The sequence below is a fragment of the Saccharibacillus deserti genome, assembly GCF_013618475.1.
Lineage (GTDB): Bacteria > Bacillota > Bacilli > Paenibacillales > Paenibacillaceae > Saccharibacillus > Saccharibacillus deserti.
In genome coordinates, this window is the sequence record NZ_JABJVN010000001.1 from 403,701 (window position 1) to 461,085 (window position 57,385).

At 56.4% G+C, this 57,385-nt stretch carries 52 protein-coding genes (2 of these 52 only partly in view); 41 read left to right on the forward strand and 11 right to left on the reverse strand.

Annotation, left to right across the window (positions count from 1 at the left end):
- Positions 1–1,362: the 5' portion of an aminotransferase class I/II-fold pyridoxal phosphate-dependent enzyme gene (locus HOP44_RS01815; protein WP_172250023.1), read on the reverse strand. It extends 117 nt beyond the left edge of the window; 1,362 of the gene's 1,479 nt are visible here — the first part of the coding sequence; it begins with the start codon at positions 1,360–1,362; its stop codon lies off the left edge, out of view.
- Between the two features lie 376 nt (positions 1,363–1,738).
- Here HOP44_RS01815 and HOP44_RS01820 point away from each other — a divergent pair, with 376 nt between their 5' ends.
- A complete protein-coding gene (locus HOP44_RS01820; RefSeq protein WP_172250025.1) occupies positions 1,739–3,031 on the forward strand; it encodes an MFS transporter in 1,293 nt (430 codons plus the stop codon).
- Between the two features lie 213 nt (positions 3,032–3,244).
- Positions 3,245–4,039 carry an SDR family NAD(P)-dependent oxidoreductase gene (locus tag HOP44_RS01825; protein ID WP_172250027.1) on the forward strand — a complete coding sequence of 265 codons (795 nt, stop codon included), beginning with the start codon at positions 3,245–3,247 and terminating at the stop codon, positions 4,037–4,039.
- Between the two features lie 60 nt (positions 4,040–4,099).
- Here the strand turns inward: HOP44_RS01825 and HOP44_RS01830 are convergent, their stop codons facing one another.
- Positions 4,100–4,732 carry a YktB family protein gene (locus HOP44_RS01830; RefSeq protein WP_172250029.1) on the reverse strand — a complete coding sequence of 211 codons (633 nt, stop codon included), beginning with the start codon at positions 4,730–4,732 and terminating at the stop codon, positions 4,100–4,102.
- Between the two features lie 209 nt (positions 4,733–4,941).
- On the opposite strand from HOP44_RS01830, the gene gndA reads away from it, so the two are divergent.
- Complete coding sequence (gndA, locus tag HOP44_RS01835) at positions 4,942–6,393, forward strand: NADP-dependent phosphogluconate dehydrogenase (protein ID WP_172250031.1); 1,452 nt, start codon at positions 4,942–4,944, stop codon at positions 6,391–6,393.
- Between the two features lie 279 nt (positions 6,394–6,672).
- Here the strand turns inward: gndA and HOP44_RS01840 are convergent, their stop codons facing one another.
- On the reverse strand, positions 6,673–6,975 hold the full coding sequence (locus tag HOP44_RS01840; protein ID WP_172194898.1) for a rhodanese-like domain-containing protein: 303 nt from the start codon (positions 6,973–6,975) through the stop codon (positions 6,673–6,675).
- Between the two features lie 93 nt (positions 6,976–7,068).
- Here HOP44_RS01840 and aroA point away from each other — a divergent pair, with 93 nt between their 5' ends.
- The 4 genes from aroA to ptsP all read left to right on the forward strand — a co-directional run bounded on the left by aroA (position 7,069) and on the right by ptsP (position 12,710).
- The gene (gene aroA, locus HOP44_RS01845; RefSeq protein WP_172250033.1) at positions 7,069–8,361 is read left to right on the forward strand and encodes a 3-phosphoshikimate 1-carboxyvinyltransferase; all 1,293 of its coding nucleotides are present in this window, start codon (positions 7,069–7,071) and stop codon (positions 8,359–8,361) included.
- A 37-nt stretch (positions 8,362–8,398) separates the two neighbouring features.
- Positions 8,399–8,833, forward strand: a complete 435-nt coding sequence (locus HOP44_RS01850) for a CoA-binding protein (protein WP_172250035.1) — start codon at positions 8,399–8,401, stop codon at positions 8,831–8,833.
- A gap of 260 nt (positions 8,834–9,093) precedes the next feature.
- Entirely contained in the window at positions 9,094–10,983 is a 1,890-nt protein-coding gene (locus tag HOP44_RS01855; RefSeq protein WP_172250037.1) for a glucose PTS transporter subunit IIA, read from the forward strand.
- Positions 10,980–12,710: a phosphoenolpyruvate--protein phosphotransferase gene (ptsP, locus tag HOP44_RS01860; protein ID WP_172250039.1), complete on the forward strand. Its 1,731-nt coding sequence runs from the start codon at positions 10,980–10,982 to the stop codon at positions 12,708–12,710. The genes HOP44_RS01855 and ptsP overlap by 4 nt, the downstream gene beginning before the upstream one ends.
- Before the next feature lie 124 nt (positions 12,711–12,834).
- Here ptsP and HOP44_RS01865 read toward each other — a convergent pair whose 3' ends face one another.
- Positions 12,835–13,371 carry a type 1 glutamine amidotransferase domain-containing protein gene (locus HOP44_RS01865; protein ID WP_172250041.1) on the reverse strand — a complete coding sequence of 179 codons (537 nt, stop codon included), beginning with the start codon at positions 13,369–13,371 and terminating at the stop codon, positions 12,835–12,837.
- A 271-nt stretch (positions 13,372–13,642) separates the two neighbouring features.
- Between HOP44_RS01865 and HOP44_RS01870 the strand changes: the two genes are divergently transcribed.
- From HOP44_RS01870 to HOP44_RS01885, 4 genes are all read left to right on the forward strand, one after another.
- Positions 13,643–14,095: a hypothetical protein gene (locus tag HOP44_RS01870; RefSeq protein ID WP_172250043.1), complete on the forward strand. Its 453-nt coding sequence runs from the start codon at positions 13,643–13,645 to the stop codon at positions 14,093–14,095.
- Between the two features lie 117 nt (positions 14,096–14,212).
- Positions 14,213–14,554, forward strand: a complete 342-nt coding sequence (gene ytxJ, locus HOP44_RS01875; RefSeq protein ID WP_172250045.1) for a bacillithiol system redox-active protein YtxJ — start codon at positions 14,213–14,215, stop codon at positions 14,552–14,554.
- 140 nt (positions 14,555–14,694) lie between these two features.
- Positions 14,695–15,705: a catabolite control protein A gene (ccpA, locus tag HOP44_RS01880; RefSeq protein WP_172194890.1), complete on the forward strand. Its 1,011-nt coding sequence runs from the start codon at positions 14,695–14,697 to the stop codon at positions 15,703–15,705.
- A 16-nt stretch (positions 15,706–15,721) separates the two neighbouring features.
- The gene (locus HOP44_RS01885) at positions 15,722–16,426 is read left to right on the forward strand and encodes a 5'-methylthioadenosine/adenosylhomocysteine nucleosidase (protein WP_172250047.1); all 705 of its coding nucleotides are present in this window, start codon (positions 15,722–15,724) and stop codon (positions 16,424–16,426) included.
- Between the two features lie 170 nt (positions 16,427–16,596).
- On the opposite strand, the gene HOP44_RS01890 is transcribed toward HOP44_RS01885, so the two are convergent.
- Together HOP44_RS01890 and rpsD are read right to left on the reverse strand one after the other, a co-directional pair.
- Positions 16,597–19,866: a penicillin-binding protein 1A gene (locus HOP44_RS01890; RefSeq protein WP_172250049.1), complete on the reverse strand. Its 3,270-nt coding sequence runs from the start codon at positions 19,864–19,866 to the stop codon at positions 16,597–16,599.
- 193 nt (positions 19,867–20,059) lie between these two features.
- Positions 20,060–20,659, reverse strand: coding sequence for a 30S ribosomal protein S4 (gene rpsD / locus HOP44_RS01895; protein ID WP_172250051.1), 600 nt, complete (start codon positions 20,657–20,659; stop codon positions 20,060–20,062).
- A gap of 492 nt (positions 20,660–21,151) precedes the next feature.
- Here rpsD and HOP44_RS01900 point away from each other — a divergent pair, with 492 nt between their 5' ends.
- From HOP44_RS01900 to HOP44_RS01915, 4 genes are all read left to right on the forward strand, one after another.
- Positions 21,152–23,131 (forward strand): sensor domain-containing diguanylate cyclase, encoded by a 1,980-nt coding sequence (locus HOP44_RS01900; RefSeq protein ID WP_172250053.1) that lies wholly within the window; start codon positions 21,152–21,154, stop codon positions 23,129–23,131.
- Positions 23,132–23,329: 198 nt separating this feature from the next.
- Complete coding sequence (locus HOP44_RS01905; protein ID WP_172250055.1) at positions 23,330–24,445, forward strand: aminopeptidase; 1,116 nt, start codon at positions 23,330–23,332, stop codon at positions 24,443–24,445.
- Between the two features lie 101 nt (positions 24,446–24,546).
- Positions 24,547–24,792 carry an HPr family phosphocarrier protein gene (locus HOP44_RS01910; RefSeq protein WP_172194884.1) on the forward strand — a complete coding sequence of 82 codons (246 nt, stop codon included), beginning with the start codon at positions 24,547–24,549 and terminating at the stop codon, positions 24,790–24,792.
- Between the two features lie 162 nt (positions 24,793–24,954).
- Positions 24,955–25,242, forward strand: coding sequence for an Fpa/YlaN family protein (locus tag HOP44_RS01915; protein ID WP_037289645.1), 288 nt, complete (start codon positions 24,955–24,957; stop codon positions 25,240–25,242).
- Positions 25,243–25,332: 90 nt separating this feature from the next.
- Here HOP44_RS01915 and cax read toward each other — a convergent pair whose 3' ends face one another.
- The gene (gene cax, locus HOP44_RS01920) at positions 25,333–26,484 is read right to left on the reverse strand and encodes a calcium/proton exchanger (RefSeq protein ID WP_172250057.1); all 1,152 of its coding nucleotides are present in this window, start codon (positions 26,482–26,484) and stop codon (positions 25,333–25,335) included.
- Positions 26,485–26,680: 196 nt separating this feature from the next.
- Here cax and HOP44_RS01925 point away from each other — a divergent pair, with 196 nt between their 5' ends.
- Positions 26,681–27,067, forward strand: a complete 387-nt coding sequence (locus HOP44_RS01925; RefSeq protein ID WP_172194882.1) for an Asp23/Gls24 family envelope stress response protein — start codon at positions 26,681–26,683, stop codon at positions 27,065–27,067.
- A 116-nt stretch (positions 27,068–27,183) separates the two neighbouring features.
- Here HOP44_RS01925 and ftsW read toward each other — a convergent pair whose 3' ends face one another.
- Positions 27,184–28,467, reverse strand: coding sequence for a putative lipid II flippase FtsW (gene ftsW / locus HOP44_RS01930; protein ID WP_172250059.1), 1,284 nt, complete (start codon positions 28,465–28,467; stop codon positions 27,184–27,186).
- Between the two features lie 264 nt (positions 28,468–28,731).
- Between ftsW and HOP44_RS01935 the strand changes: the two genes are divergently transcribed.
- The 6 genes from HOP44_RS01935 (at position 28,732) to HOP44_RS01960 (ending at position 33,454) form a co-directional block, all read left to right on the forward strand.
- On the forward strand, positions 28,732–29,901 hold the full coding sequence (locus tag HOP44_RS01935) for a M20 family metallopeptidase (RefSeq protein ID WP_172250061.1): 1,170 nt from the start codon (positions 28,732–28,734) through the stop codon (positions 29,899–29,901).
- Positions 29,902–30,054: 153 nt separating this feature from the next.
- Positions 30,055–30,492 carry a YlbF/YmcA family competence regulator gene (locus HOP44_RS01940; protein WP_172250063.1) on the forward strand — a complete coding sequence of 146 codons (438 nt, stop codon included), beginning with the start codon at positions 30,055–30,057 and terminating at the stop codon, positions 30,490–30,492.
- A 39-nt stretch (positions 30,493–30,531) separates the two neighbouring features.
- Positions 30,532–30,816 carry a YlbG family protein gene (locus tag HOP44_RS01945; RefSeq protein ID WP_172194878.1) on the forward strand — a complete coding sequence of 95 codons (285 nt, stop codon included), beginning with the start codon at positions 30,532–30,534 and terminating at the stop codon, positions 30,814–30,816.
- A gap of 293 nt (positions 30,817–31,109) precedes the next feature.
- Positions 31,110–31,547, forward strand: a complete 438-nt coding sequence (locus HOP44_RS01950; protein ID WP_172250065.1) for a hypothetical protein — start codon at positions 31,110–31,112, stop codon at positions 31,545–31,547.
- Between the two features lie 103 nt (positions 31,548–31,650).
- Complete coding sequence (locus tag HOP44_RS01955; protein WP_172250067.1) at positions 31,651–32,592, forward strand: selenium metabolism-associated LysR family transcriptional regulator; 942 nt, start codon at positions 31,651–31,653, stop codon at positions 32,590–32,592.
- Complete coding sequence (locus HOP44_RS01960; RefSeq protein WP_172250069.1) at positions 32,579–33,454, forward strand: PHP domain-containing protein; 876 nt, start codon at positions 32,579–32,581, stop codon at positions 33,452–33,454. The genes HOP44_RS01955 and HOP44_RS01960 overlap by 14 nt, the downstream gene beginning before the upstream one ends.
- A 182-nt stretch (positions 33,455–33,636) precedes the next feature.
- On the opposite strand, the gene HOP44_RS01965 is transcribed toward HOP44_RS01960, so the two are convergent.
- On the reverse strand, positions 33,637–35,397 hold the full coding sequence (locus HOP44_RS01965) for an Rqc2 family fibronectin-binding protein (RefSeq protein ID WP_172250071.1): 1,761 nt from the start codon (positions 35,395–35,397) through the stop codon (positions 33,637–33,639).
- A gap of 246 nt (positions 35,398–35,643) precedes the next feature.
- Here HOP44_RS01965 and dapF point away from each other — a divergent pair, with 246 nt between their 5' ends.
- Positions 35,644–36,480 carry a diaminopimelate epimerase gene (gene dapF / locus HOP44_RS01970; protein ID WP_172250073.1) on the forward strand — a complete coding sequence of 279 codons (837 nt, stop codon included), beginning with the start codon at positions 35,644–35,646 and terminating at the stop codon, positions 36,478–36,480.
- 241 nt (positions 36,481–36,721) lie between these two features.
- On the opposite strand, the gene HOP44_RS01975 is transcribed toward dapF, so the two are convergent.
- Positions 36,722–37,687 (reverse strand): ring-cleaving dioxygenase, encoded by a 966-nt coding sequence (locus HOP44_RS01975; RefSeq protein ID WP_172250075.1) that lies wholly within the window; start codon positions 37,685–37,687, stop codon positions 36,722–36,724.
- Positions 37,688–37,880: 193 nt separating this feature from the next.
- Between HOP44_RS01975 and HOP44_RS01980 the strand changes: the two genes are divergently transcribed.
- From HOP44_RS01980 to HOP44_RS02050, 15 genes are all read left to right on the forward strand, one after another.
- Positions 37,881–38,768, forward strand: a complete 888-nt coding sequence (locus HOP44_RS01980) for a YicC/YloC family endoribonuclease (RefSeq protein WP_172250077.1) — start codon at positions 37,881–37,883, stop codon at positions 38,766–38,768.
- Positions 38,769–38,832: 64 nt separating this feature from the next.
- Positions 38,833–39,093: an extracellular matrix/biofilm regulator RemA gene (gene remA, locus HOP44_RS01985; protein WP_005548256.1), complete on the forward strand. Its 261-nt coding sequence runs from the start codon at positions 38,833–38,835 to the stop codon at positions 39,091–39,093.
- A 12-nt stretch (positions 39,094–39,105) separates the two neighbouring features.
- Positions 39,106–39,678 carry a guanylate kinase gene (gene gmk / locus HOP44_RS01990; RefSeq protein ID WP_172194870.1) on the forward strand — a complete coding sequence of 191 codons (573 nt, stop codon included), beginning with the start codon at positions 39,106–39,108 and terminating at the stop codon, positions 39,676–39,678.
- A gap of 93 nt (positions 39,679–39,771) precedes the next feature.
- Entirely contained in the window at positions 39,772–40,011 is a 240-nt protein-coding gene (gene rpoZ, locus HOP44_RS01995; RefSeq protein WP_141446123.1) for a DNA-directed RNA polymerase subunit omega, read from the forward strand.
- Positions 40,012–40,129: 118 nt separating this feature from the next.
- The gene (gene coaBC, locus HOP44_RS02000; RefSeq protein WP_172250079.1) at positions 40,130–41,557 is read left to right on the forward strand and encodes a bifunctional phosphopantothenoylcysteine decarboxylase/phosphopantothenate--cysteine ligase CoaBC; all 1,428 of its coding nucleotides are present in this window, start codon (positions 40,130–40,132) and stop codon (positions 41,555–41,557) included.
- A complete protein-coding gene (gene priA, locus HOP44_RS02005) occupies positions 41,554–44,127 on the forward strand; it encodes a primosomal protein N' (protein WP_172250081.1) in 2,574 nt (857 codons plus the stop codon). Before coaBC ends, priA begins: the two co-directional genes overlap by 4 nt.
- A gap of 76 nt (positions 44,128–44,203) precedes the next feature.
- On the forward strand, positions 44,204–44,686 hold the full coding sequence (def, locus tag HOP44_RS02010) for a peptide deformylase (protein WP_172250083.1): 483 nt from the start codon (positions 44,204–44,206) through the stop codon (positions 44,684–44,686).
- Between the two features lie 5 nt (positions 44,687–44,691).
- The gene (gene fmt / locus HOP44_RS02015) at positions 44,692–45,633 is read left to right on the forward strand and encodes a methionyl-tRNA formyltransferase (protein ID WP_172250085.1); all 942 of its coding nucleotides are present in this window, start codon (positions 44,692–44,694) and stop codon (positions 45,631–45,633) included.
- A 593-nt stretch (positions 45,634–46,226) separates the two neighbouring features.
- Positions 46,227–47,564: a 16S rRNA (cytosine(967)-C(5))-methyltransferase RsmB gene (gene rsmB / locus HOP44_RS02020; protein ID WP_246369607.1), complete on the forward strand. Its 1,338-nt coding sequence runs from the start codon at positions 46,227–46,229 to the stop codon at positions 47,562–47,564.
- A gap of 276 nt (positions 47,565–47,840) precedes the next feature.
- The gene (rlmN, locus tag HOP44_RS02025; protein WP_172194865.1) at positions 47,841–48,899 is read left to right on the forward strand and encodes a dual-specificity RNA methyltransferase RlmN; all 1,059 of its coding nucleotides are present in this window, start codon (positions 47,841–47,843) and stop codon (positions 48,897–48,899) included.
- A gap of 6 nt (positions 48,900–48,905) precedes the next feature.
- Positions 48,906–49,688, forward strand: a complete 783-nt coding sequence (locus HOP44_RS02030; RefSeq protein WP_425501783.1) for a Stp1/IreP family PP2C-type Ser/Thr phosphatase — start codon at positions 48,906–48,908, stop codon at positions 49,686–49,688.
- A complete protein-coding gene (gene pknB / locus HOP44_RS02035; RefSeq protein WP_172250087.1) occupies positions 49,685–52,006 on the forward strand; it encodes a Stk1 family PASTA domain-containing Ser/Thr kinase in 2,322 nt (773 codons plus the stop codon). The genes HOP44_RS02030 and pknB overlap by 4 nt, the downstream gene beginning before the upstream one ends.
- An 86-nt stretch (positions 52,007–52,092) precedes the next feature.
- Positions 52,093–53,001: a ribosome small subunit-dependent GTPase A gene (gene rsgA / locus HOP44_RS02040; protein ID WP_172250089.1), complete on the forward strand. Its 909-nt coding sequence runs from the start codon at positions 52,093–52,095 to the stop codon at positions 52,999–53,001.
- Between the two features lie 3 nt (positions 53,002–53,004).
- Complete coding sequence (gene rpe, locus HOP44_RS02045; protein ID WP_172250091.1) at positions 53,005–53,670, forward strand: ribulose-phosphate 3-epimerase; 666 nt, start codon at positions 53,005–53,007, stop codon at positions 53,668–53,670.
- A complete protein-coding gene (locus HOP44_RS02050) occupies positions 53,667–53,918 on the forward strand; it encodes a hypothetical protein (RefSeq protein ID WP_172250093.1) in 252 nt (83 codons plus the stop codon). Before rpe ends, HOP44_RS02050 begins: the two co-directional genes overlap by 4 nt.
- Positions 53,919–54,079: 161 nt before the next feature.
- On the opposite strand, the gene rpmB is transcribed toward HOP44_RS02050, so the two are convergent.
- Complete coding sequence (rpmB, locus tag HOP44_RS02055) at positions 54,080–54,268, reverse strand: 50S ribosomal protein L28 (protein WP_172194860.1); 189 nt, start codon at positions 54,266–54,268, stop codon at positions 54,080–54,082.
- Positions 54,269–54,504: 236 nt separating this feature from the next.
- Between rpmB and HOP44_RS22980 the strand changes: the two genes are divergently transcribed.
- From HOP44_RS22980 to HOP44_RS02065, 3 genes are all read left to right on the forward strand, one after another.
- On the forward strand, positions 54,505–54,636 hold the full coding sequence (locus HOP44_RS22980; protein ID WP_281367763.1) for a hypothetical protein: 132 nt from the start codon (positions 54,505–54,507) through the stop codon (positions 54,634–54,636).
- Positions 54,637–54,695: 59 nt separating this feature from the next.
- On the forward strand, positions 54,696–56,456 hold the full coding sequence (locus HOP44_RS02060; RefSeq protein WP_172250095.1) for a DAK2 domain-containing protein: 1,761 nt from the start codon (positions 54,696–54,698) through the stop codon (positions 56,454–56,456).
- Between the two features lie 67 nt (positions 56,457–56,523).
- Positions 56,524–57,385: the 5' portion of a DegV family protein gene (locus HOP44_RS02065; protein WP_172250097.1), read on the forward strand. Its footprint extends 2 nt past the window's final position; only the first 862 of its 864 coding nucleotides appear in the window; the start codon lies at positions 56,524–56,526; the stop codon is cut by the window's right edge — 1 of its three bases falls inside, at position 57,385.

The following is a 57,385-nucleotide window of genomic DNA, read 5'->3' on the forward strand; positions in this document are numbered from 1 at the left end:
CGAGATGACTTCGCCCGGCAGCAGAATCGGAATGCCCGGCGGGTAGACGTAGATGAATTCCGCAATAATGCGGTCGGCGGATTCCCGAAGCGGGATCGATTCCGTCTCGCCGTAGAAAGCGTCCCGCGGCAGAATCGCCAAATGCGGAATATCCGGAATTTTGACGACCAGTTCCTTGACTTCCTTGCCCTGGTTCAGGAATTCTTCCGACATCTCGCGCAGCGCGTTCAGCAGAATCCGGATCGTGTCTTCATTGTCGCCGGCCGTGATCAGGCACAGCACATTGTACATATCGCTCATTTCGACTTCGATGTTATGGTTGTCGCGGAGCCAGTTCTCGGCTTCGTAACCCGTAATGCCGAGTCGTCTAACCTGGATCGTGATCTTGGTCGGATCGTAGTCGAACGTCGCTTCGCTGCCGAGAATTTCTTCGCCGAAGCAGTACAGGCCTTCGATCTGATTGATGGCGCTTCGCGTATAGTCGGCGAAATCGAGCGCACGCTCGGCCATCGCGTAACCGTTCAGCGCCAGTTGGCGGCGGGCCGTATCGAGCGAGGCGAGCAGAATATAGGAAGTCGACGTTGTGGTCAGCATGCTGATCACCGTCTGGACCCGTTTGGGATTGATATAGCCGTTGCGCGTGTTGACGTTCAGCACGGAACTCTGCGTCATCGAACCGCCGAGTTTGTGTACGCTTGTAGCCGCCATATCCGCGCCCGCCTGCATCGCCGAGAGAGGCAACTGGTCATGGAAATGGATCAGGACGCCGTGCGCTTCGTCGACGAGTACGGGAACGCCGTAGCTGTGCGACAAGGCGACGATCTGCTGCAGATCGGCACATACGCCGTAGTACGTCGGATTGATGACAAGCAGGGCTTTGGCGTCGGCATGAAGCTTCAGCGCTTTGCGTACCGAGCTGACGGTGATGCCGTGGTCGATCCCGAGATTGGTATCGCGTTCCGGGGCGATAAATACAGGTTTGGCGCCTGCATAGATGATTGCGCCAAGAATGGATTTATGCACGTTGCGCGGTACGATAATCTTGTCGCCGGGCCCGCAGACGGACAGGATCATCGTGATGATCGCGCTGCTGGTGCCCTGAACGGAGAAGAAGGTGTGCGTCGCGCCGAACGCGTCCGCGGCCAGCTTCTGGGCTTCTTCGATCACGCCTGTTGGCTGATGCAAATCGTCGAGAGGAGCGATATTGATCAGGTCTATGGAAAGGGCGTTTTCCCCAATAAATTCACGAAATTCCGGGTCCATCCCCATTCCTTTCTTGTGACCTGGAATGTGAAACTGTACCGGATTTTGGTCCGCATGGCGCTTGAGCGCGGTGAAGAGCGGAGTACGAGCATGATCCATTAGGGTTGTCACAACCTTTCGTGTGCGTAGGGTAATTGAAGCACTTATGAAAAAATCAAACAAACTGAGTATAGCAAAACGGGACGGGATTGCAAGGACGCAATTTTTATGAAGCGCGATGCGGGGGGTGAGGGGGGGAGCGAACGTCTGTTTAATCGGACGGCCGGCAAAGGCAAGAAACAAGGCCCGGCGCGGATCGCCGAGCGGAAACGCCGCCCGGACCGTTAGACTTCCGGCATGCTCTATCTATATAATGGCTAAGGAAGCTTGGAGATCGATATTCGCAAAGACCAGGCAGCAGACCGCATGGTTTCGAACGCGGCATGCGCAGAGGCCGCCTGCACTTCAGAGGCACCCGGCCCGAAAGGGGAACATTATGAATGACCGTCTGACCGGATTGAATCCGGCATCCAAACGATTTTCCGTATTCGGCTGTTTGTGGATTATCGTATTTTTGACCGAATTCGTCAAAGGGGCCCTGCTTGTTACGGTGCTTCCCGTTTATATGAACGATACGCTGGGGCTGCCGGCCTTTACGATCAGCCTGGCGTTTTCGCTGCAGTACGTAGGCGACAATCTGCTGCGCAGTCCGACAGGCTGGCTGGCCGAACATGTCGGACTGCGCTGGACCATCGTAGGAGGCCTGCTGCTGTCCTGGGCGGCTGTGGGCGTGATCGCTTTTTCGATGACGGGCGTTTCGCTTATCGTGGCCTGTACGCTGCTCGGGATCGGGACCGCGCCGATCTGGCCGGTCGTGATGAGCACAATCAGTATGGAAGCGGATCTAAACGGCGGGACCGGCGCGAAAATGGGCAGTATCCAGATCGCGACGCTTGCGGGAACCGGAGCCGGACCGATCATCTCCAACCTGCTGGTGGGCGATTCTTACCGGGTCGTATTCTGGGTACTGTTTGGCGTAATGGCGCTCGTAACGGCCGCCGCCCTGCTGCTTCCGCGGCAGATGCTTGCCCCGCTGACGCCGAAAATGATCCGTCGCCCGCATGCCGGATTTTCTTTTCCCAAAAAGGTTCGCCGCCTCGTCAAACGGCACACGGTCCGCTCGGTATATTCCGTACGCAAAGTGCTGCGTGCGCTGAGCGCGCTGAAGCTGACGCCGCTGCTGTATCCGGCCATGTTTCTTCAGTCGTTCGCGATCGGCATCCTAACGCCCGTTATTTCGGTCTATATCCGCAACGAACTGGGGATGACGCCGGGGCAGTTCAACATCCTGCTGATCGTCGGCGGGGGCGTAGCGGTAGTCGGCATGATCCCGGCCGGCCGGCTGGTCGACAAATTCGGCACCCGCTGGTTTCTGCATATCGGCTTCCTGATGGCCGTGATCGCCTTGTGCGGACTCGCTTCTACCCACGCGATGATGCTCGTCTGGTGCTTCGTACTGACGGCGGGTGCGGGATTTGCGATGATTCTGCCCGCCTGGAATACGCTCTTGGCCGAGCTTGTCCCCGAGAAAGAGCGCGGAGCGATCTGGGGAGTGTTTCTTACGCTTCAGGGCGTGGGAACCGTCCTGGGCCCCCTGGCGGGCGGCTGGACCTGGGATAATCTCGGTCCCCAGGCGCCGTTCTGGGCCAGTGCCGTTTCGATGGGTCTGCTGCTGCTGATTCACGCTCCCCTGTCGCGCGCTTCGCGCCGGCGTGCACGGGCGGCTTGAGCATCGGTACCTATTCTCCCGCAGAAGGCGGGCTTATAAAAGAATAGGACTTTCTCTAGGAAGTTCTCGACAGTCCGAAGCCGCCCTCCGAGGGCGGCTTTTTGAGTATCGGCGCTTTGCGAAGCCAATCAAACGCGGCCGGAACGGTTAAAGAAAGAAGGCGGCTTGATTCGTCGGATCGATTCCGATTCGACAGGACTGGAGGAATAGAAGATGCAGCTGAATCTGAACGACAAAATCGTGATCGTAACGGGAGCGAGTTCCGGGATCGGCTTGGCGGCGGCCCGGCTTTTTCTGGAAGAAGGCGCAAAGGTGGTCGGCGCAAGCCGCCATCCCGACCGGATCCGCGAACTTGGCGGCGAAGACCGGGTGCTGGCGGTCGAAGCGGATCTGAGCACGGCGGAAGGACCGAAGAAACTGGTGGAAGCGGCGATCGAAAAGTTCGGACGCATCGATATTCTGATCAACAATGCGGGTATTTCCCATTCGCGGCTGGACGGATTTCTCGGCACGAGCGACGAGCAGTGGGAAGAGACCTACCTCAACAACCTGATGAGTATGGTCCGCACTTCAAGAGCGGCCATTCCGCATATGACGGAGCAGGGCAAAGGGGTCATTATCAGCGTCGCTTCGGAAGATGCGCGTCAGCCGCAGCCGATGTCGGTCGATTATTCGGCATTCAAGGCGGGTCTGTTGAGCGTAGGCAAAGCGCTGTCGCTTGAATTCGGCGGACAGGGGATTCGGGTCAAGACGGTATCCCCCGGACCTACCCATACGAATCTCTGGGATCAGCCGGGCGGGATGATCGATGCGATCTCCGAGAAATTCGGCAAGCCTCAAGGCGAAGTCATCGACTTTTTCGTGGACGAGGTGCGGGAACTTCCGGTCGGCCGGATCGGACAGCCCGAAGACATTGCCGCGATGATCGTGTTCCTCGCTTCCGACAAAGCGGAATATGCGGACGGTGCGGAATATCCGGTAAACGGAGGGTCGTTCAAGGGCATGTAGAGTCAAAAAAGGCCGCGGCCGGTTTCCCCTGTGCAGGAGAAGCCGACGCGGCCCGTCTTTTTAGAAAGCCATTCGGTACAATGGGAGCAGCGTATCGAAAGTATCTTCGATCGTGCGGATCAGCGCGTCGCCGTCCTTCACCCGCGGATCGTCTTTTTGCAGGAAACGGCCGCAGAGCACTTCGGATTTCTTGACCGAGCCGAGCCGTTCGGCGATTAAACGAAGCCCTTCGCGGCCGAGTTCCGTATGCGGAGTGCCTCCCGGTTTGGTGTGATCGACCGACCAGTAGAACTCGTGCTGCGCTTCTTTGGGCACAAGATCGAGCACTTGGCGTTCATGCGTATGCAGCGAGCGGGCGAGAATGGTCTTGTTCGGACTTTCGTAGATCACGGCCATCACGATGAACAGGTAGTCGGCGAACATCCCTACCTGAAAATGCGGAAGCGCTTTGTAGCCCCGTTTGCTGGTTGCCCAAGCGACCCAGGTGTCGTTCGGGGGGTGGACGGTGCGCCGGGCGTGTTTGGCCACATGCGGGTACATTTCTTCGCCGCATTTCGCGGACAGGAACGGCGCGATGCCGCGGCCCAATTCGTCGAGTTTCGGTCTGACGTTCTCGATCAGAGCGTTCATGCGCGGTTCCAATCCTTCTATTTCGAAGACGGAAAAATCTTTTTCGTGAAAACCTTGTTTCATGTTCATGCCCCTTTCAAAAATGCGGTTTCCGGAGAATCCGCAGGCGATTCAACGGCCATTATAGCACGAAGCCAAAGGCTGCAAGCAAGTGGAACACATCATGAAGGCTTCATGAAGAGCAATTCCGAGGACTTCACTTTACTAAACAAAACGAGTACAATGAAAATTATTGCAACCCTATTTCATACGCAAAGGATGGAGAACCTAAAATGTCGAAACAGCAAATTGGCGTAGTCGGCCTTGCCGTCATGGGCAAAAATCTGGCGCTCAATATCGAAAGCAAAGGTTTTACCGTCTCGGTATATAACCGCTCCCCGCAGAAGACCCACGATCTGGTCGAGGAAGCCAAAGGCAAGAATCTCGTGGGTACATTCTCGGTGGAAGAGTTCGTTCAATCCCTTGAAGTGCCGCGCAAGATCCTGATCATGGTTCAAGCGGGTCCTGCAACGGACGCGACGATCGAGCAGCTGATTCCTTTCCTGGATCAGGGCGACATCATCATCGACGGCGGCAACGCCTACTTCCCGGACACGCAGCGCCGCAGCGACGACCTTGAAGGCAAAGGTTTCCGTTTTATCGGCACGGGCGTATCGGGCGGCGAAGAAGGCGCGCTCAAAGGCCCTGCGATCATGCCGGGCGGACCGAAAAGCGCGTATGAACTGGTCGAGCCGATCCTGACTTCGATTTCGGCTCACGTGGACGGCGAACCTTGCTGTACATACATCGGACCCGGCGGCGCAGGCCACTATGTCAAGATGGTGCACAACGGCATCGAGTACGGCGACATGCAGCTGATCGGCGAAGCTTACCACCTGCTCAAAGACGTGGTCGGCGCCGACACGGACGAGCTGCACCAAATCTTCGGCGAATGGAACAAGGGCGAACTCGACAGCTACCTGATCGAGATCACGACCGACATCTTCTCGCAAAAAGACGAAGAAACGGGCAAAGCGATGGTCGACGTGATCCTCGACTCCGCCGGCCAAAAAGGCACAGGCAAATGGACCAGCCAAAGCGCGCTCGATCTCGGCGTGCCGCTGTCCATGATTACGGAATCCGTATTTGCGCGTTTCCTGTCCGCCATGAAAGAAGAGCGCGTAGCGGCAAGCAAAGTGCTCAGCGGACCGAAAACGGAAAGCTTCTCGGGCGACCGCGCCGAGTTTATCGAGAATGTGCGCAAAGCGCTGTTCGCGAGCAAAATCGTATCGTACGCGCAGGGCTTCGCGCAGATGCGCGCCGCTTCCGACGAATACGGCTGGGATCTGCAGTACGGCAAAATCGCCATGATCTTCCGCGGCGGCTGCATCATCCGTTCGCAGTTCCTGCAGAACATCAAAGACGCTTACGAGAAAAACGGCGAACTTGCAAACCTGCTGCTCGACGATTATTTCAAAGACGTCATCGAGAACTACCAGGATTCGTGGCGCAAAGTCATCGCTTCGGCCGTCATGAACGGGATTCCGGTTCCGGGCTTCGCAAGCGCACTGGCTTACTACGACAGCTACCGCACGGAACGTCTGCCGGCGAACCTGCTGCAGGCGCAGCGCGATTACTTCGGCGCCCACACGTTCAAGCGCGTGGACAAAGAAGGCGTCTTCCACCACGAGTGGCTCGACCTGGACAACGGCACGCTTGATCTGCCGGGCACCACAAACCAATAACCATCGTTCGTTAAGCGCCTTAAAGGAAATTTTTCAAACGGCAAAAAGCGGCGGGGGCCGTCTTTCGGGACTGCCTCGGCCGCTTTTTCTTTTGCTTTTTCATACCCAGGGCAGCAAAAGCTTCGGTATCCAAGGTTGATTTAGCGCTTTACAGCGTCTAATGATTGAACGGAAATGCGTAAACGTGTATAGTGGAAAAAGGAAATTCGATGCGGGTAGGACGGATGGGCCGCAGCAGGCACAAAAAAGAGCCCGTAGGCTCTTTTTGCATCACTGTGCCTATTCTTCGTTCCATTCGAGCATGCCGCCGGTCATATTGACCACTTTGTCGAAGCCGGACTGCTCCAGATATTCGCAGGCGCGTTCGCTGCGGTAACCGCTGCGGCAGATAAATACCGTTTCGCGGTCGGGATCGAGTTCGTCCAATCGTCCGGCCAGTTGGCCGAGCGGGATATGAACGGCACCGGGGATCATGCCCTGGGCAACTTCTTCGGGTTCGCGTACGTCGATCATCAGCGGGGCATCGCCCCGTTCGATCCGTTCGCGCAGCTCCGAAGGTTCAATCTGTGCAATGGGATTCATGGCTTTCCTGCCTTTCGGTTGGGATATGTTCATGATAGCCAATATCAAAAACTTGTGTCAAATCCAAACCCACAAGCCCGGAGGAGAATCGTCATGGATGTGATTGTCAGACGTACAGAGAGACTGGAAGGCGCCATTGAAGCTTTATCGTCCAAAAACTATACGACCCGTTATCTGCTTGCCGCCGCTTTGGCGGAAGGAACAAGCATTGTACGTTTTCCCGCGCACAGCGAAGACAGCGACGCCATGCGCCGCTGCATCGCGGAACTCGGAGCGGAACTGGAAGAAGACGACGAGAAGATCGTCATCAAGGGATTCGGGCGGAGCCCCAAGCGGGCCGCCGAGCTGAATGTCGGCAACGCGGGTGCGGTTCTGCGTTTCCTGCTGGCTGTGTCGGCGCTGTCGGAAGACGTCCATTTCGTCAATACGTATCCCGATTCGCTTGGCAAACGTCCGCACGACGACCTGATCGAAGCGCTGCAGCAGATGGGCGCGCAGGTCGACCATAACGGCGGCAGACTGCCGATTACGGTCAAAGGCCCTGTCAAAGGCGGGGCGGTCACGGTATCCGGCGAGGTCAGTTCCCAGTATCTCAGTGCCCTGCTGTTTCTGACTCCGCTGCTTGAAGAAGACAGCGTGATTACGGTTACGGGAGATTTGAAGTCGAAAGTCGTGGTCGGCCAGACGCTTGAAGTCCTGGAGCAGTCCGGGATCAAAGTCGAAGCCGACGCCGACTATTCCTGCTTCCGCGTACCGGGCGGACAAACTTATCGGGCTGGCGAATACGCGGTGCAGGGCGATTACCCGGGATCGGCGGCGATTCTGTCCGCAGCCGCTGTGCTGCCTTCCGATGTCACGGTTCGCCGTCTGGCCGTACACAGCCGCCAAGGCGAGCGCGCCGTCGTCGACGTGCTGCGCATGATGGAAGCGCCGCTGAGTCATGAGCACGATATTGCGGTCGTCCGGGGAACCGGCGCGCTCAAAGCGGTCGAGTTCGACGGTGACGCGGCGACCGATGCCGTGCTTGCCATGGTGGCGGCGGCCGTGTTCGCGGAAGGCACTTCGCGTTTCTACAATGTGGAGAATCTGCGCTACAAAGAGTGCGACCGGATCACCGATTACCTGGCCGAACTGCGCAAAGCCGGGGCGGATGTGGAAGAAACGCAGAGCGAGATTATCGTGCACGGACGTCCGCAGGGCGTGGCGGGCGGCGTCCGTATCGATTCGCATTACGACCATCGCGTGATTATGGCGCTGACGATCGTGGGCTTGCGCGCCGAGCAGCCGATTACGATTACCGATGCGCATCACGTTGCCAAATCGTACCCGGGCTTTTTTGACGATATGATTGCGCTTGGCGCCAACGTCGAATGGGTAAAAGAATAAGCGAAAGCTTATCCCAGGACCCAAGGAGGAAACAGTCATGCCTTTTCAAAATCCAAGCCGTGAACGGATCGGCGAACTGCTCGAGGCAGCCGGGAATATTGCGGTTGTCGGACTGTCCGACAAGACGGATCGGACGTCTTATATGGTGTCCCAAGCGATGCAGTCGCGCGGTTACCGGATCATTCCGGTGAATCCGACGGCAGCCGGAGAGACCATTCTCGGCGAAACCTGCTATGCTTCGCTTGCCGACGTGCCCGAGCCGATCGACATCGTCGACGTGTTCCGCCGCAGCGAGTTCTGCGCCGACGTCGCCCGCGAATCCGTGGAAGTCGGCGCGAAGACGCTGTGGCTCCAGTCCGGCGTCTTCAGCGAAGAAGCCGCGCAGATTGCGGGCGATGCCGGTCTCACCGTCATCATGGACCGCTGTATCAAAGTCGAAGACGCCGTTACCGGCGCCGGTTCAAGGCGTTGAACCCGCTTTTCGTTTAGAACCGCGCATTTTTTTGGCAAGTCCGCCTTTTTGGCGCAGGCGTTGATCAAACTCTTTATTCAAGCGGCACCCGGCGATCCCCGATCGTCAGGCGCCGTTTTTGTTTTCCTTATCCGTCCGACTGCCTCGGCGTTTCCTGCCCGCAGCGGGGACTTGATTCCCACGCGGAAAAACGCCGTAAATGCTTTGACAAACAATCCTTCAAAGCTTAACATTTGTAGGAAGAGAGGAGAGGGGCATCTTTGAATTGGTTAGGTTCGCTTCAACAGCTTGGCCGGGCCGTGATGATCCCGACAATGGTTCTGCCTGCGGCAGCCATTCTGCTCAGTGTGGGCAGTCTTCCCTGGGAGGTCTGGGGGCTTCCGAGCGTATCCGAAGCGTTAAATGTGGCCGGATCGGGCGTTCTGCTCTACCTGCCGTATCTGTTTGCCGTAGGAGTGGCTCTCGGCCTTGCCAATCAGGCGGGTTATGCCGGTTTGGCGGCACTGATGGGCATGACCATCTACGAGCGGGTCATCGATCACTTTGCAAACGGACAGATTCAGCCGACGACGCTGATCGGTATTCTGCTCGGCGTAATCGCGGGCGCACTGTACAATCGCTTCAAAGATATCAAACTTCCCGAAACGATCCAGTTTTTTGGCGGATCGCGTTTCGTGCTGCTGTTTATGGGGCTGCTGTCGGCGCTGTTCGCTTTTGCCATGCTTGCGATCGGTCCGCTGCTTCAGGCGCTGATCAATCTCATGCATCTCGAAGTGCAGGCCACAGGCGGCTTCGGATTGTTCGTATACGGGATTTTGTACCGGGTGCTGTCGGCTTTTGGGCTGCATCATCTGCTGAATAACGTGGTCTGGTTCCAATTCGGTTCTTACGAGACCGCATCGGGCATGATCGTGCAGGGCGACCTGCCGCGTTTCTTCGCCGGAGATCCGACCGCAGGGTTCTTCATGGCGGGCTTGTTCCCGATCATGATGTTTGCGCTGCCCGCAACGGCGATGGCGGTGATTCACGAAGCGCGCGAGGATTTGAAACCGAAGGTGCGCAAAACGTTCGTTCGCGCCGCACTGGTCTGTTTGTTGACCGGCGTGTCGGAACAGATCGAATTCGCGTTCCTGTTCGCTTCTCCGTTCCTGTTTGCCCTGCACGCCGTACTCGCGGGGTTTGCCATGTGGCTGACCTACGCGCTGGATATTCACCACGGATTCTCGTATTCGGCGGGCCTGATCGATTTCGTCCTCAATTTCCATCTATCGACAAACGGCTGGCTGCTGATTCCGATCGGGATCGTATACGGACTGGGATATTATATGCTGTTCCGCTGGGCGATCCGCAAATTCCAGATTCCGACACCGGGACGCGAAGAAGGCTCGACGCTTGAAGATTGGGCCGGCAATATTCCTTACCGCGCTCCGCTGATTTTGCAGGCGCTGGGCGGAAGAGACAACATCGTTCAGGTCCAGGCTTGTATCACCCGTCTGAGACTTACCGTCAAAAGCGATCGGAAGATCGACGGGCACGCGCTCAAATCTCTGGGTTCAGCGGGCTTGATCCGGCTTGGCGGCGGCAATGTGCAGGTCGTCTTCGGCACGTACTCGGAGCTGATCCGCGAAGAGATCAACAAGCTGATCGACCGCGAGCTGGATCATGTGCTGTTCGCTTCGCCGGTGCAGGGCCGGATGATGCCGCTCGACGAGGTGCCGGATCAGATTTTCGCCAAGAAACTGGTCGGCGACGGAGTCGCTTTTATTCCCGAAAAAGACGAGCTGGTATCGCCGGTAGCCGGCACGGTGCTGCATATTTATCCGATGCAGCACGCGCTCGGGATCCGGACGAACGAAAATGTCGATGTGCTGCTGCATATCGGGATCGATACTTCGCATATCGAAGGCGCGTTCAAGGCTTTTGTCGAAGTAGGCGATATCGTGGAACCGGGACAGCTGTTGATCCGTTTCGATCTGCCGCTGCTGCGGGAAAAAGCCAAATCGCTCGCCACACCCATGCTGATCACGAATCCGGATCGCGTACGGTCCTGGAGTTTCGCGCCGTTCAAAGCGGTCAAAAAAGGACAGGCCTCGGTCATGTCGGTCGTGCTGTACGATAAAGATAGAGAAACGGGAGGGGGAGGAAGATGATAATCGGTATCGGAGCCGCACCCGGCGTAGCGATCGGCAGAGCTTTCGTTCTGCCGACATGGGAATGGGATGTGCCGGATCAGAAGATGGATGTTGTTGATCTGACGCGCGAATTCGAGCGTTTGACCGAAGGCATCCGCACATCCCGCTGCGAGATCGAGGACATGAAAAAAGAGGTCAAGGAAATGGTCGGGCCGGAGGAGTCGAGTATCTTCGACGCCCATCTGGCGATCCTGGAAGATCCGGTCTTCATGAGCGAAATCAAAGGGATTATCGAGCGGCAGTACAAGGCGGCGGAAGTAGCGGTCAAGGAAGCGATCGATCACTTCGTCACCATGTTCGACCTGCTCGACGACGAATATATGAAAGAAAGGGCGACCGACATCAAGGATGTGGGCAACCGCCTGCTCAAGCATCTGCTCGGAGCACCCGAGATCAAGCTTCCTTCCGACACGCAGCCGTATATTCTGGTCGCCAAAGAGCTGTCGCCTTCCCAACTGGTCCATCTCAATCCGAAGCATGTGCTCGGTATTGTCACGCTGATCGGCGGCAAGACGTCGCATTCGGCGATTATGTCGCGCGCGATCGGGATCCCGCTGGTAGCGGGGCTCGAAGGCAGGCGCGAAGAGCCGTTCCAGACCGGCGAGCTGCTGGTCATCGACGGCGAAGAAGGCGTAGTGTTCATCGATCCCGACGAAGAGACGCAGCGGGTATACGAAGAGAAACAGAGAAAGCTTCAGCGCAAAAAAGAACAGCTGCAGCTGTTGGCCCAAGTCGATGCGGTCACCCGCGACGGAGAGCGCTTGACGCTTGCCGCGAACATCAGCTCGCTGCGGGAACTGGAAACTTCGCTCAAGCACGGCGCCCAGGGAGTCGGCCTGTTCCGAACCGAGTTCCTGTATATGGACCGTTCGGAATTCCCGAGCGAAGACGAACAATTCGACGTCTACCGCCGCATTGCGCAGCGGGCGGCCGGGCAGCCGGTCGTGATCCGGACCCTGGATATCGGCGGCGACAAACAGCTCGACTATTTCGCGCTTCCGGAAGAAGACAATCCGTTTCTCGGCTACCGGGCAATCCGGATCAGTCTGGACCGGCCGGACCTGTTCCTGACACAGCTTCGGGCCATTCTTCGCGCAAGCGCGTTCGGCGAGGTGCGCGTGCTGTATCCGATGATCTCTTCGGTGGATGAAGTGCTGCAGGCCAAAGCCTTATTGAAACGGGCAATGGAGCAGTTGGACGATCGGGGAGAAGCCTACAACGCGGATATCCCGGTCGGCATTATGATTGAAGTGCCGGCGGCGGCCGCGATCGCCGATCTGCTGGCGGAAGAAGTCGATTTTTTCAGCATTGGCACAAACGATCTGGTGCAGTACGTACTGGCGGTCGATCGGATGAACGAGCAGATTGCGCATATGTATCATCCGTATCATCCCGCCGTACTGCGGATGCTGCGCATGACCGTAAATGCGGCACAAGAGCGGGGAATCGAAGTGAGCGTCTGCGGCGAGCTGGCCGGCGACGAACGGGCGATCCCGATCTGGCTGGAACTCGGCGTCAGCAAACTCAGCATGTCGCCGCAGTCGCTGCTTCGCGTCAAGCACCGCGTGCTGAACACGTCGGCGGCCGAGGCCCGGGAAACGGGCCGCCAGTGCTTCAGACTGGGCCACTCGGGCGAGATCGAACGGCTGCTGTCCGAATTCGTGGTCCCGGTCGCGGAGAGATAAATGCGTTTCAGTCTACAGCACAACACAGGACAGCAAAAAACCGCCCTCGACTCGATCGGGAGCGGTTTTTTGCATTTGTTTTGACACGTGATTCCGGGCTGCCGATAAAACGTGAGAGACGTTTTTATTGGGCGGCTTTGGAATTCGCCAGCGCGTCGCAGAAAGCTTTGCCGTAAGGCGGCAGGTCGGGCGGTCTGCGGGCGGACACGATATGGCCGTCGACAACGACGGCTTCATCTTTCCAGATAGCGCCGGCGTTTTCCATATCGTCGCGGATGCCCGGCGTGGAAGTTACCGTAACGCCGTCCAGAATCTTGGCCGAGATCAAGACCCAGCCGGCATGACAGATTTGTCCGATCGGCTTTTGGGCTTCGTGCATCTCGCGGACCAACTGAAGAACTTTCGGATAGCGGCGCAGCTTGTCCGGCGCCCATCCGCCCGGTACGAGAATACCGTCGTAGTCGGCGCTGCTCAGCTCGTCGAATCCATATTCGGCTTCGGCGGGAACGCCGTATTTTCCTATATAAGTCTTGCCTTTTTCCGCTCCGGCCAGATGGACCTCGGCTCCTTCTTCGCGCACCCGATAGACGGGAACCCACAGCTCAAGATCTTCAAATTCCTCATCTACCAATGCAATGACTTTTTTTCCGTCAAGACGCATAAGTCACCGATCCTTTCCTCTGTTTGTAGGGGATACGAATGTTTCACCTCTTTTATTGTAACAGGATGAAAGAAGTACCGCAAAAAAGCAAAAAACCAAAAACGTTTTTTTGAAAGCGCTTAATTAATTTGTAAAAGAAGCAGGAATTTGCGCAAGACACAGCGAATCTATTGCATGAAGTGCTGCTGCTTGTGGATAAGGTGCCTACTGGCGGGCTTTGGATGTTCAAGCGCGCTGACTCTGACTATCAACATTGGAGGGGATTGTTGGGATGCTGGAACATTGCAAATGCGGACAAAGATACGATCTGGATTTTCGGCTCATCGATTTTAAAAAGCAGGTCAGCATCGACAACGTGCCTGTTCTGGCCTGCCCGCAATGCGAACATGAAGAAGTACTGCACTGGGTCAAAGGAGATTTGGCTGCGCTGCTCAACAGCCTGCCGCTCGAAAGCGAACCCTACGGGATCGATTTTACGGATTTCAACGAGCTGGCTTCTATTGCGTACCATATTTTCACCTGCAGCGAAGCGGACACCAAAGAAGCGTTCAAAGCCGAGATTCGGCTCAACTGTGCCACCCGCATCAATACGCTGCTGGATTTGTACCGCTGCGCCTGCGAAGTGGGCGATCGTTCCTGGATGAACGAAATTGAAGCAAGGCTTGCCCAGTTGAGCGAGAAAGTCCTGGTCAATGGGCAGCAGGTCCGTTATTCTTCCGTATGACCGTACCGAAAATGCTCTTTTTGACTTCGATTTGCCGTGTTGTTAAACTGAAAGCGAACATCTGTGTGCAGCATTATCGGCTTATTTGGATGTATCGCAGAACGGGAGGAACGACTTATGGCCACTTTTAATCAGATTACAACCAGCGAACAGCTGGAAGCCCTTATTCAAGAATCCGGTGAAAAGCCGGTCCTGATCTTCAAGCACAGTACCCGCTGCCCGATCAGCTCGAGAGCCTATTTGGAAGCCAAGCGTTATTTGGAAGATTCGCCGAATCCGGATGCCGCTTATGCGTTGATTCATGTTGTCGAAGACCGTCCGGTTTCGCTCGAAGCGGCCGATCGTCTGGGTGTCGAGCATGCTTCGCCCCAGGCAATCCTGCTCAAAAACGGACATGCGGTCTGGAACACGTCGCATTCCCGGATTACTTCTTCCGCGCTTCGGGAGGCCCTGTCTTAAGACAGGCGCCTTTTTTGGAAAAAAGTGAAGCGTTAACATTGCACACCCAACAAATTTATCGTATCATGGTACTAATGAAAGCTTGAATGTAATTCATTGAAACATGATTGAAAAATTTACTGGCAATGGAGAGAACAGATGTGACGGTAACTATTTATGATGTGGCGCGCGAAGCTGGCGTTTCGATGGCCACCGTTTCCCGGGTCGTTAACAACAACCCCAACGTGAAGCCGCAAACCCGCAAGAAAGTATATGAGGCGATTGAGCGTCTAGGCTATCGTCCGAACGCTGTGGCACGCGGTCTGGCCAGCAAGAAAACAACGACGGTCGGTGTAGTGATTCCCGATATTTCGAACTCGATTTTCGCCGAGATCGCCCGCGGCATCGAAGACATCGCCAATATGTATCATTACAATATTATTTTGTGCAACGCCGATAAGAAAAAAGACAAAGAAATCCGCGTCATCAATACCCTGCTGGAGAAACAGGTCGACGGTCTGCTGTTCATGGGCGGCACGATTACCGAAGATCACGTCCAGGCGTTCCAGACGGCATCCGTGCCGATCGTTCTTTGCGCAACCAAAGATGAAAACGGTACGATTCCGGCCGTCGATATCGATCATGAAGCAGCTGCTTTCGATGCGGTCAGCACCCTGGTCCGTCACGGTCACCGCGAGATCGCGATGATCAGCGGTACGCTGCAGGATCCGGCAAACGGTTACTCGCGTTTCCAAGGTTACAAGCGAGCGCTTGAAACGGCGGGAATCGAGTATCAGGAAGATCTGGTCCGCATCGGTAATTATCGGTATGAGTCCGGTGTGGAAGCGATGAAGTATTTCCTCGGCCTCAAACGCAAGCCGAGCGCGATCTTCGCCGCAACGGATGAAATGGCGATCGGAGCCATCCACAGCGTACAGGACGAAGGCTATAAAGTGCCGGACGATTTCTCGATTATCAGTGTGGACAATATCCGTATGGCTTCCATGGTACGTCCGCAGCTGACGACTGTTGCTCAACCGATGTACGATATCGGTGCAGTGGCGATGCGTCTGCTGACCAAGCTGATGAAAAAAGAGAACGTCGAAAATTCACAGGTTATTCTGCCGCACGAAACGATTCTCCGGTTGTCCGTCGCTCGTCTGAACGACTGAACCAGAGTGTAATCCGATGAAAAATCCGATTGCCCTGATGGGCGCGATGGATGAAGAAGTCGAGCTTCTGCTTGGCGAGACGGAACATGCCCGCAGCCGCAAAGCTGCGGGCATTACGTTTACCGAAGGCTTGTTCCGCGGACAGGATGTGGTGATCTGCCGATGCGGCGTCGGCAAGGTCAACGCCGCTGCGGCTGCGCAGGTTCTGATCAGCGAATTTGGCGTTCGGGCTTTGGTATTTACCGGTGTAGCCGGAGCGCTGCATCCGGATCTTTCGATCGGCGATCTGGTTCTTGCCTCCGAAAGTCTGCAGCATGATATGGATGCGTTGCCGCTCGGTTTTGCTCCGGGCGTAATTCCTTTTCAAGAAGAATCCGTGTTTCCTGCGGATCAGCGTCTGATTGCCTTGGCCGAGCAGTCGTGCCTAGCGGAGAAGATTGATTTTCGTATAGGACGCATTTTGTCGGGAGATCGCTTTGTGGCCGACCGCCTTGAAGTTGCGAGACTGCGGCGCGACTTCGAAGGACTGTGTACGGAAATGGAAGGAGCGGCGGCAGCCCAGGTCTGCCGGATGAACGGAGTACCGCATGTTATCATCCGCTCCATGTCCGACAAAGCGAACGGAGAAGCGCCAGGCAGCTTTGCCGAATTTACCAAAGAAGCCTCAGCCCGGTCTTTTGCCGTCGTAGCCGGAATGGTCGAACATTGGACGGCTCTGTAATAGGAGTTGACGGGAACGTTGGATGCGCCGCCCAGGCGGTTGCCCAACCGAAATAAAAAGCCCGCGATTACCGAAGTATCGGTAATCGCGGGCTTTTCGTATACAACCGCTTGTGAGATCGGAAGATGGGAGATGTTCTTCCCGCCTTCCGATCCGTTGAAGCGAAGCTGTTACGGACTATCCATATGCAGCGTCTTGGATGGAGGGGATTCCCCGGCTTCGTTGGAAGCCGAGACTCTAAACCAGGCCTTGAACGGAGCCTGGGCCGAATAACTGAATGAAGCGGAGCCCGTACTGCCGATCGCACTGTAAGGGCCATCCGCTGCCGCACTGTAGTAGACGGTATAGGAGGTGGCGCCTTCGGTCGGCTTCCACGTGAGCTGAACGCCGCTTGCCGAAGCCATACCCTGAAGCTGCTGCGGTTCGGCCGGCGCCGTAACCGCAGCAGGCGGAGGAGGTTCTTCTTCCGCAGGCGGCGGAGTCACGGTCTCGGCAGGGACTTCCGGCTGCTCTTCTTCCGGCTGCTCTTCTTCCGGCTGCTCGGTTTCGGGCTTGGTGCCTTCGCCCATTTCGCCAAGCTGCTGTTCTTCTTCCGGTTTCGTTTCTTCCGGAGGCTCGACGGCCGGCTGTTCGATAGCATCGTTTGGAACCACAATACCTTCGACCGTTACGCCTTCTTCCGGTACGGTTGGTTCCGCTTCCGGCGCCGCCGTCGGTTCGGAAGGAGGCTGCGGTGATGAAGCCGCGCCTACGCTTCGGCTAGGCGCCGATTCTTTGCCGGCTACGTCGACAGCCGTCACGTAGTGGGTGGCGGAACTCGGGGAAATCTGGAACTGCAGGAAGTTCCCGGTCTGAACCGTTCCGGCATATTGGAACGAGTTTCCGCCGTCCCAAGAGCTGTACAGGCGATAACCGACAACATCGTTCTCCGGATTGCCCGTAAAGGCGATCGCGCTGCCCGAATTATCCATCCACACATTGACCGGAGCGGAAGGCGCACTGCCATCGTCCGTCCGTGGATCGACTTCCTTCGGCATGTCGACGCCCGCATCCGCAGGAATGTAGTACTCGAGCGGCTGGCCGTCGTTCATTTTGGACAATGCGTTTTTGAGTTCGAGAATCAACTGGTTGATCGGCTTCTCCCGGTTGACGGTGACTTTCTTCAGCACCATATCGTCCGGAGTTTCCGGGTGAGGCACGTAATTGACTCCGTTATAAACGATATATTTCGCGTTCACGAGGCCATCGTCATAATCGGTCGGTACATATTTTTCATTGAAAATGTCCGTGACCAGCTTGCCCGATTGCACCGTTAATTCGGTTGGCAGCTTGCCGCTGAAGCCCGAGACGGTCTTCGTCACGATGCCTTTCGGTTCCGCAAACGTCTTGGTCGGGAACAACTCGGGTTTGAGTGCGGTCACTTCATTCATGATCGTTGCCCACAGGAAGCGGGCACGTCCTTTGTCATCGTTCATCGTGTTGACCGGTTCGTTGTAGCCGGCCCATACGCCGAGCGTCAGGTCCGGCGTATAGCCCATAAACCAAACGTCGCCGTAATTTTGCGTGGATCCGGTCTTGCCGGCAATCGAGATATTGCCGTACTGCTTGAACAGACCCGGGATGCCGCTTACCTGTGCGTTGCCCGTTCCTTCGCTGACTACCGTCTTCAGCATGTCGGTCATGAGATAGGCGGTCTGCTCGGAGAAGACCCGGCTCGGATTGACCTGGTGCTTGTACACGATATTGCCTTTGGAATCGACAATCTTCTCGATCGTATACGTTTCGTTGAACTCGCCGCCGTTGCCGATCGAACCGTAGGCACCCGCGAGTTCCTGAACGGTAACCCCTTGGCGCATGCCGCCGAGAACGCCCGTCGTATTTTTGTAATCGTCGTCGGTGATCGTGGTAATGCCCAGCTTTTTGGAGAACGCCCAAGCGTTTTTGACGCCGACTTTCTCGTTGAAGAGCTTAAGTGCCGGAATATTGAGCGACTGGTTGAGTGCATAACGCGCCGTCACCAAACCCTGATAGCGGCCGTTGGCATTTTTCGGAATGTGATAGGACGAACCCGAAGGCAGAATGATCGGCGCGTCGTCGATCACGCCGGCCGGCTGGATAAGTCCGGCGTCGAGCGCAGGCAGGTAGGCTGCGATGGGCTTCATGGTCGAACCCGGCTGCCGTTCCATCTGCGTGGAAAGGTTCATCTCCAGCGTGCCGAAACTGCGGCCTTCGATCATGCCGAGTACGGCGCCCGTCTTCTGGTCGATCAGACTTGCGGCCAACTGCTGCGGAAGCCCGCCGGGATCCGCAGGACCGAAGTTTGCCGGATTCTCCGCGACGGCGCGCATCGTTTTGTAAATGTCTTTGTCGATGGTGGTGTAGACGCGGTAGCCTCCGGTCAGCAGCAGCTGATTGGCCGCTTCGTAAGAGGAACCGTTCTCGCCCGAAGCGGCGTCTCCGCCCGGGTTCTGCAGGGTCATGACGATTTTGGTCGCTTCGCGTTCGACCTCTGCCATCAGATACGGATAGGTGGCGTAAGCTTTCGGCATTTTGCCGGCCAGCGAACTTTGCAGGTCGAATTCGAGCGCTTCGTCATACTCGGCCTGTGTGATTTTGCCGTCTGCCCGCATATTGGACAATACCCGATGCTGGCGGCTGACGGCGTTGTCGAAGCCTTTTTTGTTGAATTCCCCTTGGCTGTCAAAAGCGGAATACGTGGTCGGAAGCTGGGGAAGCCCCGACAGATAGGCGGCTTGGGCCAAATTCAGCTGCGCAGGATCGCTGATACCGAAAATACCTTTGGCCGCCGCTTTGACCCCGAACAGATTGTAGCCGGCGGCACCTTTGCCGAACGGCATCTTGTTCAGATAAGCGGTCATGATTTCTTCCTTGGAGAGGAAGCGTTCCATCCGCAGAGACAGGAGGATTTCCTTGATCTTGCGGTCGTTTGTTTTGTCCAGGCTCAAAAACACGCGGCGCGCCAACTGCTGGGTCAATGTGCTGCCGCCCGTTTGCACAGGTTCGTTCAGCACTTTTTGCTTGACGGCCCGGAGGGTGCCTTTTGTATCGATACCCGGGTGTTCGTAGAAACTCTTGTCTTCGATCGATACCAGTGCATCGATGACGGTCCGCGGAATCTGGTCGTATACGACAGGTCTGCGGTCTTCATCGGTACGAAGCTGGCCGATCGGGGAATTATCCCTGAAATAAGCAAAGCCCGTAATCGAATTCTGGTCGATTGCCTGTTCAATCGAAGCTCTAGAGCGAACAGGCTCATCCTTGAGGATGGAGGTCACATACCCCGCTGCTGCGCCTCCCCCAAAAAGAACGGCTGCAAAACCCAAAATGACGACCCACTTAAAGAAGGTCAGCATTTTGCGAAGCGGCGATCTTTTTTTGACGGAAGGGTTCGTTTCGGGCTTTTTTTTCTCATCTGCCATTGGCGTATCTTCCTCCTTTGAACAGGGCTTATTATAGCACAAAATCAAGAAAAACAGCATAAGGAATGGGGAGGGGGGCTGAAGGAGGAGGCAAAGACTCCAAGCCGGGAAAAACAGAGGGGCGGGCAGGTTATCCATAAAAAAATACCCGCAAGCTGCAAAGCTTGCGGGTATTTCGATGAGGCTTCCCGAATTAACGGTTGTAGAATTCGACGATTTGCTTTTCATCGATTTCTTGCGAAAGTTCGCCGCGCTCAGGCAGACGGAGGTACTTGGCTTCCATCGCCGTGTCGTTGTACTCGATGTAACCGACAACGTGTGCACGGTTTTCCAGAGCTTCCTTGATGGAAGCCATGCCGCGGCTTTTCTCACGAAGGCCGATTACGTCGCCAAGGCTTACTGCGTAAGAAGCGATGTCGACTTTTTTGCCGTTAACCGTTACGTGACCGTGAGCGACCAGCTGACGCGCGCCTGCGCGGGAGTTGGCGAAGCCCATACGGTACACCAGGTTGTCCAGGCGGCTTTCCAGCAGGAACATGAAGTTCTCGCCGGCGATACCTTGCATTTTTTGTGCTTTTGCAAACAGTGTGCGGAACTGCTTCTCGCCCAGACCGTACATGTGGCGCAGCTTTTGCTTTTCCTGGAGCTGCATGCCGTAGTTGCTTTGTTTTCTGCGTTGGTTAGCGCCATGCTGACCCGGAGGGAAGTTGCGCTTGAGATCTTTGCCGTTACCGCTCAGGGAAATACCGAGGCGGCGGCTGAGTTTGAATTTAGGGCCTGTATAACGTGCCATATTGGAAAAACTCCTTTGTCATGTGTAATGGCCGGGGAACCGTGTGCGCCGTATTTTGTTTCGCGTACGCAGGCCGGAGACGCTCTTCTCTATATAGAGAGGAAACGAATCAACGTACTCATATCGGGAGAGTTCAGCCGCTGTCCCGATAGCAACAAAACGCGTGAGGGTGACGCACCGTTACACCCAGATACGTAAGTATCCGGCGTTCATACATCACTAAATTTTATAGGATAAACCCTTGTTCGTCAAGCCTAAAAAAGGAAATGAAAAACTTAAATTTTAAACGCGAAAACCGATTGAGCCGAAAGACCCAATGAAAAGGAGAAATACCGAAAAATAAGGTGCAAAAGTGGTGCAAAAAGAGTAATATAAGAAAAAGGTATAAGGAATACGCATACAAGCCCGGCTTTTGCACAGCTTCCATTTTGCGAAACCCGGGCTTTGCAATACGGCAGCGACAGGCATTGTTTTCGGCAAAGGAGAGAAGTTATGTCCGAGCACGCAGGGAAGAACCGGGTGGAGGAAATTCGGCGCGACGAAATCGGCCAGGCGCTGTTTCCCGTCGTATCCCGCGGCGATCAGTCCTTCTGGATTCAGTCCGTGGATATCGGCACGGCCGATTTCCCTTATATAGAACCTTTGCTGAAAGAAAGCTTCGCCGACTGGCGGGAGCAAAATGCCGCGTCCGTGTCGAAAGCGGAATGGTTTTTGTTCAGCCACGAAGGAGAAGCCGCTTCCGGCGATCCGGAGCTGATCGGCCATTTGAAAGATCAGCCCGTACATGCCGGCTGGATGTCTCTGGCGACCCGGGAGCCGGTATATGTGCCGGCCGTGCGCCACGAAGGCGAATACATGCGCAGGCGGACGGCTTTTGCCGTACCGGTCTTTACCCGGAGCGGGGGCGAAGTTTTCGCCGCTTTGGGCTGCGTGGTTCCCGAAGAGGAAGCCGACGGCATGCTGCGGTTGGTAGAGATGGCCGCCGCGCATTTCCGGACCTGCTTTTACCAGAGGCTGGAGTATTCCTTCGTTTACGATACGCTGTACACCCGGCAGGCCGGAACCTCGGCATTGAATGGGGATTCGGCGCTGTTTCGCATGGTCCGAAGACTGTACGACAAATTCAACGTGGACGGCGTACTGGAGGAACTGCTGCGCATCGTGCTGGTCCTGTATCCGTCGGCCCGCTGTCAACTGCTGATGACGCAGGACTACCAAAGCTCGAATCCGCAGCTTCAGTCTTTCATGCTGGACCAGCGTAAACAGGATATCAGCATGACGGCTTTCATGAAAGGAAGCGTGGAAGTCGAGCTTGTTCCGTCGCCGGAGTATCCGGAGCGGATCGAAGCGGCGCTTCCCTTGGCGGGACATCAGGGCATCTACGGCGTTTTCCACTTTACGCTGGATCTGCCGCCGGACCGTCTCGACACGCGCCTGCTCGGCATGATCGCGGATACGGCCGGCAAAGCTTTTGAGAATGCCAAATTATACGAGCAGTCGAATCTGCTGATCCGCGAACTTCTGCTGATCAACGAGCTGACCAAGCGTCTGAACCAGAATCTGCAGCTCAGCGAAGTTTTTGCTTTTGCCATCCAGGAACTGGTGGGCATTTTCAGTGCGGACTACTGCTGCATTGTCAAAGACAATCCGCTGCAGCAGCGCTTCGATGTGATGGCCTGCAGCCTTCCCGAACTTCAAGGCTCTTCGTTCAGCCGGGACTACGGATTCGCGGGAACCGTTCTGCGTACGCAGGAACCGCTGATCGTATCGGATTATCTGGAGTCTTCGATACCGTCCCGCTTCATGGAACTTGCCGAAGCCCGTTCCATGATCGCGGCTCCGCTGATCTCGAACGGCAAAGCGATGGGCGCGGTACTGCTCGCCCAGCGCGAGCACCATTACTTTTCTTACGAGAACTTCAAGCTGCTGCAGATGCTCTCGACGCATATCGGACTGGCCGTGAGCAATGCGACGCTGCATGCGGAACTTGAACGCATGGCCAACCGCGATACGCTGACGGGACTGTATGTGAGACGCTATCTCGACGAGCGTATCCATGCGCATCAGCTCCGGGGCTCCAAAGGCTCGCTGCTTGTCATCGATATCGACCGCTTCAAGCAGGTCAACGATACGTACGGTCACCAGATCGGAGACTCCATTTTGCAGCAGGTGAGCGGAATGATTGTGCGGTCGATCCGCGAGACGGACGTCTCCGCCCGTTGGGGCGGCGAAGAACTTGCCGTGTATTTCCCGGAAACGGCGCTTGAGGAAGCTCTGATCGTTGCCGAGCGGATTCGCAGTTTCGTCGAAGAAGAAACCCATCCGGCGGTTACGGTATCCTGCGGGGTCGCCGAATGGGCGCAGGAAGATATGACGATCAGCGTCGAATCGCTTTTTTATCGCGCGGATATGGCTCTTTACCAAGCCAAGAACAGCGGCCGCAACCGGATTCGGGCCGCTGCCGGCGATTGAACGCGGAATTTGGGGAAGCTCCGTGCGGCCGAGGCCGTTCGGGGCTTTTTTGCATGCCGGAAAAGCGTCATCCGATGACTTCAAGCGGGGGAAGTGCTACAATGGTAAGGTTATCGGCGGCTTTGTCTGTAGACCGTCGTTCATTTTAAGCGGGTTTTCGGTATCTGCCGACCCCTTACCGCGGGAGGAACTGACAGCATGCGTGATCCAAGAGTACAGAAATTGGCGAAGACGCTGGCGGGTTATTCCGTCAATGTCCAGCCGGGCGAGAACATCCTGGTCGAAATGATCGGCCCCGAACGCGATCTGCTTCAGGCGGTCGTGGAAGAAATCAGCGCTTTGGGCGGGAATCCTTTTGTGCAACTGACGGACAAAAGAGTGCAGCGCACCCTGCTGATGAACGCTACCGAAGAGATGGTCCGGACGTGGGCGGAAGCGGACTTGAACCGGATGAAGCAGATGCAGGGCTATATCGGCATCCGTTCGGGCGAGAACGTCAATGAACTTGCTGACGTTCCGGAAGAGAAGATGAAGATGTACAATGCGCTCTACAACCATCCGGTGCACAGCGAGCAGCGCGTCAAGCGTACGAAGTGGGTCGTGCTCCGTTATCCGAGTTCGAGCATGGCGCAGCTGGCCAATATGAGCACGCAGGCGTTCGAAGATTTCTACTTCGACGTGTGCAATCTCGATTACGCCAAGATGGACCGTGCGCAGGATTCCCTGCAGAAGCTCATGAACGACACTTCCCGGGTGCGGATCGTCGGACCGGGTACCGACCTGTCGTTCTCGATCGAGAACATTCCGGCTATCAAGTGTTCGGGCACCGCCAATATTCCGGACGGCGAAGTGTACACGGCGCCGGTGCGCGATTCCGTTAACGGAACAATCGCCTACAATGCGGCCAGTGTCTACAACGGCATTACGTTCGAGAATGTCACTTTCCGGTTCGAGCAGGGCCGGATCGTCGAAGCGACGGCCAGCGACACGGACAAGCTGAACAAGATTCTGGATTCGGACGAAGGCGCGCGGCATATCGGCGAATTCGCAATCGGGTTCAACCCGTATATTCTGACCCCGATGAAAGACACGCTGTTCGACGAGAAAATCGCCGGCAGCCTGCATTTCACCCCGGGACAAGCTTACGAAATCGCCGACAACGGCAACCGTTCTTCCATTCACTGGGATCTGGTGCTTATCCAGCGTCCGGAATACGGCGGCGGCGAAATTTATTTCGACGGCCGTTTGATCCGCAAAGACGGGATCTTCGTTGTGCCGGAACTGGAATGTCTTAATCCTGAAAATTTAAAGTAAGTTTCAAAAGCGTGGAAAACGGTTGATAAGAAAGCGGATACAAGTTATCATGGAACATGTGAGTACCGGTTATTCATTCAGATTTAGACGGAGGGATACTAATGGCTAAAAACAACGCAGCGGTTGTCGAAATCGCACAAACCGCATCCCGCTTTTCTTCTTCGATCGTCCTGCAGGCGGAGAACAAGTACATCGACGTCAAGAGCATCCTGGGTCTGTTTACGACACTCGTAAGCAACCAACAGTATGAACTTCATGTCATCGGCCCGGACGCCGAAGAAGCCAAAGCCGGAATGATCGAAGTTTTCGAGAAGCACGGTCTCAACGTCGTAATCGCACCGGAATAAGCGACGGAATCTGTAAGGCCAAGCACCGCCCTTTCCGAAGGGACGGTGCTTTTGCTCGTAGACGTTTACATTTTGTTAGCCGGTTCTTGTATTACCTTTTAAATTCGACTAATATTAGAGTAGAAACGCCGGCCACACTTTCGGGCATAGGGGGGAGAAAATATGACTTCATCTGATGTGCAGGAACAGTTTCAAATCAAGGCAGCCAATCTTCTTCAAGAAGATGCAGATAAAATCGAGAAATTGATTGAAGTACAGATGGAGAATCTGGCGACCCGCTACTGTCCTCTCTATGAGGAAGTGCTGGATACGCAAATGTACGGTTTCTCCAGACAAGTCGATTTTGCGATCCGGGCAGGTCTCGTAGGCGAGTCGGAAGGCAAACAGATTGTGAGCAAGCTTGAGCGCAATTTGGCGGTTCTCTACGAAGCCTTGAACAACAAAGAGTAACGGTACGTCCGTTTCTTCCGGGCTTCGACATAACAAAAGCGCGTACGGAGTTTTCGCTCCGAACGCGCTTTTTTTGTCGTTTCGCTTTTTTTAATGGACCATGAAGAAAGAGACGCCCAAAATGATATATACCGCAAGAAGCAGCAGGCCTTCGTACCAGTTCGTTTCGCCGTCCTGGATGATGGATTTGGCCACGAATACCGATACGGCGATCGCTACGATCTCGATCGTGGAGAAGACGATATTCATGCTTCCGCTCAGGCCGCCCATAAAGAAACTGATGAAGATCAGGACCGGAGCGACGAACAGGGAAATCTGCAGGCTGCTTCCGACCGCGATCTCGACAGAGGCGCCGATTTTGTTTTTCATGGCCAGCATGATGGCCGCACTGTGCTCGGCCGCGTTGCCGACGATCGCTACGACGAACGCGCCGACAAACAGCTCGCTGAGTCCGAATTGGGTCGTGAACGTCTCAAGCGTACCGACCAGCCATTCGCTGACAAACGCGACCATAACGGTTGCGATGACCAGGTAGGCGATCGAACGCTTTTTGGACCAGGCCGGCGCATGTTCGTCATGAGCATGCGTATCGGACGCGGGGACGCCTTGATGGGCGCTGCCGGCCGGAAGGCCGCTGCCTGTCAAAGCCGCGGCAGCTGCAGGCGATTCCGAAGGATCGGACAGGTAGTTCTTGTGGGTGATCATCGAGAACACCAGCCAGAACAGGTAAGCCACGATCAGAATGCCGGCTACGATCAGGCTCAGCGTGTTGATCTGCAGTCCTTCGATCGAATGGGTGTTCAAGAAGACGGCGGGTACGAACAAGGCAATGACCGCTACGATCATCAGCGAGCCGTTCATGCCGGCCAGGGGCACGTTAAAGCGCTGCACTTTGAATTTCAGGCCGCCGGCGAACAAGCTTAAACCGAGAACCAGCAGCAGGTTGCCGATGATCGAGCCGGTCAAACTGGCTTTGACCATATCGAACAGCCCTTCTTTGACGAGCAGGATCGCGATGATCAGCTCGGCCGCGTTGCCGAAAGTGGCGTTCAGGAAACCGCCCAGGCGCTGTCCGGCATAATGCGCGACGCTCTCCGTGGCGCGCCCGAGGAATCCGGCAACAAAGATGACCGAAATAGCCGACAGCGCGAATTCAAGTGTCGAATTCCAATGCAGCAGATGGCCCGCCGCGCTCAGCGCGAAAGTAACAATCAGCAGAATGGGGGAAAGCATTTTTTTCATAATCTCAGACCTCCGTAACCGATTCGGTTTTTCTCGTTATGTAAACATGAAGATAACAAGTCCATTCCAAATATACGCCATTTCCCTACCTGATGAAACAATTTGCAGAGTTCGGAGCGAAAAATGTCAAAATCGGCATTTGCACTGCAAGGGGGTTAGCCTTTAAACTAGAACTATGAAGTAAGGAGGGATGGTCATGTCCGAACAAATGCAGTTGGACAATGGAAATGTACGAATCGCCAACGATGTCGTAGCCAAAATTGCGGGAATGTCCGCGCTCGAGACACCGGGGATCGCTGCGATGTCCGGCGGTTTGTCGGAAGGCTGGGCCAAGCGTCTGAGCGGGAAAAACGTGCAAAAAGGCGTGACCGTCGAAGTCGGCCAGCTGGAGACGGCGATCGACCTGCGCATTATTGTCCTGTACGAGACGCCGATTCATGAGGTCTGCCGCATGCTGCAGCAAAATGTTCGCGAAGCGGTGGAGAATATGACCGGTCTGAAAGTGATCGAAGTCAATGTCAAAGTCGAAGGCGTTGCTTTCAAGGACGACATTTCGATCGAAGAGCCGTCGCGTATCCGCTAAAAGCGCGATGCGGCGTACCCTGCCAGTCAGATGCGCCGCACGCAAAAAAAAGGTTCCCCCGGATCCATCCGGGAGAACCTTTTTTTGCTGCCATTCCAAAGTGCCGTATCCGCGTGTTAACGGGAACGGTACAGGGCCGGGCGGCGTTCGGACGCGCTTACCGTCTCGGTCGTCTGTTCTTTGACGGCCGGCGCGGCTTTTCGCGAATCGCGGGAGATGCTGAGCAGAATCCCCATACTGAAAAGCGTAATCAGCAGGGAGGTGCCGCCGTGGCTGATAAACGGAAGAGTGACGCCGGTCAGCGGAATCGTATTGGTGACGCCGCCGATATTGATGAACGCCTGAATCCCGATCAGCCCGACAATGCCGACGCCCGTCAATGTACCGAAAATATCCGTGCAGCGCAGCGAGACCAGCAGGCCTCTCCACAGGAAGTACAGGTACAGCAGCAGGAATACGGCCGTGCCGATAAAACCGAATTCTTCGCCGATAATGGCGAAGATAAAATCGTTGTGCGGATTGGACAGGTAGGAAAGCTTTTGAATACTTTGTCCGTACCCCGCGCCAGTTGCTCCGCCTTCACCGATCGCGATCAGCGAGTTGAGCAGATTCTGGGTCGAACCCTGCGGATCCGCAAACGGATCCAGATAAGCCTGAATCCGGCCGACCTGATAGTTGGAAGTGGCTTCCGCTTCGTCCGCGGTCTTCTGGGTCAGCAGTTCCTTGCCGCCGAGGAACAAGGCAAGAATCAGACCCAGAATCATAACCGATCCCAGAATATGCTTGATACTGGCCCCGCCCGCATAGATGACGAGGAAGCAGGCCGATACCAGAATCACGCAGGAACCGAGATCGGGCTGAAGCATGACCAAGCCGGCAATTACCGAGACGATCACGATAACCGGCATGAAGCCTGAACGCAGATCGCGGAAACGCTCGCCTTTTTTGGAGATCAGCGCGGCCAGATACAGAATGGTACTGATCTTCGCCAATTCCGTCGGTTGGACCGAGATCGGCCCCAATTCGATCCAGCTGTGCGCTCCGTTAACGGCGGGCATGAACAAAACGAGGAGCAGCAGGGCGAACGTCAGCAGAAACATGGGAACAAACAGCTTTTTGAAACGTTTGTAGGGAATATTCATCGTAACCAACATAACCACGATACCGAGCAGCGCGTATTGAAACTGCGGAAGCGCAAAGTAAAACGGATCGTTTCTGAATTTGCTGCTCAACAAGGTAAAGCTTGAGCTCGCGCTGAATACCATCAGCAGGCCGAAGCCCGTCAGAATCAGCGTCAAAATCAGCAGTTGGAAATCGGGCGGCGCTTTGGGCGGCCTGGTTTTCGTTGTGGAGCCCGCTTTGCCCGTCTGGTTTGTTCGGTCTGTCCGTATAGTGCTCATGTAAGTTCAATCCTTCGGCGGACGCTGCGGAAGCGCCGTTTATGGGTATAAATGACCGGAATATCCGATAAGACGACTTCTGGCTTGTACAAAGACGCTAAAACTTCATCTTTCATCATAGTCGCTTTGAAAGGTGGGTGCAAGACCTGCCATAACGGTGGGCGGCGCTTTTGTTTTTTGCTACAATGACGGAAAGGCGCTTCAAGCAAGCATTAGTCCGGACTTACAGACAGTTGCGAAGCCAAACCGAAAGGACCTGAAACGATGAACGAAACAGTGGAACGCGGATTTGCGGAGATGGTGGAATGGCGCAGACATCTGCATCGCAATCCGGAATTGTCCTATGGAGAAAAAGAAACGGCCGCTTTTGTGGCGGATAAATTGGAAAGCTTCGGAATCGAAGTCCGTCGGAATATCGGCGGCCACGGATTGATCGGAACGGTGCGGGGCTCCCTGCCGGGCCGAACAATCGCGCTTCGCGCCGATATGGATGCCCTGCCGATCCGGGAAGAAAGCCGTGCGGAGTATGTCTCGCGGCGCGACGGGATCATGCATGCCTGCGGACACGACGGACACACGGCCGCTCTGCTCGCGGTTGCCCGGTATTTTGCCGAACGCCGACCGACTCTGCGCGGAGAAGTGCGGCTGCTGTTCCAGGCCTCCGAAGAAGTGTGCCCGGGCGGGGCCCGGCCGATGATCGAACACGGGGCGCTCGAAGGAGTCGATGCGGTATACGGGGTACACTTGTGGACGCCGCTGCCTATCGGTACGGTCGCTTCGGCCGCCGGACCGATGATGGCTTCGACGGACGAATTTTTTATCGATATTACGGGGCGCGGAGGACACGGCGGGATGCCGCACGAAACGGTGGACAGTATCGTCGCCGCTTCGGCGCTCGTCATGCAGCTCCAAACGGTAGTCAGCCGCTCGGTGGACCCGCTGCGGCCGGCGGTGCTCAGTATCGGAACGATTAACGGAGGGTTCGCGCAGAACGTCGTAGCCGAGAAGACCCGCATTACGGGGACGGTCCGGACTTTCGACGAAGGGACCCGTGCGCTGATCCGCAGACGGATCGAAGAGATGAGCCTGCAGATTGCCGAAGCTTACGGCGCGTCGGCCGAGGTCGACTATCTTGTCGGGTACCCGGCTCTCGTCAACCATGCTTCCGAAGCGGAGCGGTTTTTCCGGGTCGCACCGGCTGCCCTGCCGGGTTTTGCGGTCGAAAAAGCGGTCCCGCTGATGCCTGCCGAAGATTTCGCGTATTACCTTGAGGAACGTCCGGGCTGCTTCATGCTCGTGGGAGCGGGTAATTCCGAAAAAGGGTTCGTCTATCCGCATCATCATCCTAGATTCGATTTCGACGAGTCGGCCATGAAAGCTTCCGCCGCGCTGCTGATCGCCATGGCGGAATCCGCCCTTGAAAACGGGGTATGAACCGGGGGATTCCGCGGACCTTACACGAGGGGCTTTCTATCTCCTCCTCTTCTGTTAAAGGCTTACATCCTGAACAGGGTTATGCTATGATAACGGTACCTGCCCATCCCGGGTGGGATGGGTAGAGTTTCAAGACAGAAGCGGGATGACACAATGAGCGTATCGGAGATTGAAACAGTCGACATGGCCCAGGTGCTGATGAGCGCCTACGAATTGGGAGATATGATCAACGGTTCTGTCGAAGTTGCGGATTACTTATATTGGCGCGAACGGATGCAGGAGCATCCGGAAGTGCGGCGTTTGATCGGCAAACTGGACGCCAAAAAAGAGCTGTTTGAAGAAACGCAGCGCTTCGGACATTTTCATCCGAATTACCATGCGGCAAAGGAAGAAGTCGAACTTGTCGAGCGGGAAATGGAACGAATCGAAGCGGTATCGCGTTTCAGGTCGGCGGAGAAAGCCCTCGACGATCTGCTCTTTGAAATGTCGGAGACGATCGCCTATTCGGTTTCTTCGAGTATCAAGGTACCGGGGAACGATCCCCTGCCGAAATCAGGCTGCGGAAGCGGCGGCTCATGCGGCTGCGGCTAAGATGCCCGCGGGTTATTACAGAAAGAAGGTGCGAGCATCATGGTTCCTGAACGTATAGGTTATATTGTATGGGTCAACGACCTGAAAGCGGCGCGGAATTTGGAGAAATACGGTACGCTTCATTACGTATCGCGCCGCATGCATTATGCCGTCGTCTACCTCAATGCCGATCGGGCGGAAGAGACGGCCAAGCATATGCGCAGGCTCTCTTATGTTCGTAAGATCGAAAGATCGCATCGAACGGATCTCAAAACGGATTACGGCAGCAAGTTTCCGGAAGAAGCTCCGCTGGAGCTTCCGGATTCCGAAGCCTTGTCGAGCTGATACCGGCCGACGCCCATGGAAGAAGCGGCCCGAACCGGGCCGCTTCTTCTGTACCTTTTTGACGGAAAATTAGCTTTTCTTGAATGTCTTGTATAAATTAGAGGCATGATGTAATATACCGGGTATATATACATAGACATAAAGACCTATGAACAAGCTGCAATACGATCTACTGCCGGCAGCTCGCGGAGAAGAGATGTGCGCAGAAGTTCGAATCCGCCGCGGAGCGAACTTGTTCGAGGGTGCCTATGTGTCGAAACAGACCAAGTCGAGTCTCTGGAGAGTGATAAACGGTGCGGGATAAGGCGACGGAACGATGGAGCACTTACGAACCTTTTTTTATCGCTCTCGGCGACAAAAAGGTGGCAGACATCGTCATTACGAATCATGCCAAAAGCCGTTACGATGATCGGATCGAAAGCGGAGAGAAAAGTGCGGAGGAGATAGCCGCCTGGTTGTGGGAATGTCTGCAGACCAAACGGATCGTTTCGTATTACCGCAAAGAAGAAGATGTGTATCTGATCGATGACGACCTTGTCGTCGTAGCGGAATTCGGCGAATTGGCCGGGCCTTATCCGGTCGAAGGCGGTCCGCTGCACAAGATGATCATTGTCACGTTTCTTGGGAAAATGTCGGAAACCATCGAGCTGCGCGATTTGAAGTCGTATTATTCGTGGCTTCGGCATTCCCGGAGAATGACCCTGATGAAGAATGGCCGCAAAAGAAAGTAACACAGAGATGCCGGAATCGGCAGTCGACCGAAGCCGAACAACCGAATACGAAAGACTGGCGTGGAAATTTCATTTTCACGCTTTTTTTGCGAGGAGGATAACGATGGCGCTTAACTTTCACCAGCTTCATATTTTTCACAGCGTGGCGGAAAAAGGCAGTTTTTCCGCGGCGGCTGCGGCCATGCATATGACCCAGCCTGCTGTCACGATGCAGATGCAAACGCTTGAAGAATACTTCGGCACGAAACTGCTGAACCGTTCGACCAAAAAAATCGAGTTGACCGAATCCGGCCGGATCCTGCTGCCTTTCGCGAGGCGCAGCATCGAGCTGATGCGCGAAACGGAAACGGAGATGGCCCGCTTCACGCACAAACTCGAAGGCAGGCTGCAGTTGGGAGCAAGCAATACGATTGGCGAATATGTACTGCCTCCGCTGCTTGTTCCGTTCGGCCGTCAGCATCCGGATATCGCCATTTCGCTGAAAGTCATGAATACCACGCAAATTTTGGATGAAATTGCTCGGCATACGCTGAATTTCGGTCTTGTCGAAGCGCCTGTCGTACATCCCGACATCATCAGCGAGTCGGTTATGCACGACGAACTTCGCCTGATCGTACCGGCCGGCCACCCGCTTGCTTCAAGGACGGCGGTAACGCTCGCCGAAGCTTCGGCGTATCCTTTTGTTCTGCGCGAAGAAGGCTCGGGCACCCGACAGGTGATGGAAGACGAATGGCGGGCGAAAGGCATCGACCCGCGCAGTTTGCGGACGGTCATGGAGCTCGGCAGTACGGGAGCCGTAAAATCCGCGGTGGAAGCGGGTTTGGGGATCACCATGCTGTCTCCTTCTTCGGTCAAGCATGAGCTTGCACTCGGTCTGCTGCATGCGGTTTCGGTCGAAGATGCGTCCTTCAAGCGCCGCTTCTATTCGGTTCGCTTGAAGTCGACGCTGCTGCCTATAGCCGCCGTGGCTTTTTTGGATTTTCTGCGGAAGCACCAGTTTGGAGAAGCGGCCGTGAAAGGAGAGTGTATCCATGACGAACCCTGACAAAAATGCAAGGTTGTACGATTTGCATATGCACAGCACCTCTTCGGACGGAATGGGTACGCCGACCGAGCTCGTGAGGCTTGCCGCCGAGCGCGGGCTGGCGGGGCTGGCTCTGACGGATCACGATACGACGGCGGGGATCGCCGAGGCGGCGGAAGCGGCTTTGATCGCGGGACTGGATTTTATTCCGGGTGTGGAAATCAGCACGCGGGCCGGCGGCAAGGATATTCATATGCTGGGCTACTATTTTGATCCTGCGGACCCGAAGTTCGGAGAACGCCTGGCGGAACTCCGCGGCGTGCGCGACCGGCGCAACGACTTGATCCTGAAGCGGCTGCGGGAGCTGGGCGCCGAGATTACGCTCGAGGAAGTTCGGGAACGCGGCGACCGCCCGCTGAAGCCGGGCGAGAGCGTGGGCCGTCCGCATATGGCGGACGTGCTCGTTCGAAAAGGATATGCCGTCGACCTGCGCGACGCGTTCGACAAGTACCTGGCCGAAGGCGCGGCCGCTTACGTCTCGCCGCCGCGGATCACGCCTTCGGATGCGGCGCGGTGGATTCGGGAAGCGGGCGGTGTGCCGGTATTGGCCCATCCGGGTCTTTACGGCGATGACGGGCTGGTCCGCGAGGTACTGCGGGAAGCGCAGCCTGCGGGAATCGAGGTTCGGCATCCCGATCACGGCCCGGAAGCCGAGGAGCGCTATCGGAAGCTGGCTCGGGAATACGGTCTGCGGATCACGGCGGGATCGGATTATCACGGCGTCCGTCAGGGGAAAGTCTTTCACGGGGAGCTCGGGGCCTATACGGTAGCAGAAGAGTCGGTTCTGGCTCTTCGCTCCGCCCGGTTTGCTCCGGAAAGCTGAAGCCGGCGGGCTTGTCAGCGTCTTCGGACGGGACCGTATCCGGCGGGTTTGACCGCCGGTCTGCGCAGATTTATCTATGGGCAATCGGGGAAAATGAAAAAAGGCCGGATTCCGCGATGCGGAATCCGGCCTTTTTTGAAGCGTGCGGAAGGGAAGGTTCAAGCCGCCGGGTCAAGTCCGTTTCAGGCGTTTTTTACCGTGTTTGGCAGAGCCTTGACCAGATCTTCGTCGGGTGTGACAAACAGCGTTTTCTGGTGATCGTAAATTACGAAACCGGGCTTGGAGCCGCTCGGTTTGCGTACGTGGCGGATCTGCGTCGTGTCTACCGGCACGCTGCTGGAATGCTTGGCCTGGCTGAAGAAAGCGGCGAGCTGCGCGGCTTCGTTCAACGTGGCTTCGCCGTATTCCGCGCTGCGGATCAGGACGTGCGAACCCGGAATGTCTTTGGTATGCAGCCAGGTGTCGCTGGAATGCGCCAGACGGTTCGTGATGAACTCGTTTTGCAGATTGTTTTTGCCGACGTAAATCTCGATGCCTTCCGAGGACGTGTACAGATGCAGGGTCGGCTTGTCGTTTTTCTTTTTCTTTTTGGCGCCGCGCGGAACGCGGCTGCGCACATAACCCTGTTCCGCAAGTTCCGCCCGGATCTCGTCGACGTCGCGCAGCGAAGCGTCGTTTAGCTGCTGCAGCAGATTGTCCATATAGGCGATTTCTTCGTGCGTTTTTTTGATCTGTTCGTCGATGACGGCCAGACTGTTTTTGTATTTGTTGTACTTTTTGAAATAACGCTGGGCATTGTCCGAAGGTCCGCTGAGCGGATCAAGCGTAATCTTGATCTCGCGCTGCTCCTCGTCGTAGAAATTGGCCAGTTCAATCTCTTTCATGCCTTTTTTCAGCAGATGCAGCGACGCGAAGAGCAGTTCGCCTTTGATCCGGTACTGCTCGGCGTCCTGCGCTTCTTCCAGATCTTTATCCAGATGATCAAGCTTTTTGACATTTTTGCCGCGTTCGTTCTGCAGGAATTTGATCAGGTCGCCGACTTTTTGCTTGACCGTGTCGCGGTCGGCTTTGTCTCCGTAATAATGCTCCATGCAGAGGCTGATCGAATCGAACGTGCGGCGTTCTTCTTCGATCAAGGTGAGCGGAACGGCGGAGAAGACCAGTTTGCCGCGCGCGTTGAGTCCGGTGCACGGAGCGAAGCGTCCTTCGCGCACGCCGGTCATCAGTTCGTCGAACGCCTTCCAGATCGCGGACACGTCCGGCTCGCCTGCCGAAGCGGTTTCACCCGCAGCGTGACTCGCCCGGTTCATCACTTCCTGGGCGATCAGCGGACTGAGGCCGGTATAGGTCTCGACGAGCCGGTTCACGGGCGTATCCGCGATATTCCCGTTCCATTTTTGCTTGAACGTTTCTTCGGCGGTCTCCAGCGGATTGAGCTTGTTCTGCTGCGGAGGTTCCTGATACTGGATGCCCGGCATTACAATACGATAGCTGCTGATCGCCGGGGTGACATGGTGAATGCCGTCCAGGATAGTCTCCGTCGCGGCGTCAAGCAGAATGATATTGCTGTGACGGCCCATCAGCTCGACGACAAGCTTTTTGAGCGATACGTCGCCCACTTCGTCCCGCTGCCGGATCCAGAAGTGGAGAATACGCTCCATGCCGACCTGTTCGATTTTTTCGATCAAACCGCCTTCGCAGTGTTTGCGCAGCAGCATGCAGAACATCGGCGCTTCGGGCGGATTCATGTACGATTGTTCGGTGAATTGAATCCGCGGATAAGTCAGGCTGGCGGACAGCAGCAGTTTCTTGTTGCCTTCGCGGGAACGGATCTGAAAAATGATATCGCTGCCCGAAGGTTGATGTACTTTGCTGATACGGGCTCCTTGAAGCGAAGCCAGCTCGGCGGCGATTGCGCGTGTAACGATTCCATCCAATGCCATCTATAACGACCTTCTTTCTGTAACATCCAATTGTAGAAGCGGTGCGCCGCGCGGAAAAATACAAAGTTTCACGCATAAAATCAATAGCAATCGCGCGGGGGTTCGGGTATCTTAGTTAATGTAGCTTTCGCAAATGGGCGCGGCAAGATCTATATTGAGCGAAGCCGGCACTTTCGTCAACTTTTCGCAGCGGGCGAAACGGACGAGAGCGCCGGTCTCGAAACCGATAAGGAGTGGAAATACGTAATGGAATTTACCAAAATGCACGGACTGGGCAACGACTTTGTGATCGTATACGGGGAAAAGGAACTTCCGGCAGACGCGGCGGAGCAGGCTGTTAAAGTATGCGACCGTTTCTTCGGCGTGGGAGCGGACGGTCTCGTCTATATTCTGCCTTCGGAAAAAGCGGACTTCATGATGCGCATCATGAACTCGGACGGATCGGAAGCCGAGCAGTGCGGGAACGCGATTCGCTGCGTCGCCAAATACGTCTACGACCACAAGCTCGCCGCAGGCGAGAGCCTGACGATCGAAACGATCGGCGCGGGTGTACAGCCGCTGACTATCCAGGCGGAGAACGGCGCTGCACAGACCGTGCGCGTCGATATGGGAGCCCCGATTCTCGAAGGCGCCAAGATTCCGGTCGCGGTGGACGGCGAACCGGTCGTCGACCAACCGATCGAAGCGCTGGGCGAGAACTTCCGCTTTACTGCCGTATCGATGGGCAATCCGCACTGCGTCATCTATGTGGACGACGCGGTCAACTTCGACCTCGCCAAATGGGGACCGGTCCTGGAAAAGCATCCGCTGTTCCCCAAGAAAGTGAACGTCGAATTTGCGACCGTAAACAGTCGGGAGCAGATCGATATGCGCGTTTGGGAACGCGGAGCGGGACCTACCCTGGCCTGCGGAACCGGCGCCTGCGCGACGCTCGTTTCTTCCGTTCTGAACGGACTCAGCGGACGCGAAGCGACCGTCTCGCTCAAGGGCGGCGATCTGTTCATCGAATGGAACGAATCCGACAATCACGTCTACATGACCGGACCGGCGGCGTTTGTCTACACGGGCAAACTGACCGACTGACCGAGAAATAGGCCGATCCCAATCCAAAGACCGCAGAAAACGCGGAGCAGCCGTCTTTGCTTCTCAAGGTGAGGAGAACCAAGGCGGAGCGCCGCGGATCCGCGGTTTTTTGGTTTGTTTGCGGACAGTGTGCGCCGTTACGGGCGGGGGGAATGTTTTGTGCCGTACGGGACGCAAAGAAACGCTTTTCCGGTTAAGGAAAAGCGTCTTGCATCGCGGTTTACGCGTAAAAGCGGAAGCGTCAAAGTTCGAGCGGCCGAAGCTTCGCTTCGATTTCGGCGCGGCGGGGTTCGAGGAAAGAAGGCAGACCGAGCTTTTCGCCCAGCGATTCCAGCGGTTCGTCGATATCGAATCCCGGGGTATCGGTCGAAAGCTCGAACAGGATCCCGTTCGGTTCGCGGAAATACAAAGCGCGGAAATAGTCGCGATCGACCCGGCCGGAATTGGGCAGACCGCTCGCCGCGATCCGATCGATCCATTTGGCATATTCGTCTTCGTTCGGGATCCGGAACGCGACATGGTGGGCGCCTCCGCGACCCAACCGGAATTTCGGCAGGTCCGGACGGGCTTCCAGATGCACTTCCGCCCCCGAACCTCCTTCGCCGGTCGCAAATACTTCAAGATCCGCAAAGTCGCCTGCGGGAGACGGATAGGTACCGACTTTGCGGAAACCCATCAATTGAGTCAGGACCAGGGCGGTAGGTTTGGGATCGGCGACCGTCAGTGTAACGGGCCCCAAGCCGACGATCGCGTGTTCCAGCGGGATCCCTTCCGCATGCCAGGGCTGCCCCGGAGCTACGCCGGTTTCGCCGTCGTCCGCGACAAGAATCAGGCGGGTTCCTTCGAAATCTTCAAAAGGAAGAACGGCGCGGTTTGCCCGGCTGCCGATTTCCCCGTGGGCAATGCCGAGCGAGTCGAAACGGGCGGCCCAGAATTCGAGCGATGCGGACGAGGGCACGCGAAGCGAAGTGGACGAGATGCTCGATACCCCCTGGTAAGAGGGGCCGATTCCCGGATAATCGAAATACGTAATCTCCGTACCGGGATTGGCTGCGGCGTCGCCGTAGAACAGGTGATAGGACGTCGTGTTATCCTGGTTGACCGATTTTTTGACCAGACGCATCCCGAGCACCCGTGTGAAAAAATCGAAATTGTTCTCGGCTTTGCCGGTCATCAGCGAGACATGGTGCTGTCCGAGCAGCTGCATAGTGAACCTCTCCTTTAAATAAGTCGCAATAAAAAGCGCCAAAATACTATTTATATTAAAGTTGCTTTATTAATTTCAGTATATATCTTGAATTGAAGATAGTCAAGCTTCAAACCGGAATTTGCAAACCGGCGCGATTCCCCTTGTTTCGGTTTGCATAATCCATTAAAATAGGGTAACGGATGTGATGACGATGTCTTACAGCATGACCGGATACGGTCAATCCGCCATCCAGCAGAGCGGATACAAAATTCAATTTGAGGTCAAGTCCGTCAATCATCGCTACTGCGAAGTCGTACTGCGGATGCCCCGGGAATGGAACGGTTTTGAGGAAGGTCTCCGGCGGCTCGTACAGCAGCATATGAGGCGTGGACGGATTGATGTGTACATCACGAGGGAAAGCGAATCGCAGGGAAACGCGATGACGCTCAACCGTGCGGCGGCGGAATCTTATATCCGTGCCGCGCGCGAGTTGGAACAAGCTTACGGCATTGACGGACGTCTGGGCGCGGCGGAAATTCTGTCGCTGCCGGACGTCATGGTTTCCGCTGCCGCGCCGCTTGAACCCAGCGATAGTACGGATTGGGAACAGGTGCTTCAGCAGGGTCTCGGGCTGGCGCTGGCGGAGATTGTAGCGATGCGGGGGTCGGAAGGCACGTATTTGGCCCGCGACTGCCGCCTGAGACTTGAGAATTTGCAGGCCGCCCATCAAGAACTTGTCCGGCTGGCTCCTCTGGTGGTCGAAGACTACCGGACCAAACTGCGTCAGCGTCTTGTCGAGCTGCAGGACGGAAGTTTTGCGCTGGATGAGCAGCGGCTCGGTATGGAGGTGGCCCTTTTTGCCGACCGCTGCAGTATCGATGAAGAACTGGCGAGGCTGGGCAGTCATTTCGTCCAGTGTTCGGAGCTGCTGGTCAGCAACGAACCCAAAGGACGCAAACTGGATTTCTTGATTCAGGAAATGAATAGAGAGGTCAATACGATCGGCTCGAAGGCGAATCATCTGGCGCTCGGAGGCCATGTCGTCGGGATGAAGGCGGAGCTCGAGAAAATGCGCGAGCAGGCCGCCAATCTCGAATAACGGCCGGGCGCTGGTCCGACTTACAGAAAAAGAACCGAACTTAGATTAGGGGGAAAACCTGGACATGGCAATCAAGCTCATCAATATCGGCTTCGGGAACATTGTATCGGCCAACCGAATCATTTCCATCGTAAGCCCGGAATCCGCTCCGATCAAGCGGATCATTCAGGAGGCGCGGGACAGGCACATGCTCATCGACGCAACCTATGGCCGCAGAACGCGCGCCGTCATCATTACCGACAGCGACCACGTCATTCTTTCGGCCGTACAGCCGGAGACGGTTGCCCACCGCCTGTCGACCAAAGATGACGATAACGACGAATAAATGGAGAGAACTATGTCTAAAGGGTTATTGATTGTATTGTCCGGACCGTCGGGAGTCGGAAAAGGTACCGTATGCAGCGCGCTGCGCAAAAGATTGCCGGGACTCGTTTATTCGGTTTCGGCGACGACCCGTTCGCCCCGTGCGGGCGAGCAGCACGGCGTCAATTATTTTTTCAAAAGCCAGGAAGAATTCCGCAGCATGATCGCGGGCGACCAACTGCTCGAATATGCGCAGTATGTGGACAACTTCTACGGTACCCCGCGCGACTTCGTCGAGCAGACGATCGAAGCGGGGAACGATATTATTTTGGAAATCGAAGTGCAGGGAGCGCTCAAAGTCAAGCAGACGTTCCCGGACGGCGTGTTCATTTTCCTGACGCCTCCTTCGATCGAAGAACTGAAAGACCGGATTGTCGGCCGCGGAACGGAGACGGAATCGGTGATTCATAACCGCTTGTCGGTGGCCGAAGAAGAAATTGCCCTGATGCGTCATTACGATTATTCGGTCGTCAATGACGAAGTTGACAAAGCCTGCATGCGGATCGAATCGATCATCGTGGCGGAACACTGCCGGATCGTCAAGTAGGCTGCTTTTTTACAACCAGATTGCCGGAGAACCGGACCGTTTCTTCGAAGCCGCGCTTGCGCGATCCGAAGGAGCACAGAGAGGACGATAAATATGTTGTATCCTTCCATCGATAAAATCATGACCAAAGTAGACAGTAAATATTCCCTGGTAGTCGCGGCGAGCAGACGGGCCAGACAGCTGCGCGAAGGCTCGGAATCGGATATGCCGAACCCGAGATCGCATAAACAGGTCGGCGTAGCTCTCGAAGAAATCTATAACGACTACCTCAAGATCGAAGCGCGCGACGAAAACGAAGTGGTCGAAGAACAAAAAGGCAAACGGAACCTGTAAGGTTCCCTGCTGCGAGATCCGGCGGCTCCGGCCGACCGTACAGACCGAAATAAATCGCAAGGCTCCATCTTTAACAACCGATAAGGTTGTTATTTTTTTTCAGAAGGAGGAATAAGGCATGTTAAACGGAAAAAAAATTCTGCTCGGCGTGACCGGCGGCATTGCGGCTTACAAAGCCGCGACGCTGTGCAGCCAGCTGGTCAAAGCGGGAGCGGAAGTTCAGGTCATTATGACGCAGTCGGCGCAGCGGTTTATTCCGGCGCTGACGCTGCAGGTATTGACGCACAGTCCGGTGCATACGGATACTTTCGAAGAACGCAATCCGAAAGTCGTGAACCATATCGACCTGGCGGATTGGGCCGACCTGGTTCTGATTGCGCCAGCAACGGCGAACAGTATCGCCAAGCTGGCACACGGGCTTGCCGACGATATGCTGTCCACTACGCTGCTTGCGGTAACGGCTCCGGTGATGGTCGCTCCGGCGATGAACGTGCATATGTACACGCATCCCGCCGTTGTAAGCAATATGCGGACCCTGACAGACCGCGGCGTCATGATGATCGAGCCGGGGGACGGAATGCTCGCCTGCGGGTATGTCGGCAAAGGACGCCTGGAAGAACCGGAGACGATCGTAGAAGTGCTGCGGCAGTTTTTTGCGCGGCGCGAAGCGGGCAACCGGGTGTCGCCGACAGCGGCTGCGGTTTCTCCCGGGGCTTCGGAAGCTGCCTTTTCGGATCCCGGTCCCGAGCCGTTCTTCGCGGCGCCCGATGCCGGGGATATTGGGGGAGAGACGCTGTTTGCGACCGCGGGAGGCGCTTCGGAATTCGGTCTTGCGGGCAGCGGAGCGATTTCCGCTTCATCGTCCAAACCGGCCGAGCCCAACGGTCCTTTGGCGGGGCGGAAAGTCGTCGTGACGGCAGGCGGAACGATCGAGCGCATCGATCCGGTCCGCTATATCACCAACGACTCCTCCGGCAAAATGGGAGCCGCGTTGGCCCAGGCCGCACGCGATCTGGGAGCCGAGGTCAAGCTGATCGCGGGAAAAGTGCAGATTCCGCTGCCGACGGGCGTGGATATCGTCCGGATCGAGTCGGCGGAAGATCTGTACGAGGCCTGCCTGGGCGAGTGGCCCGATACCGACATGCTGATTATGGCCGCGGCCGTAGCCGATTACCGCCCGAAATCGAGCGCGCGGCAAAAAATCAAAAAAAGCGAAGAAAAAATGGCGCTTGAACTGGTTAAAACCGTCGATGTGCTGCAGACGCTGGGTGCGCAAAAAGAGCATCAGTTCCTGATCGGGTTTGCCGCGGAAACGCACGATCTCAAAACGTACGCCGCCGAGAAGCTCCAGCGCAAAAATTGCGATATGCTGGTTGCCAACGATGTGACCCGTTCGGGAGCCGGATTCGGTTCGGATACGAATATCGTGCATTTGTTCGGGCCCGAAGGCCTGATCGCCGACCTGCCTAAACTGTCCAAATACGAAGCGGCCCGGGAAATTCTGCTCGAGGCTTCGCGCCGTATGGGACAGGGAGAGCTGCGATGAATTTTGCTCGTGTGATTGTGGACGTTCCGGTGCGGGCGGTCAGCCGGCCGTTCGACTACCGGATTCCGCCGGAAATGCAGGAATGGATCGCAGTCGGCAGCCGGGTCGGCGTGCCGTTCGGCGGACGTACCGTTCAAGGGTTTGTGGTGGGATTGTCGGATGAGAGCGAATATAAACACGGACGAATCAAAGCGATCCGCGAACTGCTTGACCTGGTGCCTCCGCTGCCGGAAGATCTGGTCGAGCTTGGAAGCTGGATTGCGGACAAATACGCCTGTCATAAATCGACGGCGCTTCAGCTTATGATTCCCGCCGCGCTCAAAGGCAAAGCCGAGCGTTTTATTCATGCGGTCCGGAAGCCGGAAGGCGAAGAAGAAGAGCAGGAGATCGGGCGTCTGATCGAAGAACTGCCGGAAGACGGCGGGGAATTGTCGCTGTTCGGCGGATCTTCCGCGGTCGATGTGTCTTCGGCCCGGGAAATTCTGGAATATGTAAGAAACCGGGGACAAGTCAAAGCCGAACAGCTCCGGCAGAGTTTTCCCGGACGGGAAAAAGCCGTGCAGGCGCTCATCAAGGGCGGATTGCTGTTTGAAAGCCAGGAAATCCGCGACCGGATGGGCCGCAAAACGGTCAAAACCGTGGTCGTAAACGTCGATGCGCAGCGGGCCGCGGAAGAACTGGAACATTTCCCTGCGCGGGCCAAAAAGCAAAAAGAAATTTTTGCTTTTCTTGTGGAGCTGGGCATTCCGATGCCGCAAAAAGAAGTACTGAGCGTGCTTGGCGTAACGGCAAGCGCGATCAAGTCGCTCGAAGACAAAGGGCTGGTCCGGCTCGAAGACGTGGAAGTATTCCGCGATCCGTACGAAGGCCGCGATTTCAAACCGAGTATCGCGCCCAAGCTGACCGACGAGCAGCAGCAGGTCTACGACGCCGTGATACAACGGCTGAATGCCCGCAGGGAAGGGGTCTTCCTGCTGCACGGGATCACCGGCAGCGGCAAGACGGAGGTATATCTGCAGTCGATCGAACGCTGCATTGCGCAGCAGCGCCAGGCGATCGTACTGGTCCCCGAGATCTCGCTGACCCCCCAGATGGTCGAGCGGTTCAAAAGCCGGTTCGGCTCCAAAGTCGCCGTGATGCACAGCCGGTTGTCCGGCGGGGAACGGTACGATGAATGGCGCAAGATTCGCGAAGGCCGGGTACAGGTGGCGATCGGAGCGCGTTCGGCTATTTTTGCCCCGTTCAAAGACATCGGTCTGATCGTGATGGACGAAGAACACGAATCTTCGTACAAGCAGGAAGAAAGCCCGAAATACCATGCTCGAAATGTAGCCGTCAAAAGAGCCGAGCAGCATAATGCGGTCGTCATTCTCGGCTCGGCGACCCCGTCGCTTGAGACGTATCATGCGGCCCGTTCGCAAAGCGATCCGCATTTCTCTCCGATCCTGACCGAAATTTCGCTTCGTGCGCTGGGCAGTTCGCTGCCGGGCGTCAACATTATCGATATGCGGGAAGAATTGAAAGAAGGCAATCGTTCCATGTTCAGCCGGGATCTGCACAAAGCGATCGAGCAGCGGCTTGAACGCGGAGAGCAGACGGTTCTGCTGCTCAATCGGCGCGGCTATTCGACCTTCGTCATGTGCCGTACATGCGGCTATGTGGCGGAATGTCCGAACTGCGATATCTCGCTGACGTATCACCAACGTTCCAACAACCTGCGCTGCCATTACTGCGGCCACGCCGAGACGGTTCCCGAGACTTGTCCGGAATGCGGAAGCGAGCATATCCGCTATTTCGGGACGGGTACCCAGCGGGTCGAAGAAGAACTGGCCAAGCTGTTCCCGGCGATCCGGGTCGTACGGATGGATGTGGATACGACAAGCGAGAAAGGCTCCCACGAGAAGCTGCTGCAGAAATTCCGCGACAAAAAAGCGGATGTTCTGCTCGGTACGCAGATGGTCGCAAAAGGACTGGATTTCCCGGATGTGACGCTGGTGGGCGTGATTGCCGCGGATTCGGCTCTGAATCTGCCCGACTTTCGCGCCGGCGAAAAAACGTTCCAGCTGCTGACCCAGGTGGCCGGCCGGGCCGGGCGGCATCATCTGCCGGGCGAAGTGTTTATCCAGTCTTACAATCCGGAGCATTATTCGATCATCCATGCTTCGAAGCACGATTACCATTCTTTTGTGCGCGAAGAGCTGGGGCACCGGAGAAAACTCGGATATCCGCCGTACTGCCGGTTGATCCTGGTTACTTTTTCGCACGAGCAGCTTCCGGTCGTCGTCCGCATGGCCGAGAATTATGCGGCGATGGTCAAAGAGAAAGCGCAGGCCCGGGGATGGTTGGCCCGAATGGACAAATTGGCTCCGAACGTACTGGACCTGCTGGGTCCTATCGCGTCGCCGATCCCCCGGATCAAAAATAGATACCGGTTTCAATGTATGATAAAATGGCGTGGAGAAATGGACGCTGCCCTGTTGGCGCGGGAAATCGCGGATGAACTGGAAGATACGGCGAAAGAGCAGGAGCTGCTGATCAGCATCGACGTCGATCCCCAGGTCATGATGTGACGCGGTCCTCCGCGTCTTTTTCATGGACGGACAGCAGCTGCAGCGGCTAATACAGCTTCAAGGAAGGTGCTAGGCAATGGCTATTCGATTGATTGTAACGGAGCCCGACGAGGTTCTGCACAAAAAAGCAAAAGAAGTCACGAAAATAACGCCCAACGTGCAAAAGCTGGTCGGGGATATGGCGGACACGATGTACGACGCGCAGGGTGTCGGATTGGCGGCCCCGCAGGTAGGCATTCCGAAGCGGATTATCGTGATCGACGTCGGGGACGAGAACGGCCTGATCGGCATGATCAATCCCGAAATTATAGAGCGCGAAGGCGAACAGTTCGGCCCGGAAGGCTGCTTGAGTATTCCCGGCCTGAACGGCGATGTGCGGCGGTCCATGACGGTGACGGTCAAAGGCCTGAATCGGGACGGAGAAGAGTTCACCGTAACGGGAAGCGGTCTGCTGGCCCGCGCGTTCCAGCATGAGATCGATCATCTGGACGGGGTACTGTTTACCGATGTGGCGGAACATATTTATAAACCGGGCCAGGAAAGTGCGGCAAAGGAGTGAATGAAATGAAAAGAATCGTATTTATGGGTACCCCGCAGTTTGCGGTATCGTGTCTGGAAGCGCTGCTGGAAAGCGAATGCAATGTGGTGGCGGTCGTTACCCAGCCGGATCGTCCTCAGGGTCGAAAAAAGGTGCTGACTCCGTCGCCCGTCAAAGAAGCGGCGCTGAAGCTTCATCTGCCGGTTCTGCAGCCGGAACGTATGCGCAGCAAGGAAGCGGTCGAAGAATTGGCTTCGTTCCATCCCGATCTGATCGTAACGGCGGCCTACGGCCAGATTCTGCCGAAATCGCTGCTGGAAGTCCCGGAACTCGGCTGCGTCAATGTGCACGGCTCGCTGCTTCCGGCTTACCGGGGCGGAGCCCCGATTCAGCGTGCGATCATCAACGGCGAGCCCAAGACGGGCATTACGCTCATGTATATGGCGGAAGGCCTGGATACCGGCGATATGATCGCAAAAACGGAAATCGAGATTACGGACGAAGATACTTCCGGTACATTGTTCGAGAAAATGGGCGAAGCCGGAGCCTCTTTGTTGAAAAAAGAACTGCCGCGTCTGCTCGAAAGCCGCGTTCAAGCCGAGCCGCAGAATGAAGAGCTGGCTTCTTACGCGCCGAATCTGACCCGCGACGACGAGCGCATCGACTGGACGCGTTCGCCGCGCGACATATTCAACCAGGTCCGGGGATTGTCTCCTTTTTCCGGCGGGTATACGCTGTGGAACGAGGAAGTGTTCAAAGTATGGGAAATCGAACGTCCGGAAGAAAACGGCCCCGAAGCGGGAGCCGCTCCGGGAACGGTGCTTGATATTAATCATAAAGCAATCGTCGTAGCTTGCGGAGGAGGCGCTGTGCGCCTGACGAAGGTACAGCCGGCCGGCAAAAAAGCGATGCCGGTGTCCGACTTTGTCCGCGGTACGGCGATGCAGGCAGGGGCGGTGCTCGGATGAGCGAAGAAAAAGGGAACGGGAAACGCACGGAAAACCAAGGGATCCGCATGTTTGGAGGCGGAACAAAACCTTCGGGCGGTTTCGATCCGAACAAACCGGCCGAACGGCCAAAAGCGTCCGACAGCAAAAAGCCGACGGACCGCAAAAAAAGCGGAGACCGCAAAAAAACGACTGAACTCGGTCGGAATGCAAGCGGAGCAACCAAGCGGATTGCGGCCAAGAACGGCGGCGCGGCCAAACCCGCCGGTACGTCAAAACCCTCCTCTCCTTCGGGCCGCGCAGCGGGAAGCCGAACGGCTTCCAAACCGCAGAATGCGCCGGCGGCGGCCAAGCCGTTCAAAGCCGCCGCAGGTCCGAAATCCGCAGGATCGGCCGAAATCGGCCGATCCCCATCTTCCGCCAGCGCTCCGGCGAAGACAGAGAACCGCAGCCGGCCGACAAGCGCATCCGAGCGGATTGCGGCCAAGAAAGAGCCTATTTCCGCGAAGCGGCCGCCTGCCGCTTCGCAAGAGCGCGGGAAGAGTGCCGCTCCCGCTCCTGCCAAGGCTGCAGCCCCAAGCGGAGGGTTTCAGCCGCGCAGACGCAAGGTCCAGTTGACGGCGCGCGAAGTTGCGCTCAATGTGCTGACCGGTGTCGAGGAGAATAATGCCTACAGCAATCTGCTGCTGAACCGTTCACTCCAGCAGGCGGAACTGAGCCCGGCCGACGCGGGGCTTGCCACGGAGCTGGTCTACGGAACGATCGCCCGCCAGGCGACGCTGGATTACTTCCTGAATTTCTTCATCAAAAGCGGCGTCAAACGCCTGAATCCCTGGGTGCGCAGCCTCGTGCGGATGTCTCTGTACCAAATCCGTTATCTGGACCGGATTCCGGCCCATGCGGCGGTAAACGAAGCGGTAGAGATTGCCAAGAAAAGAGGCCATTCGGGGATTTCTTCGATGATCAACGGCGTGCTTCGCAGCGCGCTGCGCGAAGGCGAAACTTTGTCCTTTCCGGATGATCTGCCTACGGCCGAGCGTATCGCGCTGCAGCATTCGCATCCGCAGTGGCTCGTCGAACGCTGGATTGTCCAATACGGCGAAGAAACGGCGGAAGCGATCTGCGCGTCGAACAACGAAGCGCCGAAGACGAGTATTCGCGTCAATACGCTGAGAATGAACCGCGACGAACTGCTGCGCGAACTGGAAGCCGAAGGCCGAAGCGTCCGCGCTTCCGAGCTTGCGGAGCCGGGCGTTATCGTCGAAAGCGGGGGCAACATGGCGAACGACCATCTGTACCGCGACGGCCGCTTCAGTATTCAGGACGAGAGCTCTATGCTCGTAGCCGAAGCGCTGGCGCCGGAACCGGGCATGAGCGTGCTCGACTGCTGCGCCGCACCGGGCGGCAAGACGGCCCATATCGCCGAGAAGATGGGCAACCGGGGCCGTATTGTCGCCAACGATCTGCACGAGCACAAGCAGGGATTGATCGCCGAGCAGGCGGAACGGCTTGGTCTGACTTGTATCGAGACGAGTGTCGGCGATGCCATGTCGCTGAAAGATCGCTTCGAGGCGGCATCTTTTGACCGGGTGCTGCTTGATGCACCATGCTCGGGCTTCGGCGTAATCCGGCGCAAGCCCGATCTGCGCTGGGCGAAGACGCCAGAGGATACGGCTTCCATCGCGAAACTGCAGCGGCAGATGTTGGCCGCCGTGGCCGGGCTGGTCAAGCCGGGAGGCATTCTCGTATACAGTACGTGCACGATCGAACGGGAAGAAAATCAGCGTGCGGTTGCGGAGTTCCTGCGCGATCATGCGGAGTTTGTGGCCGAACCTTTCGAAGCGGCTGCTCTGAACGGCATGCCTCAAGCAGGCGGAGCGGGTGTACAAATTCTGCCGAACCAGTTCGGTTCGGACGGATTCTATATCGCCAGACTGCGCCGCAGAGGGTAGTTTCAAGCGAAGAAGGATAACCGGAACGAAAGGGGAGAGCCATTCGTCCACCGTATATCGCTTCTCCGAACGGTCCCGGCCTTTTCGTTTTTTATCTCATTTGCGCATGGATCGGCTGTCATTTTCCGATAACAGAGAGGAACCTCTGCCGAAGCCCGAACCGGGCCGGAAGGGGTTCCTCTTTAGCATGAACGGCTTTTGTGCTAATATAGATAAGATGGAAATCGATAAAGTCAACAAAATCTATAAATCAACGAACAGGGGATAACCGACAACATGAAACCTTTCATATACGATTATAATCTCGATGAACTGCGCGAGTGGGTCAAAGAGAGCGGAGAAGCGGCTTTCCGCGCCGATCAGATCTTCGACTGGCTGTACGTCAAACGCGTGTCGAGTTTTGAGGAAATGACCAATCTGTCGAAGTCGCTTCGTCAAAAAATGGACGACCATTTTGCTTTTGTCACACTGAACGAAATCACCAAGTTCCAGTCCAAAGACGGAACGGTGAAATTCCTGTTCGGTCTGCACGATGAACATGCGATCGAGACGGTCATCATGAAGCACAATTACGGCAACAGCGTCTGCGTCACGACCCAGGTCGGCTGCCGGATCGGCTGCACCTTCTGCGCATCCACGCTGGGCGGACTGAAACGCAACCTGACGGCGGGCGAGATTGTCGCGCAGGTCGTCGAAGCCCAGAAGATGCTCGACAAAGACGGCGAGCGTGTGAGCAGCATCGTGATCATGGGCTCCGGTGAGCCGTTCGAGAACTATGAAGCGACGATGACATTCCTGCGCATCATGATCCACGAAAAAGGACTGAACATCGGACAGCGCCATATCACCGTTTCGACGAGCGGTATCGTGCCGAACATTTACAAGTTCGCCGACGAAGATACGCAGATCAACCTGGCGATTTCTATCCATGCGCCGAACGACAAGCTGCGTTCCAAGCTGATGCCGGTCAACCGCCGTTATCCGTTCGACGACGTCATTGCTTCGCTCGATTACTATTTCGAGAAAACGGGCCGTCGTCTGACGTTCGAGTACGCGCTCATCGGCGGGGTGAACGACCAGGCCGAGCACGCCCAGGAATTGGCCGATGTACTGAAGACCCGTATGGCGCACGTCAATTTGATTCCGGTCAACCACGTGCCGGAACGCAAATACGTCCGTACCTCGCGCAGCGATATTTTCAACTTCCAGCGCATTTTGACCGAGAACGGCATCAACGCGACGATTCGCCGCGAACAAGGGCACGATATTGCCGCGGCCTGCGGCCAGCTGCGTGCCAAGCATATGGAAAAAGGACAGGAAAAGGCTGCGAGGTGAGCTAGGGTGGCGATTCATACCGTTCATGCAACGCATATCGGAAACGTACGCAGTGTCAACGAAGACCTGTCATGGGTCGGCCGGATCAAACCGGGCGGTTATACGCTGGGCATCGTAGCGGACGGAATGGGCGGCCATCTGGCCGGAGATACGGCAAGCCGTCTGACGGTAGAGACGATGGTGGCGGATCTGGGGGGACTGGAGCCGGGTCTGTCCATCGAAGCCTGCGAAGCCGCGCTCAGCGATGCGATTCTCCACGCCAATGAAGTGGTCTACCGCAAAGGCGGGTCGGATATTCGGTATCATAATATGGGAACCACGGTAGTGGCCGTGCTGCTCAGCGGTACGGACGGAGTGATCGGCCATATCGGCGACAGCCGGGCGTACCAAGTGACTTCTTCCGGTCTGGAACGTCTGACCGACGACCATACGCTCGTTAACGAGCTGCTCAAGAGCGGTCAGATCACTCCGCAGGAAGCCGGTTCCCACCCGCGCCGCAATGTGCTGACGCGTGCGCTCGGAACCGATGCGGAAGTCAAGGTCGATCTGCGGCGTATTCGGCTTAATCCGGGCGAAGCACTGGTGCTGTGCAGCGACGGATTAAGCAACTTTGTGGCGGAAGCCGAAATGCTGCGCACGGTGCTCAAGCCGGGTGCGGCTTTGGACGACCGGGCGCACAAGCTGGTCCGAATGGCGCTGAGTTCGGGTGGCGACGATAATATTACCGTCGCTTTGTTCGAAAACGGACGCGCCGGCCAGGACGCGGCGACGAAGGAGTGGGTACAATGATCGGTCAGGTGTTCAGCGGCCGCTACGAAATTATGGAGCGTGTCGGCGGCGGGGGAATGGCGCTTGTATACAAAGCGCTCGATCTGCTGCTGAACCGCTTTGTTGCGGTCAAAGTGCTGCGCCAGCAGTTCGTGCACGACGAGGAGTTCATCCGACGTTTCCGGAGGGAAGCCCAGTCTGCAGCGTCGCTGTCCCATCCGAACGTCGTCAGTATTTACGATGTCGGTCAGGAAGGCGAAGTCCAGTATATCGTCATGGAATATATCGAAGGCCGCGATCTGGACGAGCTCATCAAAGAACGTGCGCCGCTTCCGGTCGACGAAGCGGTCCGGATCGCTTCGCAGATCTGCGAAGCACTCGATCATGCGCACAGCAATCAGATTATTCACCGGGATATCAAGCCTCACAATATTCTGATCGGCCGTAACGGACGCGTCAAAGTAACGGACTTCGGAATTGCCCGGGCCGTAACGTCCACGACGATTACCCAAACCGGTTCGGTCGTGGGTTCGGTCCATTATTTTTCTCCCGAACATGCCAAAGGAGTCAATGCCGGCGAGAAGTCGGACCTGTATTCGCTCGGGATCGTGATGTACCAGATGCTGACCGGAGCGCTGCCTTTCGAAGGCGAAAGTCCGATCAGCGTGGCGCTCAAGCATCTTCAGGACGATTTCGAAGAACCGCGCAAACTCAATCCGGTAATTCCGCAAAGCGTGGAAAACATTATCGTACGGGCCATGCGCAAAAATCCGTCCGAGCGTTACAAGTCGGCGGCCGATATGCAGAGCGATCTGGATACCTGTCTGCTGCCTTCGCGCCGGGACGAGCAAAAAGTGCTGTTCGACGAAATGGATGATGCGGATCGTACCCTGGTCGTACCGGCAATCCGCTCCTCGTATGTGTCGCCTGCGGCGGACTTGCAGCGCGGAGACGCGTCGGGCAAAGGCAAAACCGGCCCTTCGGGCAAAAAGAACTGGAAAAAACCGGCGATTATTATCGGTTCGACCCTGCTTGTGCTGACGATCGCTTTTATCTCGGTCATGCTGTGGAGCAAGCAGTTCGTCGTACCGGAAACTACCGTGCCGAACGTGATCGGGATGACCGAAAACGATGCCCGGACTACGCTTGCCGCCCGCAAACTCGAAGTCGAAGGCGTCAAGTACGAGTACGATCCGGCCACGGAAGCGGGAAGGGTCTTCAGGCAGAGTAAACTTGAAGGGCTCAGCGTCAAAGAAGGAGCTTCCCTGATTCTGACGGTAGGTTCCGAAAAACCGCTGACCGAAATGCCGGCATTGACCGAATTGGGGTACGACGAAGCGCGCAGGGATCTGACGGCGCTTGGAGTCGCCGAAGACCGGATCAAGCGGGAGGAACAGTTCAGCGAAGCTGCCGTAGATACGGTCATCGATCAATCGCCCCAGGCGGGAAAAGATTTCGACCCGGATCAGGATTCGATTACCCTGATCGTCAGCAAAGGAGTCGAAAATAAGAAAGTGCCGGAAATCGTCGGCAAAACGCGGCAGGAAGCGCTCGACGCGATCAACGGCCAGGCGCTTGCGCCTTCGTCGGCGGAAGAGCCGAGCTTTACGGTCGAGGCGGGCAAAGTCATCAGTCAGGATCCGCAGGCCGATACCGAACTCAAGCCCGGCGAAGTCGTCAAATTCGTCGTCAGCTCGGGTAAACCGCCCGAGGCGCTCGACTTTACCGTTCAAGTGCCGGTAGAACCTTCGCAGGAAGGGGCAGCGACCAAAGTCCGCATCCTGTACAGCGACGCACGCGGCGAACGGATCGAGTGGGGACGCGACACGATTTCTTCGCTCCGGATTTTCCCGGTGTCGCTGGTGCTGGCTCCGAACCTCAACGGAGCGGTCATGGTCTACCGGGACGATGAGCTGATCATTTCGTATCCGGTCGATTATACCGAAGCCAGCCGGGGCACGTTCCAGCAGCCCGAGGTTCCGCAGAAAGAACCGGAGCAGCCGGAAGTACCGGCCGAAGAACCACCGGCCGAAGAACCACCGGCCGAAGAACTACCGGCCGAAGAACCACCGGCCGATAACGGAGCCGCGGCAGGCGAAGCGGACAACGGCACGGACGTCGAGAATACGGATCCTGCCGATCCGAATGCAGCCGAAACGGCGCCGGAAGAAGGTCAGGAAGAACCGGCCGAAGGCGACACGGGCACCGAAACGGAAGAGGATCCTTCCGCTTTCGTTCCGCCGGGAAAAGCGGCCGCTCTCGAAAAAGCCGGCCGTGGAAATAATGGAAACGGCAGCGGCAATAACGGCAACGGAAATGGGAACGGAAACGGAAGATAAAGAAAACCGGCATCAAAAATAAAGGGCAGAAAAGCGGCCGGACGCAAGTCCGGCCCTCTCCCGTTACGGACAAAGGAAGGTGAAGCATGCCAGAAGGACTCATCGTCAAAGCGTTAAGCGGGTATTACTACGTCAAGGACAGCGAAGCCGCACCCGGAGACACAGCGATCCAATGCCGGGCCCGGGGCATATTCCGGCTCAAAGGCAAACCGCCGCTCGTCGGAGACCGCGTCGTCTATGAACTCACCGAGAACGGGGAAGGCACCGTTACCGAACTCAAGCCGCGAACGTCCGAATTGATTCGTCCGCAGGTTGCCAACGTCAATTTGGCCGTTCTGGTATTCTCGGTCAAAGAACCCGACTTGAGCCTGAATCTGCTGGACAAGTTCCTGGTACATATCGAGAACGAAGGACTCGAAGCGCTGATCTGTTTGACAAAGATGGATCTGATCGAAGAAGACGATGCGCAGACCCGCCAAGAAGTGGAAAACGCGCGGGCACTGTACACGTCGATCGGGTACGAGGTGCTGGAGACGAGTTCGCCGCAGGGGCTCGGAGCCGATCGGCTGCGCGAGCGCCTGGCGGGCGAAATCAGCGTATTCTCCGGCCAATCGGGCGTCGGCAAGTCGTCGCTGCTCAACGCGATGTTCTCCGATCTCGACCTGCTTACGAGCGAGATCAGTCTTCGTCTGGGCCGCGGGCGGCATACGACGCGTCACGTGGAACTGGTCGATCTCGGCAGCGGCGGTTATATTGCCGATACGCCGGGATTCAGCCAGCTGGACTTCATCGAAATGGAAATCGAAGAACTGCCGGGTTGTTTCCGGGAATTCGCGGCGCTGGCCGACGGCTGCAAATTCCGCGGCTGCACCCATCTCCACGAGCCGCACTGCAAAGTGCGCGAAGCACTGGAACGCGGAGAGATCGCCGAGAGCCGCTACAAGCATTACAAAGCGTTTTACCAGGAAATGAAAGATAAAAAACGGAGGTACTGAACTATGGTATGGATTGCTCCTTCGATATTGTCCGCGGATTTCTCGAAGCTCGGAGCCGACGTCGCCGAAGTGGAACAAGGCGGAGCGGATTGGCTGCATATTGATGTGATGGACGGACATTTCGTTCCGAATATTTCTTTTGGTGCGCCGATCATGCGCTCGATCGCTCCGCTGACGAAGCTCCCGCTCGACGTGCATCTGATGATCGAAAATCCGGAGAATTACATCCCGGAATTCGCCAAGGCGGGCGCTTCCGTCATTACGGTGCATGCCGAAGCCTGCGTGCACCTGCACCGGGTTGTCCATTTGATTAAGGAACACGGGGTAAAAGCGGGCGTGGCCCTGAACCCGGGGACACCGGTGTCCGCGATCCGCGAAGTGCTGGAAGATCTGGATTTGGTCCTGATTATGACCGTCAATCCGGGCTTCGGCGGTCAGGCGTTCATCGAACGGACCCTTCACAAGATCCGCGAGACGCGTGAGCTGGCCAATTCGCTTGGCATGAACGATCTGCGCATCGAAGTCGACGGCGGTATCGCGGCCGACACGGCAGGCAGAGTCGCGGCGGCCGGTGCCGACGTGTTGGTCGCCGGCAGCGCCGTTTACGGGGCAAGCGACCGTACCGCGGCCATACGTGCGATTCGCGACAGTGCGGAGCGCGGCGTATGAATTTCAAATCGACCTTAATGCTGGCGCTGATCTCTTCGGTAACCGGTCTGTTGGTCGCCGTTTTCGCTTTTCTGCCGACTCCTTTCAATGCGCTGGTCGGTCTGCTGACGGCGGGCCTGGTCATCTGGTACTTCCGCAAAATCGAAGGCCGGGGCGCCCGGATCGCGTTTATCATCTGGACGGTCGTCTACTTCTTGTTCTTTACCGTGCTTATAGCAGCCGTCCGCTATCGGATGGGACCGGTCTAGGACCGGGACGAATCCGAGACGCCCAAAGCCCGGCATGCCAAAAAAGCCGAAAGTCGTCTCCTGCCGGAGCGACTTTCGGCTTTTGCGTACAACGATCCGAATGAAAATCTAAAACTAAAAAACACCTTCGAGAGAAGGTGTTTTCTCGTGTATATCCGGAATTAAACGCGAGTCAATTTACCGGATTTGAGCGCCCGGGTGCTGACGTATACGCGTTTCGGTTTGCCGTTTACGAGGATGCGAACCTTTTGGACGTTAACTCCCCAAGTACGACGGTTGCGGTTGTTAGCATGGGAAACGTTGTTACCCGAGCTTGGTTTTTTACCCGTTACAAAACATCTGCGAGCCATGAATGACACCTCCTTGCTTAGATAAAACATACAGAAGCAACACTCAGATCATCATAACACATCAAAAAAAGCTCCGTCAACGGTTCTAAAAACTTTATTTATTTCTACGGTCGCTTATAGTACAATATTAGATGGAGCCTTTTGCAAAATCTGCTTCGAAACTTTGCCCGGATTTTGCAAGAGGCTCATGATGTATGGGACTAAAAGCCGGTTCGTCCGTATAGATTGGGAAGCGGATGACAGAGACGGCCGCCACCGGCCTGTACGTTATCGCGGAGAACGGGAACCCGGTTTCCGATGCGCGCATGATCGGCAAAGCGGCAAGCGAGCATACAGCGAAAGAACTTACGGGCCTCAACATCGAATAGAGCGAACGCCGCGATTGTTGGCGTTTGCGCATCCAGCAGGTTAGGAAGGGGAATTTTCATTGAGCAGGCGTTCGATTAACGGAACAGATTTTACAGGCATGGTGTTGGCCGGAGCGGAGAGGCTTTCGCGTCAGGCGGAGCATGTCAATGCGCTGAACGTATTCCCGGTGCCGGACGGAGACACGGGGACGAACATGAATTTGACCATGACGGCAGGAGTGACGGAGCTTCGGGAACGCAGTTCGGTTTCGCTCGGCCAGACGGCTACAATCTTGTCCAAAGGACTGCTGATGGGGGCGCGCGGAAACTCCGGCGTTATTTTGTCCCAGCTGTTCCGGGGATTCGGCCGTTATGCGGCTTCGCATGACGAGCTGAACGCGATCCAGTTCGCGGCCGCTCTGCAGGTCGGCGTCGAGACCGCCTACAAAGCCGTGGTCAAACCGGTGGAAGGCACGATCCTCACCGTGGCCCGCGAAGCGGCCAAACATGCGGCCGCCTACTCGCGCCGGACGACGGATGTGGTCGAGCTGATGCGTGAAGTGCTCGCCAAAGCCCAGTACGCGCTTGAACGCACGCCGGACCAGCTTCCCGTCCTCAAACAGGTCGGAGTCGTCGATTCGGGCGGCCAGGGACTTGTCTATATTTACGAAGGCTTCCTGGATTATCTGGAGAACGGCAGTGCCGCGGACGCCGGCAATTCGCTCAGTATCGGCGCTCCGCAGAAGCAGTCGGCTGCAGCGGTGCATGCACCGAATATTCAAGCTTCCGCGCAGGCGCAGCTGGAAACCGAAAATATCGAATTCCTGTACGATATGGAGTTCTTCATCAATCTCGGACTGGGCGAAGCCCGCAGAGATTCGTTCAACGAAGAAGCATTCCGGAAAGCGCTGTCCGTCAACGGCGATTCGATCATCATCATTGCCGATGAAGACATCGTAAAAGTGCATGTCCATTCCAAGACGCCGGGCGAAGTCATGACGCTTGCGCTGCGCTACGGAGAAATCACGCAAATTCATATCCTGAATATGCGCGAGCAGCATCGCGACCTGCTGCATGCCGGCATGGACGGAACCGCTCCTCCGGAGCTGTTCGCCGATATTCCGACTCCCGCTCCGGTTCCGGAGGAACTGGCTTCCCTTCCGGCCGACGAAGTGGCGCCTTACGGATTTATCGCTATTGCCAGCGGTTCGGGGATCGAAGAAATCTTCAAAAGCCTCGGCGTGGATATCGTATTGTCCGGCGGACAAACGATGAATCCGAGCACGGAAGACTTTGTCAATGCGATCGGTCAGCTGTCGGCCCAGCATGTGTTCCTGCTGCCGAACAACTCGAACATCGTACTCGCCGCCCAACAGGCCCGCGATCTGCTCGAAGGCGAACGCCGGGTTACGGTCATTCCGTGCAAAAGCATTCCGCAGGGAATCGCGGCCGCGCTCGCTTTCCAGGAAGACGAGAGTCCGGAAACGAACGAGTCGCAGATGAACGAAGCCCTAAAAAGAGTCAAGACCGGGCAGGTCACCTATGCTGTCCGCGATACGAACTTCGACGGGCTGGATATTACGGCCGGCCATTATATCGGCATCTTCAATTCCAAGATCGTGGCGACGGCGGAAGACCGGTTGGCAACCAGCCGCAATCTGCTGGCCGCCATGATCGAGAGCGGCGACGAAATCATCACGCTGCTCGCCGGGGAAGGGGCTTCGGAAGCGGAGACCGCCGAACTTGCCGAATGGTTGGCTGCGGAGTATCCGGATGCCGAAGTGGAATTCCATACCGGCGGCCAGCCGGTCTACGATTATCTGTTCTCGGTCGAAGCCTGATCTTGTTTCCTGCCCCGAAGCCGGCCCGCAGAAGGCCGGTTCTCCCAACTCAAAGGACGGTGACAGCATGAACCCGATTATCGTAACCGACAGCACATCGGATATTCCCGAGGAATTGGTCGAACGTCTCGGTATCCGCGTGGTTCCTCTTAAAGTCGTGTTCGGCAGCGAAGCGCTGCTCGACGGCGTCGATATCAAGGCGCAGGAGTTTTACAGGCGCCTGTCCGGTGCGGCCAAGCTGCCGACCACGTCCCAGCCTTCACCGGCGGACTTCACCGCCGAGTACCAGCGGATACAAGACGAACATCCGGGAGCGCCGATCGTTTCGATTCATATCTCGACCGGCATGAGCGGTACGTTCCAGTCCGCGACGCTCGGCAAGTCCATGCTGGAGAAGGAAGCGGCGGACATCACGCTGATCGATTCGCTGTCCGCTTCGTACGGTTTCGGCTTTATGGTCGTACGGGCCGCTGAGATGGCGCAGGCCGGCGCCTCGACAGCCGAGATCGAAGCCGAAGTGGACAGGCTGAAATCGGTACGCAAGCTGTATTTCCTCGTCGATACGCTGGAGTATTTGCAAAAAGGCGGCCGGATCGGCCGTGCGGCAGCCCTGCTGGGTACGCTGCTGAATATCAAGCCGATTCTGTCCATTGACAAGGAAGGCGTCATTTACGCCGTAGAGAAGGCCAGAGGGCGCAAAAAAGCGCTGGCCCGCGTCGTGGAGCTGTTTAAGCAGGAACTGGGCGATACGCGGCGGGTCGATGTGGCGATCGGACATACGGTCCAACCGGAGTCGGCCGACGAGATTCTGGCGCTGCTGCGCCAGCACTTCGAAGTCGTCGATGTGGTTTACTCCCATATCGGTTCCGTGGTCGGCACGCATGTCGGGCTCGGCTGCAACGCGATTTATATCTGGCCTTCCGTTAAAT

What these genes read in the sequence shown, in the direction of transcription:
- HOP44_RS01940 (WP_172250063.1), top strand. Translation starts at nt 30,055, where the DNA reads ATGAGCGTATCGGAGATTGAAACAGTCGACATGGCCCAGGTGCTGATG.
- HOP44_RS01840 (WP_172194898.1), bottom strand. Translation starts at nt 6,975, where the DNA reads ATGAATCCCATTGCACAGATTGAACCTTCGGAGCTGCGCGAACGGATC.
- HOP44_RS02050 (WP_172250093.1), top strand. Translation starts at nt 53,667, where the DNA reads ATGAATTTCAAATCGACCTTAATGCTGGCGCTGATCTCTTCGGTAACC.
- HOP44_RS01975 (WP_172250075.1), bottom strand. Translation starts at nt 37,687, where the DNA reads ATGCAGCTGCTCGGACAGCACCATGTCTCGCTGATGACCGGCAAAGCC.
- HOP44_RS01955 (WP_172250067.1), top strand. Translation starts at nt 31,651, where the DNA reads ATGGCGCTTAACTTTCACCAGCTTCATATTTTTCACAGCGTGGCGGAA.
- rsgA (WP_172250089.1), top strand. Translation starts at nt 52,093, where the DNA reads ATGCCAGAAGGACTCATCGTCAAAGCGTTAAGCGGGTATTACTACGTC.
- HOP44_RS01960 (WP_172250069.1), top strand. Translation starts at nt 32,579, where the DNA reads ATGACGAACCCTGACAAAAATGCAAGGTTGTACGATTTGCATATGCAC.
- HOP44_RS01925 (WP_172194882.1), top strand. Translation starts at nt 26,681, where the DNA reads ATGTCCGAACAAATGCAGTTGGACAATGGAAATGTACGAATCGCCAAC.
- cax (WP_172250057.1), bottom strand. Translation starts at nt 26,484, where the DNA reads ATGAAAAAAATGCTTTCCCCCATTCTGCTGATTGTTACTTTCGCGCTG.
- rpoZ (WP_141446123.1), top strand. Translation starts at nt 39,772, where the DNA reads ATGTTGTATCCTTCCATCGATAAAATCATGACCAAAGTAGACAGTAAA.
- ptsP (WP_172250039.1), top strand. Translation starts at nt 10,980, where the DNA reads ATGATAATCGGTATCGGAGCCGCACCCGGCGTAGCGATCGGCAGAGCT.
- rpmB (WP_172194860.1), bottom strand. Translation starts at nt 54,268, where the DNA reads ATGGCTCGCAGATGTTTTGTAACGGGTAAAAAACCAAGCTCGGGTAAC.
- HOP44_RS01865 (WP_172250041.1), bottom strand. Translation starts at nt 13,371, where the DNA reads ATGCGTCTTGACGGAAAAAAAGTCATTGCATTGGTAGATGAGGAATTT.
- coaBC (WP_172250079.1), top strand. Translation starts at nt 40,130, where the DNA reads ATGTTAAACGGAAAAAAAATTCTGCTCGGCGTGACCGGCGGCATTGCG.
- pknB (WP_172250087.1), top strand. Translation starts at nt 49,685, where the DNA reads ATGATCGGTCAGGTGTTCAGCGGCCGCTACGAAATTATGGAGCGTGTC.
- priA (WP_172250081.1), top strand. Translation starts at nt 41,554, where the DNA reads ATGAATTTTGCTCGTGTGATTGTGGACGTTCCGGTGCGGGCGGTCAGC.
- ftsW (WP_172250059.1), bottom strand. Translation starts at nt 28,467, where the DNA reads ATGAGCACTATACGGACAGACCGAACAAACCAGACGGGCAAAGCGGGC.
- HOP44_RS01825 (WP_172250027.1), top strand. Translation starts at nt 3,245, where the DNA reads ATGCAGCTGAATCTGAACGACAAAATCGTGATCGTAACGGGAGCGAGT.
- dapF (WP_172250073.1), top strand. Translation starts at nt 35,644, where the DNA reads ATGGAATTTACCAAAATGCACGGACTGGGCAACGACTTTGTGATCGTA.
- rlmN (WP_172194865.1), top strand. Translation starts at nt 47,841, where the DNA reads ATGAAACCTTTCATATACGATTATAATCTCGATGAACTGCGCGAGTGG.
- remA (WP_005548256.1), top strand. Translation starts at nt 38,833, where the DNA reads ATGGCAATCAAGCTCATCAATATCGGCTTCGGGAACATTGTATCGGCC.
- HOP44_RS01870 (WP_172250043.1), top strand. Translation starts at nt 13,643, where the DNA reads ATGCTGGAACATTGCAAATGCGGACAAAGATACGATCTGGATTTTCGG.
- HOP44_RS01850 (WP_172250035.1), top strand. Translation starts at nt 8,399, where the DNA reads ATGCCTTTTCAAAATCCAAGCCGTGAACGGATCGGCGAACTGCTCGAG.
- aroA (WP_172250033.1), top strand. Translation starts at nt 7,069, where the DNA reads ATGGATGTGATTGTCAGACGTACAGAGAGACTGGAAGGCGCCATTGAA.
- HOP44_RS22980 (WP_281367763.1), top strand. Translation starts at nt 54,505, where the DNA reads ATGACAGAGACGGCCGCCACCGGCCTGTACGTTATCGCGGAGAACGGG.
- gndA (WP_172250031.1), top strand. Translation starts at nt 4,942, where the DNA reads ATGTCGAAACAGCAAATTGGCGTAGTCGGCCTTGCCGTCATGGGCAAA.
- def (WP_172250083.1), top strand. Translation starts at nt 44,204, where the DNA reads ATGGCTATTCGATTGATTGTAACGGAGCCCGACGAGGTTCTGCACAAA.
- rpe (WP_172250091.1), top strand. Translation starts at nt 53,005, where the DNA reads ATGGTATGGATTGCTCCTTCGATATTGTCCGCGGATTTCTCGAAGCTC.
- HOP44_RS01915 (WP_037289645.1), top strand. Translation starts at nt 24,955, where the DNA reads ATGACTTCATCTGATGTGCAGGAACAGTTTCAAATCAAGGCAGCCAAT.
- HOP44_RS01905 (WP_172250055.1), top strand. Translation starts at nt 23,330, where the DNA reads ATGCGTGATCCAAGAGTACAGAAATTGGCGAAGACGCTGGCGGGTTAT.
- HOP44_RS01890 (WP_172250049.1), bottom strand. Translation starts at nt 19,866, where the DNA reads ATGGCAGATGAGAAAAAAAAGCCCGAAACGAACCCTTCCGTCAAAAAA.
- HOP44_RS01980 (WP_172250077.1), top strand. Translation starts at nt 37,881, where the DNA reads ATGTCTTACAGCATGACCGGATACGGTCAATCCGCCATCCAGCAGAGC.
- fmt (WP_172250085.1), top strand. Translation starts at nt 44,692, where the DNA reads ATGAAAAGAATCGTATTTATGGGTACCCCGCAGTTTGCGGTATCGTGT.
- HOP44_RS01820 (WP_172250025.1), top strand. Translation starts at nt 1,739, where the DNA reads ATGAATGACCGTCTGACCGGATTGAATCCGGCATCCAAACGATTTTCC.
- HOP44_RS01830 (WP_172250029.1), bottom strand. Translation starts at nt 4,732, where the DNA reads ATGAAACAAGGTTTTCACGAAAAAGATTTTTCCGTCTTCGAAATAGAA.
- rpsD (WP_172250051.1), bottom strand. Translation starts at nt 20,659, where the DNA reads ATGGCACGTTATACAGGCCCTAAATTCAAACTCAGCCGCCGCCTCGGT.
- HOP44_RS01965 (WP_172250071.1), bottom strand. Translation starts at nt 35,397, where the DNA reads ATGGCATTGGATGGAATCGTTACACGCGCAATCGCCGCCGAGCTGGCT.
- HOP44_RS01935 (WP_172250061.1), top strand. Translation starts at nt 28,732, where the DNA reads ATGAACGAAACAGTGGAACGCGGATTTGCGGAGATGGTGGAATGGCGC.
- HOP44_RS01885 (WP_172250047.1), top strand. Translation starts at nt 15,722, where the DNA reads ATGAAAAATCCGATTGCCCTGATGGGCGCGATGGATGAAGAAGTCGAG.
- HOP44_RS01910 (WP_172194884.1), top strand. Translation starts at nt 24,547, where the DNA reads ATGGCTAAAAACAACGCAGCGGTTGTCGAAATCGCACAAACCGCATCC.
- HOP44_RS01945 (WP_172194878.1), top strand. Translation starts at nt 30,532, where the DNA reads ATGGTTCCTGAACGTATAGGTTATATTGTATGGGTCAACGACCTGAAA.
- HOP44_RS01900 (WP_172250053.1), top strand. Translation starts at nt 21,152, where the DNA reads ATGTCCGAGCACGCAGGGAAGAACCGGGTGGAGGAAATTCGGCGCGAC.
- ytxJ (WP_172250045.1), top strand. Translation starts at nt 14,213, where the DNA reads ATGGCCACTTTTAATCAGATTACAACCAGCGAACAGCTGGAAGCCCTT.
- gmk (WP_172194870.1), top strand. Translation starts at nt 39,106, where the DNA reads ATGTCTAAAGGGTTATTGATTGTATTGTCCGGACCGTCGGGAGTCGGA.